We start from the raw sequence: 56,029 nt of genomic DNA, 5'->3' as shown, positions 1-56,029 counted from the left end.
ACACTTCACTGGCGCCGAACGCGGCAGCCTGCACACCCCAACCGCCGATGTAGCTGTAGAGGTCGAGTACGCGTTTGCCCTTGGCATACGGAGCCAGACGCGCGCGGTTCATGCGGTGGTCGTAGAACCAGCCGGTTTTCTGGCCCTGGATGACCGGCGCTTCGAACTTCACGCCGTTCTCTTCCAGCGCGACCCACTCCGGCACCAGGCCGAACACGGTTTCGACGTAGCGCTCGAGGCCTTCGGCGTCGCGGGCGGCGGAGTCGTTCTTGAACAGAATGCCGCTTGGCTTGAGCACTTGGGTCAGGGCCGCGATCACGTCTTCTTTATGGGCTTCCATGGTCGCCGAAGCGATCTGCACCACCAGGATGTCACCAAAACGGTCGACCACCAGGCCCGGCAGCAGGTCGGAATCACCGTAGACCAGGCGGTAGAACGGCTTGTCGAACAGGCGATCGCGCAGGGACAGGGCCACGTTGATGCGGTGCACCAGCAGCGACTTGTCCAGCGCCAGCTTGATGTCACGCGACAGCAGGCGCGCGCAGATCAGGTTGTTCGGGCTCATGGCAACGATGCCCAGCGCCTTGCCACCGGCGGCTTCGAGGATTGCCTGATCGCCGGCCTTGAAGCCGTGCAGCGGGGTGGCGGCTACGTCGATTTCGTTGCTGTAGACCCACAGGTGACCGTTTCGCAGGCGACGGTCGGCGTTGGCTTTGAGGCGCAGGCTAGGCAGGGACATGACGTCGCTCCGGAAAAAAGAGCGGGAGTATAGCGTGTTGCGCAAGGCCCAGGTTTGCGGATAGACCTGTGGCGATGGAGCTTGCTCCCGCTGGATGGCGAAGCCGTCCCCAAGTGGCAATTGCGGTGAATCGGGAGAACCGCGTTTGCTGTATTGGCGACTGCTGCGCAGCCGAGCGGGAGCACGCTCCCTCGCCACAAGGGTGTGTCAGCCACAGTTACGCCGACAACAGGTCAATCAACGCCCGATTGAACGCCGGAATGTCATCGGGCTGGCGGCTGCTGATCAGTTTGCCGTCCTTGACCACTTCCTTGTCCACCCAGTTGGCGCCGGCGTTCACCAGATCATCCTTGAGGGTTTTGTAGCTGGTCATGGTCTTGCCTTTGACCAACCCGGCCGACACCAGCAGCCAGCCGCCATGGCAAATCACCGCAATCGGCTTGCCGGCCGAGGTGCCGGTCTTGACCAGATGCTGGGCATCCTGATCGATACGAATGGTGTCGGAGTTCTGCACGCCACCAGGCAGCACGACGGCGTCGTATTGCTCGATGTTGGCGGCCTTGAAGGTCAGGTCGACCTTGAAATCGTCCGCCGGCTGGTCGTGGTTCCAGCCTTTGACCTGGCCTTCCCTGGCCGACAGGATGTCGACTTTGGCGCCTGCCTGCTCCAGTGCGTGTTTGGGCCCGGTCAGTTCCACCTGCTCGAAACCGTCGGTGACCAGCATCGCGACGCGCTTGCCATTGAGTGAATTGGACATGAATAACGCTCCTGACATGAAGGAAAGTTTTGCCCGTGGGCATTACAAACTCCGAAGCCTTCGCGTGAATGAAAGTTCCGATGATATGCCGGTCGGTGTGTCGATCCTGCTTCTTAAAGGTTAGAATCGCGACCTGTCCCAGAGTGTGTACTTATGTCCCAAGAGCTGACTTCCGAACAGATTCAACAGTCCCTGCAAGGCATCAGCGTGCCGGCCCAGCCGCAGATCATGGTGGATTTGCAGATGGAGCAGTACATGCCTGACCCGGACCTGGAGGTGATCGCCAAGCTGATCTCCCAGGACCCTGGCCTGTCGGGTTCGTTGCTGAAAATCGTCAACTCGCCGTATTACGGCTTGAGTAACAAGATCGCCTCGATCCAGCGCGCAGTGAACCTGTTAGGCAGCCGTTCGATCATCAACCTGATCAACGCGCAGTCGATCAAGGGCGAGATGAATGACGACACCATCGTCACCCTCAATCGTTTCTGGGACACGGCTCAGGACGTGGCGATGACCTGCCTGACCCTGGCCAAGCGCATTGGCGCCCAGGCGGGTGATGAGGCCTATGCCCTGGGGTTGTTCCATGATTGCGGCGTGCCGCTGATGCTCCAGCGTTTCCCCAATTACATGACGATCCTGGAAGAGGCATACGCCAGCGCCGGCCCTGACTGCCGCGTGGTGGACACCGAAAACCGCGTGTTCAACACCAACCATGCCGTGGTCGGTTATTACACAGCCAAGTCCTGGCGCCTGCCGGAGCACGTGAGCACGGCGATCGCCAATCACCACAATGCCCTGGCGATTTTCAGCGATGAGTCGTCGCGCAACAGCCAGCTGAAAAACCTGTTGGCGATCCTGAAGATGGCCGAGCACATCTGTGCGTCTTACCGGGTGCTGGGCAACCAGACCGAAGACCATGAGTGGAACAGCATCGGGCACCTGGTGCTCGACTATCTCGGTTTGTCGGACTACGACTTCGAAACCCTCAAACAAACGATTCGCGACCTCGGTGCCCAGCACTGAGGTGTTCCCTTGCCGCGCGCCTGATTCGAGAGCCCCATGCCTGAACTGCCAGAAGTCGAAACCACCCGTCGCGGCATCGCCCCGCATCTGGAAGGGCAGCGCGTCAGCCGGGTGATTGTGCGGGAGCGCCGGCTGCGCTGGCCGATTCCCGAAGACCTGGATGTGCGGCTGTCCGGCCAGCGCATCGTGCTGGTGGAGCGCCGGGCCAAGTACCTGCTGATCAATGCCGAAGTCGGTACGTTGATCAGTCATCTGGGGATGTCGGGCAATTTGCGACTGGTGGAAGCCGGCTTGCCGGCGGCCAAGCATGAACATGTGGATATCGAACTGGAATCCGGCCTGGCCCTGCGTTACACCGACCCGCGTCGGTTCGGCGCGATGCTCTGGAGTCTTGATCCGCTCAACCACGAACTGCTGATTCGCCTGGGGCCGGAGCCGTTGACCGACCTGTTCGACGGCGAGCGGCTGTTTCAGCTGTCACGCGCACGCTCGATGGCGGTCAAGCCGTTCATCATGGATAACGCGGTGGTGGTGGGCGTCGGCAATATTTATGCGACCGAAGCGCTGTTTGCCGCCGGCATCGACCCGCGTCGCGAAGCCAAGAGCATTTCCCGGGCCCGTTATCTGAAACTGGCGATCGAGATCAAACGTATCCTCGCCCACGCCATCGAGCGCGGCGGCACCACGCTGCGCGATTTCATCGGTGGTGACGGTCAGCCCGGCTATTTCCAGCAGGAACTGTTTGCCTACGGACGCGGTAGCGAGCCGTGCAAGGTGTGTGGCACGTTGCTGCGGGAAGTGAAGCTGGGTCAGCGCGCGAGCGTCTTTTGCCCACGCTGCCAGAGCTGACAAATCCTACGGTCTATAGTCAGTGTTCCCACTGCCTAGCCGAAGGACCGTGCCATGAACTTGTTTCGAACCTTTGCCGTCGCTGTGCTGTTGTGTGTCGCGCTGCCGACGCTGGCGGCTGATAACAACGGCAGCGGCGATCCCCGTTACGCCATCCAGAACCCACCGGCTTACGCCATGATCGGCGACTTGCTGATCGCCCGACCGTTGCTGGTGGTGGCGACGGTGATCGGTGCCGGGGTGTTTGTGGTGTCGTTGCCGTTTACCGCGCTGGGTGGCGGTGTTGGCGACGCGGGGCAGGCGCTGGTGGTGGCCCCGGCGAAAGCGGCGTTTGTGCGGTGCCTGGGGTGTACGGGGGAGGGGTTTGAGGATCGGGAGTGAAATCAGTTGGATTTTTGGTGTGGCTGATGGCCCCATCGCGAGCAGGCTCGCTCCCACATTGGTTTTGTGAACGACACACATCCACTGTGGGAGCGAGCCTGCTCGCGATGGGGCCCGAATAAACGCTACAAAAACACCTGGCTCAAACCTTGCCGGTTATCACCCGATACTTCGCCATCAACTGTTCTTCAGTCTCCGGATGCGCTTCGTCCAGCGGAATGCAATCCACCGGGCAGACCTGCTGGCACTGCGGTTCGTCGTAGTGGCCGACACATTGCGTGCACAGGTTCGGGTCGATCACGTAGATCTCTTCGCCCTGGGAAATGGCGGCGTTCGGGCACTCGGGTTCGCAGACGTCGCAGTTGATGCAATCGTCGGTGATGATCAGGGACATGCTAACTCCAGCCGGGGCGGCAGGCCCGGGCGCTATAAACCAATGCGCGCAATTGTGCCGCATTGGCGCCCGCAGTGCACGCGGGCGCCGCTTGAGCGGTCGTTACTTCTTGAAGCGCAGGGTCAGCGCGTCGGCTACCGCCGGGTGAACGAACTTGGTGATATCGCCGCCCAGCGCCGCGATTTCACGGACCAGCGTCGAGGAAATGAACGAATATCGCTCCGAGGGCGTGAGAAACAGGCTTTCCACGTCCGGCGCCAGTTGGCGGTTCATGTTGGCCAGCTGAAATTCGTACTCGAAATCCGATACCGCGCGCAAACCACGCAGGAACACGTTGGCGTTCTGCTCTTTGGCAAAGTGCGCCAGCAGCGTCGAGAAGCCGACCACTTCCACGTTCGGCAGATGTTTGGTGACCTCGCGAGCCAGCTCCACACGTTGTTCCAGGGGAAACAGCGGGTTTTTCTTCGGGCTGGCGGCGACGGCGATGATCACATGATCGAACAGGCGCGAGGCGCGTTCGACCAGATCGCCATGGCCCTTGGTAATAGGGTCGAAGGTACCTGGGTACAACACTCGGTTCATCGCGTCGTCCTGGCGGGAGTCCGTTGGGGAGTCGGATGGTATCGCAGCCTTCCCGGTCGGCCAAGTCGACTTTTGAAGGCTGTTCATAAAAGTATGGCTCGTTTAACCCACAGTGATGTGGGTCAAACGAGGAAACTGACGAAAAGCGGGGTTTTTCCCTTGTCCCGGAAAGAGTGGATTAAAGTGGTGGTTTAATCCTGGGCGTATTACTGATGTCATCAGTGACGGCCCGACAGTAAAGTTGTGACGGGAGGCGTGTTCAAGTCATGTTGTTCGATGCGGATATCCGCCAACTAGCTGAGAAAACTTTTAAATGAAGCCAGCGCCTCATTCGCGCACTCCTCATCAAATTTCCCGTCTGGAGCGCCGCCTACACCAATAGCCCCGACTACGTCTGCGTTGAATTTTATCGGAACACCGCCGATTAAAAGTAGCGCCTTGGGCATATGGACCAGGTTGGCGGCATTGGGAAACTTTTGAGCGCTTTCCATCAACGCTCGGGTTGTCCTTTTCATCGACACCGCGGTCACGGCTTTTCGCTCGCTGGAGGCAAGCGTCAACGGCCCGGCCTTATCGGCGCGGCTGACGGCCAGTACGATGCCAGAGCGGTCGACGACGGTGGCGGCGACCGCGTAGCCCTTGCGATGGCACATGTCGACCGTCGATTCGACCAGCATGGCCGAGACTTTTCGCGAAATATTGTCCTGATTTACCATGGAGAGCTTGTAGCGTTGCAGGTTATCCAGCGTTTGCGTGTTGGCTGTTTGTTCATGGGCTTGCAAGTTCAGGGTGAAGATGAGTGATGCCAGTGCAGTAATCAGCGTTGAAGTTTTCATGTGGGTTCTCTTCTTTTATCGATTAAATATTGAATTGTTCACCTCGTCATTTTTCAAGAAATTGATTTGATGAGTGAGTGGCTTGCAATAAGGATAATAGGCGAGGACTTTGCTGTTGTGGAGCTGTGTGATTGATAAGTTTTTTGCAGTAAGTAACTGTTTTGCGATAAATAAAGTGCCCCCTATAAATAGGTACCGCTCCTTTATTGCCACGTGTGCTTTGTCACTGTGAACACAGGAGCAATACTGAATTTAAACCTTCAGGCGATCACTCAGTGCCGTCGCCAGTTGCGCCGTCAACCCATAGACCGATAGTTGTGGGTTGGCGCCAATGCTGGTGGGGAACAGCGAGCCATCGTGGATCGACAGATTGGTGATTTGATGATGGCGGCCAAGGCTGTCGGCTACTGCATTTTTTGGATCTTCGCCCATCGCGCAACCGCCCATCACATGGGCGCTGCCCAGGCGTGTGCGGTACAGCTCAAGGCGCAAACCATCGATCAGGGTGCGGGCTTCGGCGAGGGTTTTCACATAACGGGCATCGGCATGCATCGGCATCACCGCGTTGGCGCCACCGGCGAACTGGATTTCGGCCATGCTGTGAAACGCCCGGCGCAAACCGTCCCAGGCATAGGGTGAAACCTGATAATCAAGCACCGGAGTGCCATCGCCGCGTAACTCGACGCTACCGCCAGGGCTGTCCGGATGGAAGCCGTCGCGCAGCAACGCCAGCATGGCGTGGGTATGGGGCAGGTTTTCCATGTGCCGGGAGTTTTCCTTGCCGAAGCCGCCGAGCAGGGTTGCGGCCAGCGCCGGTTGCAGGGGCGGGACTTCGAGCTTGTAGGACATTTTGCCGGTGGTGCCGTCCAGCCATTGGAAATGGTCGGAATAGATCGACTGCGGAGCGCCGTAGAACGGGTTGATCACCTCGTCGAACAGCCCGGCAGACATGTTCACCAGATGCAGGAACGTGCGTTGGCCCAGGCGTTTATGCGGGTCGGGCGCACCGGAGCGCAACAGCAGGGCGGGGCTGTTGATGCCGCCCCCCGCCAACACATAATGCCGCGCCTTGACCGTGATGGTCTTGCCTGTGGGCGCGACACAGCGTTCATCCATCGCTACGCATTGCAGGCTCGTGACGTTGTCGTCCTTGATGATCAGTTTTTCGGCGCGAGCGAGGTAGAGCAGTTCGCCGCCCTTTTCCAGCGTCGCCGGAATGGTGGTCACCATCATTGATTGCTTGGCGTTGGTCGGGCAGCCCATACCGCAGTAACCGAGGTTCCAGCAGCCACGCACATTGCGCGGGATCACATGCCAGGCGTAGCCCAGTTGCTCGCAGCCTTTGCGGATCACATCGTTGTTGGCATTGGGCGGGATCAGCCACGGCGCGACACCCAGGCGTTGTTCCATTTTCTCGAACCACGGCGCCATCTCTGCCGGGCTGTGGCCCTTGACGTCGTGCTCTTTGGCCCAGTGCTCCAGCGTCGGTTGCGGGGTACGGAAACTCGACGTCCAGTTGATCAACGTGGTGCCGCCCACCGCGCGGCCCTGCAGGATGGTGATCGCGCCGTCCTTGCTCATGCGGCCGATGCCTTCCTGATACAGGCTGCTGTAGGCCTGGTCTTCAAGCATCTTGAAGTCGCTGCTGGTCTTGAGCGGACCTTCTTCTATGAGCAGCACCTTGTAGCCGGCTGCGCTGAGAATCTCGGCGGTGGTCCCGCCACCGGCGCCGCTGCCGATGATTGCCACGTCCGCTTCCAGCGTCAGGTCCTGGGTCAGTTGCGCGCCGTTATAGGTTTTCCAGCCACGGGCGAGGCCTTCGCGGAACGGATCGGGTACGGGCATGTTCGGGTTCTCTTTTTATTTTGAATTCAGTGTTGAGGCGGCTGACGCCTTCGCGGGCAAGCCACGCTCCCACAGGGGTTGTGGCCGACTTTCCTTTTGTGAACGACTCAACCTTGTGGGAGCCGGGCTTGCCCGCGATAGGGTCGACTCGTTCTTTAAACAGTGGGCGGCCCGGGATACCCACAATGCCCCCATGACTCAGCCCGGCTGTACCACGCCATCATCACCAGTTGCAGCAGCGAGCTATGGCCCATTTTCAACAGGCTCAACGAACTGTTTTCCCAACGCTGCAGAAAGTGCCGGATTTCGTCGCCGCTGGCGTTCTCCCAGCTGCCCCAGATGCCGGTCAGTGGTCCGCGCGTCACGGCCATGCCCAGCACATCGAATAACTGCTGAGTCAGCTTGAGCATCTCGGGAGACAGGTGATTGAGGCCGTTATCCAGGGTTTTCAGAGTGCCCTCGACGGCGGCCTGCAGCTTCTCGACAGCCACGGCAGTGTCCAGCATCACCGGGATCAGTGCCCTCAGGAACGGCAAGTCACTGCTGCGCAGAATCGCGAAGCCACTGGCCGGTGTACTCGATGAACAACCGCTGAGGCTCGCACCCAGCCCGGCGGTGGCCAGAAAGGCGCTGGCGCCCAGGCTGAACTTGAGTAGGCCGCGCCGCGACAGCGCGGGTGAATCGGTCAGGCTTGGGTTCATTATTGTTGTTACCCGGGGGTGATGATCGTTAACGGATAAACAGTTTCTGAATCAGTTTCTGGACGGCTTTTCCGTACGGCGGGTAAATCAGTTTCGCCGCGTTGAAGCGCTGTTTGATCAGCACACCCTTGGCCTTGCTGAAGGTCAAGAATCCTTCGTGGCCGTGGTAATGACCCATGCCGGAAGCGCCGATGCCGCCGAAGGGCATGTCGTCCTGCGCCACATGCAGCAGCGTGTCGTTCAGGCACACGCCACCGGAATGGGTTTGATCCAGTACACGCTGTTGTTCGCGCTTGTCGTAGCCGAAGTAGTACAGCGCCAGCGGACGCGGCCGCTGATTGATGTAGGCGAAAGCCTGGTCCAGGTCGGTGTAAGGCACGATCGGCAGCAGCGGGCCGAAGATTTCGTCCTGCATCACGGTCATGTCGTCGCTGACATTGAGCAGCAGGCTGTGCGCCATGCGTCGGCCCTGGCCTTGCTCGAACAGCGGAATCAGCAACGCGCCCTTGCTGGTGGCGTCGCTGATGTAGCCATTGAGCCGCGTCAGTTGTCGGTCGTTGATGATTGCGGTGTAGTCCGGGTTATCAGCCAGTGTCGGATAAAACCCGCGAACTGCCTGGCAATAGGCTTCGACGAAACCGCCAATGCGCTCCTCCGGCACCAGGACGTAGTCCGGGGCGACGCAGGTTTGCCCGGCATTCAGCGTCTTGCCGAAGGCGATGCGTTCGGCGGCGTCCTTGAGCGGCACATCGCGAGACACGATGGCCGGGGATTTGCCGCCCAGTTCGAGGGTGACCGGCGTCAGGTTCTCGGCGGCCGCCCGCATCACGTGTTTGCCGATGCTGGTGGCGCCAGTGAACAGCAGGTGATCAAAGCGCAGTCGGGAAAACGCCACGCCGATGTCGGCTTCACCCAACACTACGCAGACCAGGTCCTGAGGGAAAATCCGCGCCAACAACTCCTTGAGCAGCAAGCCCGTGGCGGGTGTGGATTCGCTGAGTTTGAGCATCACCCGGTTGCCCGCCGCCAACGCACCCACCAATGGCCCGATGGCCAGGTACAACGGGTAGTTCCACGGCACGATCACTCCGACTACGCCCAGCGGTTGATAAACCACCTTGGCCGAGGCCGGTTGAAAGGCCATGCCGACCTTGCGCCGCGACGCTCTCATCCAGCCTTTGAGGTGCCGGCTGGCATAGTGAATGCCGTGCAGGCTGGGCATCAGTTCGGCGAGCAGGGTTTCATCGGCGCTGCGATGACTGAAATCCTGGCTGATGGCCTCGATCAGCGCCTGGCGTTCATTGCTGAGCAAGTCGCGCAGGACTTTGAGCCACTGCTGGCGCTGGGCCGGCGGCGGCATCGGATTCGCTGCATACGCCGCCCGTTGCGCTTCAAACAGCGCCTTGAGTTCATCAAGAGGCTGTTGAAGACTCTGCAGGTAGGCAATATCAGCGGTCATGGTAGGCTCCGGATTTATTGTAATGAGGAACTTTTTAGAGTCTATGCTCTAGAAAGTCAAATGACATCCTGAGACAGCTTTGTTTTATCCGCTCGCCGTTAGGTCGTAAGATGCCGTTCACCGCACTCTGAATTAAAGCTCAAGCCATGGCCCCCAGGATAAAAACCAGCGAGCGCATCGTGCAGAACAGCCTTGAGCTGTTCAATCAGCAGGGCGAGCGCAGCATCAGCACCAACCACATTGCTGCCCACATGGAAATTTCCCCGGGCAACCTGTACTACCACTTCCCCAACAAGCAGGCGATTATCGCCGTGCTGTTCAGCGAGTATGAAAACCTGGTGGACAGCTTCCTGCGTCCGCCCCAAGGCCGCGCCGCGACGGTGGAGGACAAGCGCTTCTACTTGAAGGAGTTGCTGTCAGCCATGTGGCGCTACCGTTTTTTGCACCGCGATCTCGAACACTTGCTTGAGAGCGACCCGGATCTGGCCGCCCGTTATCGACGTTTTTCCCAGCGCTGCCTGATTCAGGGCACCGCCATTTACGAAGGCTTCGTTGACGCCGGCATCCTCAAGATGGACCGGGTGGATATCGAATCCCTGACCCTCAATGCCTGGATCATCCTCACCTCGTGGGTACGTTTTCTGTGCACCACGCGGGAGAATTCCAATCACTTGAGTGAACAAGCCATCAAGCGCGGCGTATATCAGGTGCTGGTACTGGAATCCGGGTTCGTTACCGAACAGTCCCGGACGGCGGTCAACGCACTGTTCGAAGAGTTCTACGTGCCGCTCGCCCAGGCGCTGGAAGAAGTGAACTAGCCCTCAATCGACACGCTCACAGGAGCCCGTCATGCCCATTGCGCAACTGATCAGCCCGCAAGCCCTGGATCTGAAAAAGGATCAACCGGGGCTGGTGATTCTGGATTGTCGTTTTGCTCTTGAAGACCCCGACTATGGGCAGCGCAGCTATGCCGACGGGCACATTGCCGGGGCCAGCTTCGCCGACCTGGAGCATGACTTGAGCGGCGCAGTGGTCAAGGGTGTGACCGGGCGTCATCCGTTGCCGGCGCCTGAGGCGCTGGTCGAGCGTCTGCAAGCCTTTGGCATCAACGCCGATAGCGAGGTGGTGCTTTATGACGATGGCCCCGGTGCGTACGCGGCGCGGGCCTGGTGGTTGCTGGCGTGGCTGGGCAAGCGTGACGGCGTGTTCATCCTTGATGGCGGGCTCAAGGCCTGGCACGCAGCCGGTCTGCCGTTGAGCCTGGATGCGCCGTCGATGAGTCGCGGCACCTTCAGTGGTAAGCCGGATCAATCGCTGTTGCTCAGCGCCGAACAACTGCAGCAGCGTCTTGGCCAGCCTGCGCTGACCTTGCTCGATGCCCGTGCGTTGCCGCGTTTCAAGGGCGAAGTCGAGCCGATCGATCCGATTGCCGGGCACATCCCGGGTGCGCAGTGCGCGGCGTTTACTGAAAACCTGGGCAGTGACGGACGTTTTCTGCCGGCGGATCAGCTCAAGCAACGTTTTGCCGCGAAACTCGGTGAACGTTCGCCAACGGAGCTGGTGGCGTACTGCGGTTCGGGTGTGACGGCATGCCATAACCTGTTCGCGTTGTGCCTGGCGGGTTATCCGTTGGCGTCGCTGTATGCGGGGTCGTGGAGCGAGTGGATCAACGAGCCGGCGCGGGGCATTGCGACGGGCGAATAACCCCAATCCAATGTGGGATTTAATGTGGGAGCGAGCTTGCTCGCGATGGCGGCATGACAGGCAACAGAAATGTTGAATGTTATGGCCTCATCGCGAGCAAGCTCGCTCCCACAGGGTTTTGGGGTGTCAGAATAACCGGGCACTGCGATACGCCGCAGGCCCCACGCCATAAACCTGCTTGAACTGCCGGCTCAGGTGGCTCTGATCGGCAAACCCCAATTGCATGGCCACTTCCAGTGGCAGGCAGCCGCCCTGTAGCAATGCGCGGGCTCGGGCGATGCGCTGTTGCATCAACCAGGCGTGGGGCGGTATTCCGGTTGCTCGGCGGAACACCCGGGCGAAGTGGAACGGTGACAGGTTCACCGCGCCGGCCAACTCTTCCAGCGAGGGCGGCGCCGCCAATTGCGCGTGCAGCAGCTCCTTGGCCTGCACCACGGCCCGATGTTCCTTGCCGGGTTTAGCCGCCATCGGCACGGCGGCGTGGCGTTGCAACAGCGACAGCATCATTTCCCGCCAGACTGTCTGCTGTTGCAGCGCCGTGGCGGGGCTTTCCAGCAGGCGATGCAATTGGCAGAAACCCTTCACCAGATCCGGATCGCGATACAGCGTGGCGCCGAACGCCGGTAAGTCGTGGCCTGGCAGTTCCAACTCGGACAGCAGCGCGAGAATCTGCCCGCTGTCAGGGTAGAACGCTCGATACAGCCAGCCGTCTTCGGTGCCCTTGTGCCCAGTGTGCAGTTCGTCCGGGTTGATCAGCACCAGCGTGCCGCTCCCCGCCAGATGCTCGGCCCCGCGATAGCGATACCGTTGGGCGCCAGCCATGATCATGCCGATCACATAGCCGTCGTGCACATGCGGTGCGAAGCGATGCTCGATGTAACGCGCAGACAGCAGCTCGACTCCGGCCAGCGGCGCGGTTTGCCAGAAACGAATCGACTCGCCCTGATCGGCAGCCATGCCTTTACGTCCGGCTCGCAGCAGTCAGCCATTGCGGAATGCGTCGCTCCAGGTAGTAACCCGGTTGTCTGAGCGAGCCATCGACGAAGCCCACATGTCCGCCCCTGGCCTGCAATTCGAACTCGGTGCAGGCGGATAATTCGTCGGTCGACGGCAAGCTGTGCGGGAACACGAACGGATCATCGGCGGCCTGGATAATCAGGGTGGGCGTGCGGATTTCGCCCAGAAAATAGCGACTCGATGCGCGACGATAATAATCATGGGCGTCCGCGAAACCGTTCAGTGGCGCCGTCACCCGGCCATCGAAATCCCAGAACGTGCGCATGTTTTCCAGTGAGCCCAACGCCGCCAGTTCAGCCAGGCCGTCTTTACGCCCGTCATGCAGGAACTGCCGTTGCTTGTTCTTGATGTAGGCCACCATCTCGCGCATGAAATGCGCCTGATAGACCTTCGAAAAACCCTGGCCGATGCGGTCTGCACACTGATCGAGCCGAAACGGCACCGACACGGCGACAGCGCCAAGCACGCCGCTGTCGTGGCCGCTTTCACCCAGATGCTTGAGCAGTACATTGCCACCCAGCGAATAGCCCACCGCATACAGCGGCGCCAATGGCCGTTTGGCCCGCAGGTGTCTGATGGTTTCGGCCAGATCTTCGCTGGCGCCCGAATGGTAGCTGCGAGGCAGCAGATTCGGTTCTCCCGAGCAGCCGCGCCAGTTCAACGCGACACTGGCCCAGCCCTGGACCCCGAGCACCTTTTGCAAACCGGCCACATAGGGCGAGTTCGAAGAGCCGGTCAGCCCGTGCAGCACCAGCACCAGGGGGGCATCGGCGGTGTGGGGGCCGTGCCAATCGAGGTCGAGAAAGTCGCCGTCATCGAGCCACAGCCGTTCCCGTTCACGCTCGATATGCGTGGTTTTGCGCCAAAGTGGGCCCCACAAGGTCTGCAAGTGCGGGTTGCCGAGGCCGATGGCCGGGGTGAAGCGTTCGCTGGGCTGGAGCACGATGTTTCTCTGCAAGGTCAAACAGACGGCGGCAGGGTGGAAAGACCTGGCCCTGCAGCCGTATTCAGGAAAATCTAACTTGCCACAAACCCGGTCTCGGCGCGACACATGCCCTTGCTCGTTTCCGGGGCAGGAAGCGGTAGGGGCTGTTGTGCGACGGACGGGCCTTCGGTCACAACGGTCCACTGGACTGCACTCAAGTGCCTGTTCAAGGCGGCCTTGACCTGTTCAACGGTCAACTTTTGAGCCTGCTCGATGGAAAAGTCCAGGTCCAGCGGCAAGTCGTACTGATTGATGTCGACGAGGCGGGCCAGGATCTGAGCATTGCTGGCGCTGTTCAGCGCGGCGCTGCTGCGCAACTGACGCAGGGTATTGTCGAGTTCCTGCTGTGTCGGGCCCGTTTGCGCGTAGTCGCGGTACATCGATTTCACCCGCGTGACCACGCCCTCGCTGAACTGTGGGCTGGTCTTGAGGTTGATAACGGTGTTGCTTGCTGCTTGCCAGAGCGTCGTATTGAGCTGCGCGGTGTAGGTCAGCCCGCGTTGTTCTCTGAGTTCCGTCATTAGCCGGGAAGATGAATTTTCCCCACCGAAAATCATATGGCCCACTCTCAGCGCAATGTAGTCGGGATGCGCACGTATCAATCCTGGCTGGCCCAGCAGGATCTGCATCTGGCTGCCGGCGCCTTCGATATGCTGCGAGGTGCCGTTGCCCTGACGGCGCGCAACAGGTGCCACGGGTGGCATTCTGGAACCGGGTGGCAACGCGTCGAGAACCTGCAGGCTTATCGCCTGTGCTTGCTCCAGTGTCAGGTCACCCACCAGCGTGATCTGCGCATTCGCCGCGCTGTAGGCTTGTCGATGGAACGTCTGGACCCGCTCCCGAGAGAGCGCGGCCACGCCTTTTTCCGTGCCGTACACGAATTGTGCATACGGGTGCACGCCCAGCAGGTGTGTATTCAGGGCTTGCAAAGCGGCGTTCTGCTGCCGGGACTTGAGGAGGTCAGTCAATTCGTTTTTGACATGGACCAGCGCTTGCTCGGTCAGCAGGGGCTTGCCAAGTATCTGGCCGAACAGATACAGGGCCGGATCGCGTTTTTCGATGGCCGTCAGGCTGCGCAGGGACATGGCTGCCCGGTCGTGCCTGATACTCATGCCGAGCCTTGCGCCAACATCATCAAAGGTTTCGAGGATCGCGGTCAGATCCTTGCCCGGTACGCCCTCGTTGAGCAGGCTCAAGGTCGCCGCCGCGAGCCCTGGGTAAGCACCATCCTGAGTGCTGCCAGCGGCAAAGCTGACATGCAGATCGAACATCGGCAGTTGCGTCGTACGAATAAACAGCACCTTGCCGCCAGACGGGGATTTCCAGCCATGGATCTTCAAGTCGCGTGAAGCGGCTGGCTGCTCGTCCAGCTCTGCCAGGGATTGCAGGCGAGTGTGCGGGGCGAGCCCGGATTGACGGGGTTCGATATCGGCGATAGCCGGGGCGCCTTGAAGTGCACCGAGCCATAGCCACAGGGTCATGACGGTCGGCCTACGCATCGGTATTCTCCACCCGTATATGGACGGTACTCAGTCGCTGGCGGGTCAGGTATTTGGCAGCGGCTTGCTGAATGTCTGCGGGTGTCACCTGTTTCAGCTCATCGACGTCCTCGTCCATCAGCCGCCACGACAGGCCGATGCTTTCCAGCAGGCCGAGGCGGTCTGCCTGGTGTCCGATGGAGTCCTGATCGTAGATTTGCCGGGCTATCAGCAGAGTACGAGCGCGCTCCAGTTCGGCAATATCGGGGGGCGTAGTCCTGAACTCGTCGAGCACTTCCCAGATACGTGCTTGCGCCTGATCAAGATGGATTGTGCGTTGGCTGTGGAGTTGCGCGCTGAGGGTAAAAAGACTGTCGCCGCGATACAGGGGGCTGTAGTCGGACGAGATGCCGGAAAACAGCCTGTCGTTGAATTGCAGGCGCTTAAGCAGGCGTGCGCTGTTGGAGCCGGCCAGCAGGGTGTCGAGCAGCCTTAACGCATGCACCGACCGGCGGTTTTCGGCGGTCACCAGGCTTGGGACGTTGAACGACATGATCAGGCGCGGGGTGGGGATCGCCTGATGCAGAACCATTTTGCGCTCGCCGGGCTCAGCCAGCTCCAGTGACGGCCTCGGTGTAATGAACGGCTTGGCGGGCAGTGGGCCGAAATAGCGCTCGGCCAGGGTCTGCACCTTGTCCAGTGTGACGTCGCCGACCACCACGAGCGTGGCGTTGCCGGGTGCGTAGCGGGTCTGAAACCAACGGCGCAGGTCCTCGGCGGTCAGGCGTTGCAGATCGTGCATCCAGCCAATGATGGGGGTGCGGTAGCTGCTGGCGGAAAAGGCCAGGCTGGCGAGGTGTTCCTGAGCCATTTCCTCTGGGTTATCGTCGACCTGTTGCCGGCGTTCCTCCTGAATGACGGACAGTTCCGGAATGAAATCCTCGGTTCGAAGTCGAGCCGTCGCGAACAGGTCGGCCATCAGCTCGAAAGCGACACCCAATTGGTGAGGTTGCAGCGTCTGGTAGTGGGCGGTGGCGTCCTTGTCGGTAAAGGCGTTATGCGATGCGCCAAGGTTGTCCAGAATGGCTGCCGCTTCACCCTGGCAGGTCTTGCTGCTGCCTTTGTAAAGCATGTGCTCCAGCGCGTGAGACAGGCCGGATTGCCCGGGGAGTTCATGGCTGGAACCGACTTTTAGCCACAGGCGTGAGGTCACCACAGGGGCGCGATGATCCTCGCGTACAAGCACCTTGAGGCCGTTGCCCAAAGTGAATTGATGGGTGGGTTGTGCCGGGTCGGCGAGCGCCAGGAACGGCAGCAGCCAGGTGAAAAGCAGCAGTGTGCTGCGGGGAATGTCCATCCTTGTTCATCCTTGGTGGTTTAGCGGAAATCGCTGGACCACTGTGAATGCTCGGATGCCCAGAGGTGCGGTAACTATTTACCGCACCTCATCGGGTGTTGCGCGCGAAACTGTTGTGACGCGATCGCTACTCAGGCAGCGACGCTGCGCTGCCACAGCGCGTAATACACCCGCCCGGATTTCTGTTCCCGGTGCAGACGCCAGTTGCCCGGCAGGCCCAGGGATGACGGCGCGTTTTCGCTTTCGGTGTAGACCCATGCCTCGTCGGCCAGCCACTGACGCTCTTCGAGCAGCGCACAAACGCCTGGCAACAGGTCCTGGTTGAACGGCGGGTCGAGGAACACCAGGTCGTATGCCGTTGCGGGCTGGGTTTCCAGATAACGCAAGGCATCAGCCGTTTGTACCTGGCCGGTGGTGCAGCGCAGGGTGCCCAGGTGTTCCTTGATGCTGGACACCGCGATGTTGCTGGCGTCCAGCGCCTGGCCCATGGCTGCGCCACGAGACAACGCTTCCAGGAACAGCGCGCCGCTGCCGGCGAACGGGTCGAGCACCTTGGCACCAGCCACGTACGGTGCGAGCCAGTTGAACAGCGTTTCACGCACCCGGTCCGGGGTCGGGCGCAGGCCCGGTGCGTCGGGGAAGCTCAGCTTCCGGCTGCCCCATTCGCCGCCGATGATGCGCAGTTGGTTCACGCCGTTATGCACGTTGTGAACGGGTTTTTTAGGACGAGTGGCCATTAATGCTCCGGAACCCCGAGCGGCTGCTCGGAAGGTTTATCAGTTGGGGCCGGTAACGGCTTTTGCGGCACGGTCGGGCCAGCGGTGACGATGACCATCTTGTCCGTGCTCAGGTGCTTGTTCAGTGCGGTTTTGACTTGCTCGACCGTCAGGCTCTGGGATTGATTCATGAAATCATCCAGGTAGCTCAAAGGCAGATTATAGAAGCCCATGGCGCCGAGTTGGCCGACGATATCGGCGTTGCTGGCGGTGGACAGCGGGAAGCTGCCGGCGAGTTCACGCTTGGCGTCATCGAGTTCTTTCTGGGTCGGGCCGTTCTTGAGGTAGTCGGCAACCACGTCCTGCACCAGCTTGAGCGTGCCTTCGCTCATCTCGGCGCGTGTTTGCAGGTTGATCATGAACGGACCGCGGGCCTGCATCGGGGTGAAGCCCGAGTAGACGCCGTAGGTCAGGCCGCGTTTCTCGCGCACTTCGCTCATCAAGCGGGTGCCGAAGCCGCCGCCACCGAGAATCTGGTTGCCCAAGGACAGGGCAGCGTAGTCCGGGTCATCACGGTCGATGCCCAGTTGCGCGATCATCAGGTTGGTCTGCTTCGATGGAAACTCGATGTGGCCGATGCTTGCCTTGGGTTCGGTCGGCTGCGGGATTTTCGCCAGGGCCGGGCCTTTCGGCAGGGCAGCGGACACCTGATTGGCAATCGCCTCGGCCTCGCTACGGGACAAGTCGCCCACCAGCGCAATCACCACGTTGCCAGCGGCATAGGCTTTCTCATGGAATGCCCGTAGCTGCGCCACGGTAATCGCCGGAACGGATTTCGCCGTGCCGTCGCTGGAGTGCGCATAGGGGTGATCGCCGTACAAACGGTTCATCAGCTCCAGGCCCGCCAGTTTGCCGGGGTTCTGTTTCTGATATTCAAAACCGGCGAGCATCTGGTTCTTGATGCGGGCGAACGAGTCGGCCGGGAAGGTCGGTTTGCCGATGACTTCGCAGAACAGCTTCAAGGCCGGCTCGCGCTTGTCGGCGGCACTGAGGCTGCGCAGCGAAGCGATCGCCATGTCCTTGTAGGCGCCGTTGCCGAAGTCCGCGCCCAGGCCTTCAAAACCTTGAGCGATAGCGCCTACGTCTTTGCCGGCAACGCCTTCGTTGAGCATGGCGTTGGTCAGCAGGGCGAGGCCCGGTGCATTGCCGTCCTGACTGCTGCCGGCGGCGAAGATCAGGCGCATGTCGAACATTGGCAGCTCTGGGGCTGCAACAAACATGACCTTGGCGCCTTCGGCGGTGTTCCAGGTCTGCACATTCATGCTGCGATGGCCCGGGGCCTTGCCGTCCAGTTCGGCCAGCGATTGCAGCTTCTGGCCGGACTTGGCCTTGTCCAGCGCTTCGCTGGCCTTGGAGTCAGCGCTTGGCGACAGGTAAAACGCGGTCGCGCCGATCAGGGCCACAGCGATCAGGCCGATCAGGGCCAGACGGGATTTTTTTGGCTCACTCATGAGTCGTCTCCAGTGGCAGTACATGGGCGACGCTCATACGCTCGCGGGTGAAATACAGCTTGGCGGCCTTCTGGATATCTTCCGGGGTCACGCTTTCGAGGTCGGCGAGTTCGCTGTCCATCAGTTTCCAGGACAGACCGACGGTTTCCAGTTGGCCGATGGAGGTGGCCTGGCTGGTGATCGAATCACGCTCGTAGACCAGACCGGCAATCACCTGTGCCCGCACACGCTCCAGTTCGGCGGTGGACGGCGCAGTGGTTTTCAACTGGTCGAGCAGCTTCCACAGGCCCGCTTCGACCTGGGCGATGGTTTTGTGTTTCTGAGTATTGGGCGTTGCCGACAAGGTGAACAGGCTGTCGCCACGGGTGTAGGCGTCGTAACTCGACGAACCACCGGAAACCAGCTCTTCGCCACGCTCCAGTTGTGTCGGGATGCGTCCGCTATAACCGCCATCGAGCAGGGCCGAAATCAGTCGCAGGGCATTCACCGAGCGCTTGTCTTCGGCGGTGGCGATGCTCGGCACGTTGAAGGCCAGCATCAAACTCGGCAGTTGGGTCTGTACGTGCAAGGTGATTTGCCGTTCGCCAGGCTCGGCCAGCTCCAGCGGGGTTTTCGCCGGTGGCACGTCGCGTTTGGCAATCGGGCCGAAATAGCGCTGGGCCAGGGCTTTGACTTCGTCCGGGGTGACGTCGCCGACTACCACCAGCGTGGCGTTGTTCGGCACGTACCAGGATTTGTACCAGTGACGCAGCTCCTCGACCTTCATGCGATCCAGGTCAGCCATCCAGCCGATGGTCGGCGTGTGATAGCCGCTGGCCGGGTAAGCCATGGCCTTGAAGCGCTCAAAGGCCTTGGACATTGGCTTGTCGTCGGTGCGCATGCGGCGTTCTTCTTTGATCACCTCGATTTCGCGGGTGAACTCGTCAGCCGGCAGGCGCAGATTGGCCATGCGGTCGGCTTCCAGCTCGAAGGCCACGCCCAGGCGGTCGCGGGCCAGCACCTGGTAGTAGGCGGTGAAGTCGTCGCTGGTGAAGGCGTTTTCTTCGGCGCCCAGGTCACGCAGGATCAGCGAGGCTTCGCCGGGGCCGACTTTCTCGGTGCCCTTGAACATCATGTGTTCCAGAGCGTGGGACAGACCGGTCTGCCCCGGCGTCTCGTAGCTGGAACCGACTTTGTACCAGATCTGGGAAACCACCACCGGCGCCCGATGGTCTTCACGCACGACGACCTTCAGACCGTTGTCGAGGGTGAATTCGTGGGTCGGTTGTGGGTCGGCAGCCAAAGCTGAAAGGGGCAGACAAACTGTGCTGAACAGCAGGCCTGCGGCGCGGCGGGCTAGAGCATTCATTCGTTTTTTAAACCTGTTGAGCTGCCCGCTTGTTCTTAGCGTCAGCGGGCGAGAGGGTGCTAGGATACTGATCCGTTTTACTGGCGGCCACGCCTGTGAGGCCTTTTATCGGCCGGCAGGTTGTTTGGGTTCTCGGCAGAAGCTTTGAGTTTGTCAGCTAAACTCTGCGTTTTCGCCGACGATGCCGTTCCAGTCCTTCGTATTAGTCGACCTTTGAGGTGCCGTTGGCGCCTCGACAAAATGTTGCGCGTGAACAAGCTGGGTCAATCGCAGTCTGTTCTGCATCGAATATTTATTTGCCGGGGCGCCCGTTGGCGCGTCGCTACCGTGAGATAGCCGTCCTCCATGTTTGGTTCCAACGACGACAAGAAGACCCCAGCTGCGGCTGGCGAGAAGAAAAGCCTGTTCGGATGGCTGCGCAAAAAGCCGCAGGAACCCGTTGTCGAACAGCCACAGCCAATTCCTGAGCCGGCGCCTGCTATAGAAGAAGAGCCGGCACCGATTGTCCTGCCGATGGCCGAGCCGGTGTTGCAACCGGTGGTTGAGCCCGCAGCCGAAGTCGTGGTCGCGCCTGTTGCGCAGCCGTGGCTGACGCTGCCTGTGGCGGAAGAGCCCGTGGCACTGGTCGAGGATGAGCAGGCGCCGCATGTGACACCGCCGATTCCGGCGCCGGTTGCGTTCGTGCCTGAGCCAGTTTCCGCTCCGACTCCCGCTCCAGTCGCGTTCACGCCTGAGCCGATTCCGGCGCCAGTGGTCGAGCCGGTTGTTATCCCTGCTGTCGTGACCGAGCCGGAACCGGTTATTCCTGAGCCCGTGTTCGTGGTCCCGGTTGCGCCAGTGGTGCAGGCACCACAACCTGCTCCGGCACCGGTCATCGCACCTGTGGTTGCCGAGCCCGTCGCGATTGTCGAGACCCCGGTCGAGCCGCCGCGTACCGAAGAAACCAAAGCCGGCTTCTTCGCCCGCCTCAAGCAGGGCCTGTCCAAGACCAGCGCCAGCATTGGCGAAGGCATGGCCAGCCTGTTCCTGGGCAAGAAGATCATCGATGACGAGCTGCTCGAAGACATCGAAACCCGTCTGCTGACCGCCGACGTGGGCGTCGAGGCAACCTCGGTGATCATTCAGCGCCTGACGCAGAAGGTCGCCCGTAAAGAATTGGCCGACGCCGATGCGCTGTACAAATCCCTGCAAGCGGAGCTGGCGGCGATGCTCAAGCCCGTCGAGCAACCGCTGAAAATCGTCTCGCAGAACAAGCCGTTCGTGATTTTGGTGGTGGGCGTCAATGGCGCCGGCAAGACCACCACCATCGGCAAGCTCGCAAAGAAGCTGCAGCTGGAAGGCAAGAAAGTCATGCTTGCTGCCGGTGACACGTTCCGCGCCGCTGCCGTGGAGCAGTTGCAGGTCTGGGGTGAGCGCAACAAGATCCCGGTCATCGCCCAGCACACCGGCGCCGACTCGGCATCGGTTATCTTCGACGCCGTGCAGGCCGCCAAAGCCCGTGGCATCGACGTGCTGATCGCGGACACCGCCGGTCGCCTGCACACCAAAGACAACCTGATGGAAGAGTTGAAGAAAGTGCGCCGGGTGATCGGCAAGCTCGACGCCGATGCGCCGCACGAAGTGCTGCTGGTGCTCGATGCGGGCACCGGCCAGAACGCCATCAACCAGGCCAAGCAATTCAACCAGACGGTGCAGTTGACCGGTCTGGCGCTGACCAAACTCGACGGCACCGCCAAGGGCGGGGTGATCTTCGCCCTGGCCAAGCAGTTCGGTCTGCCAATTCGCTACATCGGCGTCGGTGAAGGCATCGATGATTTGCGTACTTTTGAAGCAGAACCCTTTGTCCAGGCATTGTTTGCCGAGCGGGAGCGTTCATGATTCGTTTCGAACAGGTCGGTAAACGCTACCCGAACGGACACGTCGGCTTGCATGAGCTGAGCTTTCGAGTCCGCCGGGGCGAATTCTTGTTTGTTACCGGCCATTCCGGCGCCGGTAAAAGTACGTTGCTGCGGCTGCTGCTGGCCATGGAACGCCCCACCACCGGCAAACTGCTGCTGGCCGGCCAGGACCTTGGCACCATCAGCAACGCGCAGATTCCTTATCTGCGCCGGCAGATCGGCGTGGTGTTCCAGAATCACCAGTTGCTGTTCGATCGCACCGTGTTCAATAACGTTGCGCTGCCGTTGCAGATCCTCGGGCTGTCCAAGGCCGAGATCGCCAAGCGTGTGGATTCGGCGCTGGAGCGCGTGGCACTGTCGGACAAGACCGATCTGTACCCCGGCGACCTGTCCACCGGTCAGCAGCAGCGCGTCGGCATCGCCCGAGCCATCGTTCACCGCCCGGCCTTGCTGCTGGCGGACGAACCGACCGGTAACCTCGACCCGCGTCTGGCGGCCGAGATCATGGGTGTGTTCGAAGACATCAATCGTCTGGGCACCAGCGTGCTGATTGCCAGTCACGACCTGGCACTGATCGCCCGCATGCGCCACCGCATGCTGACCCTGCAACGTGGCCGACTGATCGGTGACGGGGAGGCCGGCGTATGAGTGCCACGCGCAGCCCCAAGGTGTCCGAGCGCGTAGCGCCAAAGGCCGCCGACCCACAGCCGCAGAAGAAAAAGAAGCGCGACGATGACGACGGCCCGGATTTCGCCACGTTGTTTCGCGCCTGGATCGAAAGCCACCGCGCCAGTCTGCTCGACAGCCTGCGCCGCCTGGGCAAACAGCCCATCGGCAGCTTTTTCACCTGCATGGTGATGGCGGTGGCCCTGAGCTTGCCCATGGGCCTGTCACTTTTGCTGAATAACGTCGAGCGACTGGGCGGTTCCTGGCAGCGTGCGGCGCAGATTTCCCTGTATCTGGAGCTCAATGCCAGCCCCGACGAGGGCGAGTCGTTGCGCGAGCAGATCAAGAAAATGCCCGGCGTGGCGGATGCAGAATATGTCGGTCGCGATCAGGCGCTGGAAGAGTTCCAGCAGCAGTCCGGTCTGGGCGAGGCCCTCAAGGAGCTGCCGGAAAACCCGCTACCGGGCGTGGTGCTGGTGACGCCGAACGAAGTCGACAAGCCGACGCTTGAAGCATTAAGACAAAAACTTTCGGAGCTGCCGAAGGTACAACAGGCGCAACTTGATCTAGTCTGGGTCGAGCGTCTGGCAGCCATCCTCAAGCTGGGTGACCGTTTTGTCTTCGGTCTGACCGTGCTTCTGGTTTCTGCATTACTTTTGGTGATAGGCAATACCATTCGTCTTCATATTGAAAACCGCCGCACAGAGATAGAAGTGATTAAACTCGTCGGCGGCACGGACAGTTATGTGCGCAGGCCCTTTCTGTACATGGGCGCGTTGTATGGCTTTGGTGCGGGGCTGTTGTCCTGGGGCGTATTGGCGTTCGGCCTGAACTGGCTGAACGATGCGGTAGTAGGGCTGGCCGGCTTGTACGGCAGTGATTTTGCGCTGGCCGGGGTGCCAGTTGCCGACGGTCTGTCGCTCTTGCTTGGCGCGGTGCTGTTGGGGTATATCGGTGCATGGATTGCAGTCGCACGCCACCTGAGGGAGCTTGCGCCAAAGTAATATCATTTTGCTCGTATTGACCTTTCAGCGTTTATGGGAACTTGTTCAACGGTTTCCGGTCAATTTTCGCAGTGCTGAACTGCACGAGTTATGTAAGTCGGAGGTTTTTTCGTATGACCACTTCTTTGCAACCTGCTTATGCTCTGGTCCCGGGCGCGAACCTGGAAGCCTATGTGCACACGGTGAACAGCATTCCATTGCTGACTCCCGAGCAGGAGCGTGAACTGGCCGAGAGTCTCTATTATGAGCAGGATTTGGGGGCGGCTCGGCAGATGGTGCTCGCCCACCTGCGTTTTGTCGTACACATTGCCCGTAGCTATTCCGGCTACGGTCTGGCCCAGGCTGACCTGATCCAGGAAGGCAACGTCGGTCTGATGAAAGCCGTGAAGCGCTTCAACCCGGAAATGGGCGTGCGCCTGGTGTCTTTTGCGGTGCACTGGATCAAGGCGGAAATTCACGAGTTCATCCTGCGCAACTGGCGCATCGTGAAAGTCGCGACCACCAAGGCCCAGCGCAAGCTGTTCTTCAACCTGCGCAGCCAGAAGAAGCGTCTGGCCTGGCTGAACAACGAGGAAGTCCACCGTGTGGCGGAAAGCCTCGGCGTAGAGCCGCGTGAAGTACGCGAGATGGAAAGTCGCCTGACCGGCCATGACATGGCCTTCGACCCGGCTGCCGAAGCAGACGACGACAGTGCCTTCCAGTCGCCGGCCAACTACCTGGAAGACCACCGGTACGACCCGGCGCGTCAACTGGAAGATGCCGACTGGAGCGACAACTCCAATCACAACCTGCACGAAGCGCTGGAAGTGCTGGACGACCGCAGCCGTGACATCCTCTACCAGCGCTGGCTGGCAGAAGAAAAGGCCACGCTGCATGACCTGGCGCAGAAGTACAACGTGTCGGCCGAGCGTATTCGTCAGCTTGAGAAGAGCGCGATGAACAAGCTCAAGTTGTCGATTGCCGCTTAACCCGCGCAACCGGCAATAAAAAACGCCCCGATCATTGATCGGGGCGTTTTTGTTTATAAGCTCAACACCAAACCCTTGTGGGAGCGAGCCTGCTCGCGAATGCGGAAGATCAGTCAACATCAATGTTGAATGGGGCACCGTATTCGCGAGCAGGGGATTTTTGGTGTTTGGGAGATAGTGAGCAGTTATTGAGCCCAAGGCGCCCGACGCGAATCATTGAGCCCCAACAGATAGCTATCCCCACCCAACTGACTCATCTGCTGCCGAATCCACCCGGCCCGACGCGACACGTAGCTGGTCGGATGACTGGCGCTCCACACCCGTGGATTTGGCAGCACCGCCGCCAGATAACTGGCCTGCTGCCGAGACAGCGACCTGGCACTCACACCAAAGTGATGCCGGGCCGCCGCTTCGGCGCCAAAGACCCCGTCATCCCACTCGACGCTGTTCAAATACACCTCAAGAATCCGCTGCTTGGGCCAGAACACTTCGATCAATCCGGTAAACCAGGCTTCCAGCCCTTTGCGCAGCCAGCTGCGGCCGGACCACAAAAACAGGTTTTTCGAGACCTGCTGACTCAGGGTGCTCGCCCCACGAATCGACCCGCCAAGCTCGTTGTGGGTCAGCGCGGCCTGGATTGCACCGAAGTCAAAACCCCAATGCTCCGGGAATTTCTGATCTTCCCCGGCCATCACCGCGACTTTCAGGTCGTCGGAAATCTCATCCCATGGTTTCCAGGTCCGTTGCAGATCGATGGGTTCGCCGTCGACCCACGATTCAATCTTGCGCTCGACCATCAACGCCGTGCCCGGTGGCGGCACCACGCGAAAGATCAACACCAGCAATACACTGCCAGCCACAAACCAGAGCAGGGCTTTTGTGAAACGACGAAAAATTAAACGCAGCATAGAGATGGCTTGGCCGAACCCGTTGAGCGGGCCATTATACAGACCCTGTTGATCGAGTCTGACTGGAGTTTTTCATGCTGCGTGGCTTCCTGATGCTGGCTGCCTTTTTCGGCTTCACCGGTGTTGCCCTGGGTGCATTTGCCGCCCACGGCCTGAAAAACCGCCTGACGCCCGAGTACCTGGCGATATTCCACACCGGCGTCACCTACCAGTTGGTGCACACCCTGGCGCTGCTGGGTGTGGCGCTACTGGCCACGCAGATTCCCGGCAAGTTGATCACTTGGGCAGGCGCCTCGTTTGCGATCGGCATCGTGCTGTTCTCCGGCAGTCTTTACCTGCTGACAGCCACGGGCATCAGCAAGCTCGGCATCATCACGCCATTCGGCGGGCTGGCGTTTCTGGTGGGCTGGTTCTGCCTGGGACTCGCCGCCTGGCGGTTGAGCTGACCGCATGGTCCATTTCATGACGAATGGCTTGGGTCGCCAAGACTGATCGGGCTAGAATGCCTGCCCCTAAAAATGATGGCGGCATCCGGCATGCGCATTCAGTTGAACGGCGAATCCCTTGAACTGCCCGACGGTGAAACCGTTGCGGCCCTGCTGACCCGTCTGGAACTGACCGGACGCCGGGTGGCGGTCGAGCTCAATCTGGATATCGTCCCGCGCAGCCAACATGCCGACACCACGCTGAACGACGGTGACAGCGTCGAAGTCGTGCACGCCATCGGCGGCGGCTAGTCGCCCGGCCCGCAAGGGCACAGAATTCTGCAAGAACCTCACCCCAACAGAGGATTTCCCATGAGCATCGTTCGTAGCGACAAGCCCTTCGTTCTGGCCGGTCGTACTTACCAGTCGCGTCTGCTGGTAGGCACCGGCAAGTACCGTGACATGGAAGAAACCCGCCTGGCCATCGAAGCCTCGGGTGCCGAGATTGTCACCTTCGCCGTACGCCGCACCAACCTCGGCCAGAATCCGGGCGAGCCGAACCTGCTGGATGTCCTGTCGCCGGATCGCTACACCTTCCTGCCTAATACCGCGGGTTGCTTCGATGCCATCGAGGCCGTGCGCACCTGCCGCCTGGCCCGTGAGCTGCTCGGCGGCCATAACCTGGTGAAGCTGGAAGTGCTGGCGGACCAGAAAACCCTGTTTCCCAACGTGATCGAAACCCTCAAGGCCGCCGAAGTGCTGGTCAAGGAAGGCTTCGACGTGATGGTGTACACCAGCGACGACCCGATCATCGCCCGTCAACTGGCGGAAATCGGCTGCATCGCGGTGATGCCGCTCGCCGGTCTGATCGGCACGGGCCTGGGGATCTGCAATCCGTACAACCTGCGGATCATCCTCGAAGAAGCGAAAATTCCGGTGCTGGTGGATGCCGGTGTTGGTACTGCCTCCGACGCCACCATCGCCATGGAACTGGGCTGCGAAGCGGTGCTGATGAACTCGGCCATCGCTCACGCCCAGCAGCCGGTCATGATGGCTGAAGCCATGAAACACGCCATCGTCGCAGGTCGCCTGGCCTACCTCGCCGGTCGCATGCCGAAAAAACTCTATGCCAGCGCCTCCTCGCCGCTGGATGGTCTGATCAAGTAAGAGCCATTGATGACTGAATCAAACGACACGCCAATCCAGACGGAAGAAGGCGACGAGCGCCAACACCGCCGCATCAAGAGTTTTGTGATGCGCGCCGGTCGCATGACCGAAGGCCAGCAAAAAGGCCTGGAGCAAGGCACGCCACTGTTCGTGCTGCCATTGGCGGATGCACCGGTGGATTTCGACCAGGTGTTCGGCCGTTCGGCGCCGCGCTCCCTGGAAATCGGCTTTGGCATGGGCCATTCGCTGCTGGAAATGGCTGCGGCTTCGCCTGAGCAGGATTTCATTGGCGTCGAGGTTCACCGTCCGGGTGTCGGCGCGCTGCTCAATGGCGTGCTGACTCAGGGCCTGACCAACCTGCGGGTCTACGATTGCGACGCGATCGAAGTGCTCAATCGCTGCGTGGCCGACAACAGCCTTGATCGCCTGATGCTGTTTTTCCCGGATCCATGGCACAAGAGTCGCCACCACAAGCGCCGCATTGTTCAGGCGTCGTTTGCTGAGCTGGTGCGCAGCAAGTTGAAGGTCGGCGGTGTGCTGCACATGGCCACCGACTGGGAACCGTATGCCGAGTACATGTTGGAAGTGATGAACGTCGCACCGGGTTACCGCAACCTGGCCGAAGACGGCAAATGCGTCCCGCGCCCGACCGAACGCCCGATCACCAAGTTCGAACGCCGCGGCGAACGGCTTGGGCATGGCGTGTGGGATCTGAAGTTCGAAAAACAGTCCTAAGCCATAACGCATAACAATGTGGGAGCGAGCTTGCTCGCGATAGCGGTATAACAGTCAACACAGATGTTGAATGTTATGGCCTCATCGCGAGCAAGCCCGCTCCCACATTTGCTTTGTGTACTGTTTCGAATCAGCGGCGATCTGCCACGACGCCAATGAGCACCAGCACCACCAACAACACTGGCGCCAGGCTGTAGTTGTTGAACTGGCTCAAGCCGCGAATGATCCACGGCGTGGCATAGATCAGCGCCGCGCCGCTGCCGATCACGCACAGCAGGGCCATCAGCGGGACGCGCAAGGCGCCGGCGATGCTGCCCAGGCGTTGCTCGACCCAGCCTTTGAAGTCCGCACCGAACAGCACCAGCAGGCAACCGACCAGCGCCAGGGAGATTTCCGACAGGTTGCTGCGGCTCCAACGGGACACGGTGGCGAGCAGGTCGAGTATCAAATCCATTGGTTTTCCCTTAAGGCTGAAATCAGCTCAGAAATTTTTGCAGCAAGTCGTTGAGAAACAGTTGTCCGCGGTCCGTGGCCGCCAGACGTGACGGTTCGACCTGCAACAGGCCACTTTGTTCTGCATCGAGACGGCCTTCTGCGAGGCTTTCCAGGCTCAGCCCGGTTCGTTCCGGGTACAGCCGCGATTCCACACCGTCTGTCAGGCGCAGAGCGTTCATCAGGAACTCGAACGGCAGTTCGTCATTGGTCAGGGCTTTCTCACCGGCCTGGAAATTCTTCGCCGGGTTGAGATAGTCCTTGGGCAGGCGGGTCTTCCAGGTGCGCACGATGCGCCCGTCCGGATGACTGAGCTTGCCGTGGGCGCCAGCACCGATGCCAATGAAGTCGCCGAAGCTCCAGTAATTGAGGTTATGCCGCGCCGGACGACCGGGCTGGGCATAGGCCGACACTTCGTATTGCGCGTAACCGTGTTCGGCGAGCAGTGCCTGACCGGCTTCCTGAATGTCCCACAGCGTGTCGTCTTCCGGCAGTGTCGGTGGCTGGTTCCAGAACACGGTGTTCGGCTCCAGCGTCAGCTGATACCAGGACAAGTGGGTCGGCTTCAGTGCGATGGCCTGGCGCAGGTCGCTCAGGGCATCGTCCAGGGACTGATCGGGCAAGCCGTGCATCAGGTCCAGGTTGAAGTTGTCGAACCCGGCCTGACGGGCCATGCCGGCGGCACGCACCGCTTCGTCACCGTTGTGAATCCGCCCCAGTGCCTTGAGTTTCGCCTCCTGAAAGCTCTGGATACCAATCGACAGGCGATTGATGCCCAGCGCCCGGTAGGCGACGAACTTCTCCTGCTCGAAGGTGCCGGGGTTGGCTTCCAGAGTGATTTCGATGTCGTTGGCAAACGCAATGCGTTGCTCGACGCCTTTGAGCAGCCGGCCCAGTGCTGGCGCGCTGAACAGGCTCGGCGTGCCGCCGCCGAAGAAGATCGAACTCAGCTCGCGGCCGTAAACCGCGTGCAGGTCCTGATCAAGGTCGGCCAGCAATGCATCGACATACTCTTCTTCCGGCAGCACGGGGCTGGCGGTGTGGGAGTTGAAGTCGCAATAAGGGCATTTACGCACGCACCACGGGATATGGATGTACAGCGCCAAGGGCGGCAGCACTGGGAGCGCGCCCCGTGGCGATTGTGCGCCGCCGCCGAAGATCAGCGGCGACGCGGACGAGTCATGGGTCATTTCAGTCCCAGACGCTGGCGCAGCAGATCCATTGCACGGGCGCGGTGGCTGATCTGGTTCTTGTCGCCTGGGCTCAGCTCGGCGCTGGAGCAATCACGCTCCGGCACCCAGAACAGCGGATCGTAACCAAAACCGTGTTCGCCGCTGGCCTGTGTCAGGATGCGCCCGTGCCACAGGCCTTCGCAGAGGATCGGCAACGGATCGTCGGCGTGACGCACCAGCGCCAGGACGCAGACGAACTGCGCGCCGCGCTCGGCTTCAGGCACGTCTTTCAACGCATCGAGCAATTTGGCGTTGTTCGCCGCATCGCCCTTGCCGTCGGCATAACGGGCCGAATAGATGCCAGGCGCGCCGCCCAGGAAATCCACCGCCAGCCCCGAATCATCGGCCAGCGCTGGCAAGCCGGAGATGCGCGCGGCATTACGCGCCTTGAGAATGGCGTTCTCGACGAACGACAGGCCGGTTTCTTCGGGCTCGACACTGCTGAACTCGCCGATCGAGCGCAGTTGCACCGATTCGCCGAGCATGGCCTGGAGTTCCTTGAGTTTGCCGGCGTTATGGCTGGCCAGTACGAGTTGCGTGAAGTTCATCATTCGCCGGGGAAAAGCTCTTGGTTGAAATTGATGGTGTTGATTTTGTCACCGGTCTGCACCTTGATCTCGAAAGTACGGACTTCCTGCTGATCGACCGGGTATTGCGCGATGTAGTAGACCGCGCCTTGTTCAGTGACCTGTTTGAACTTCAGCGTCACGCTTTGGCTGGTCAGGTCTTTGACTTCGCCTGTGACATTGGCGACCAGCGGCTTGCCGTCCTTGATCACCGAGACGTTGATCACGCCCTGGTTCTTGCTGCGGATCAGTTCGGCGGCCTTGGCAATATCCGGCTGCAAATAGGTGGAGTTGAAAGTGTTGTAATGCACCGTCACATCACCAAAGGTTTCCTGACGTTCGCCCTTGATCACATCAGCGGCCATGGCGGTGACGCTCAGGCAGGCAGTAAGTACAAATAGCGCTAGACGACCCATGATCGTTCTCCTTGAAATATCGTGGTTCAGACCGCGATCTTGTGGTCCGCAAGCCCGGGGCTGCTGACGCGGTAGATACCAATCTCACCTAATAGATTAGGCCATAGCTTACTGGCCCACCCGTGTCGGTGCTGTTGATCCACGGCAAGCCGATCAATGACCTTGGCTTCACGTTCACGGCACAGTTCTTCAAAGTCGCCGAAAGTACAGAAGTGGATGTTCGGTGTGTTGTACCAGGTGTACGGCAGAAACTCGGAAACCGGCATCCGCCCCTTGCTCGCCAGGTACCAGCGGCAGCGCCAGTGACCGAAGTTGGGGAAGGTGATGATGCACTGGCGGCCGACCCGCAGCATTTCGTCGAGAATCTTGTCCGGGTAATGCACCGCTTGCAGTGCCTGGGTCATGACCACGATGTCGAAGCTGTTGCTGGCAAAGTTGCCCAGGCCTTTGTCCAGGTCCTGTTCGATGACGTTGATGCCCTTGGCCACGCACTCGGCGATGTTGTCCGGGTCGTTTTCCAGGCCATAGCCGGTGACTTGCTTGTTATCGCGCAGCCAGGTCAGCAACTCGCCATCACCGCACCCGAGGTCGAGCACGCGGCTGCCGGCGGGGATCCATTCCTGGATGATTTCCAGATCAGCTCTCATGGCTTGTTCACACCGTAATTCGGTTCATGTAATTGCCGAACGCCTGCAAATAGCGCGGGATCGGAATCAGAAAGGCGTCGTGGCCTTGCGGTGCGTCGATTTCCAGGTAGCAGACGTCTTTGCGCGCCGCCATCAGGGCATCCACCAGTTCCCGCGAGCGGGCAGGGGAGAAGCGCCAGTCGGTGGTGAAGGACATCACGCAGAACTTGGCGGTGGCACCGGCGAAGGTCTTCGCCAGGTCATCGTTGAAGTTCGCCGCCGGGTCGAAGTAGTCCAAGGCCTTGGTCATCAGCAGGTAAGTGTTGGCGTCAAAACGCCCGGAGAACTCTTCACCTTGATAACGCAGGTAGCTTTCGACCTGGAACTCGACGCTGTGGAAGTCGTAGTTGAGCTTCTCGCTCTTGAGGCCCCGGCCGAATTTCTCGCCCATCGAGTCGTCGGACAGATAAGTGATATGCCCGACCATCCGCGCCAGCATCAAGCCGCGCTTGGGAATCACGCCCGCTTCCTGGAACGAACCGCCGTGGAATTCGGGGTCGGTGAGGATCGCCTGGCGTGCCACTTCGTTGAAAGCGATGTTCTGCGCCGACAGCTTCGGTGCCGAGGCGATGGCCAGGCAGTGCCGGATGCGATCCGGGTAGCTGATGCTCCATTGCATGGCTTGCATGCCGCCGAGGCTGCCGCCGATCACGGCTGCCCACTGGCGAATGCCGATCAAGTCGGCCAGACGGGCCTGACTGTGCACCCAGTCTTCCACGGTCAGCACCGGGAAATCGGCGCCGAATGGCTTGCCGGTCTCGGGGTTGATGCTGCTCGGGCCGGTGGAGCCATTGCAGCCGCCGAGGTTGTTCAGGCTGACCACGAAGAACCGCGAGGTGTCGATGGGCTTGCCGGGGCCGATGCAACTGTCCCACCAACCGGGTTTTCGGTCGTCGGGGCTGTGGAAACCAGCTGCGTGGTGATGGCCGGACAGGGCGTGGCAGATCAGCACGGCGTTGCTCGCCGTGGCGTTCAGCGTGCCATAGGTTTCGTAGATCAGGTCATAGGCCGGGAGCGAGCGACCGCAGGCCAGGGCCAGGGGTTCGCTGAAGTGCGCCACTTGCGGCGTCACCAGACCAACAGAATCGGGGGGGAAGGCAGTTGGCATCGACCCTGCTCTCGTTGAAATGAGGCGTAAGTCTAAAGACCGCTGTGGCTAGCGGCAAGCAAAGGCCTGAGCCGATTTTTCTCAATCGGACCGAGGCGATGCCATCGCGGGCAAGCCACGCTCCCACACAGAACTCATTCCAATGTGGGAGCGTGGCTTGCCCGCGAATGAACGATGACGCGGTCAGCCTGCCGGGCGCATTAAATCAGGCAATTCCGGCAACTGTTTCGGCGAACGGATCCGCACGCGCTTTTGCCGGTTCAACTCGCCGCTGATCAGGTTCACCTGGCTTTTGGAAACCCCAAATGCCTTGGCCAGAAACGCCATCAGATACGCATTGGCCTTGCCTTCAACAGGCGGCGCGGTCAGGCGGATTTTCAGTCGATCGCCGTGCAGCCCGCAGAAATCATCGCTGCGGGCTGCCGGTTGCAGGTGACATTCCAGAATCAGATCGTCACCGTCCCAGCGGAAGTAGCTCATCAGATCAGGCCGAGCAACCCGTTTGGCATCATTGCGTAGTACGCAAGGCGCGGGATCAGCCAGCTTTGCAGCAACTGGATCACGATAAACGCGAAGATCGGCGAGATGTCGAGGCCGCCCAGGTTCGGGATGATCCGGCGGAACGGCGCGAGTACCGGTTCAGTAATCTGGGCAACCAGCTCTGCGCCCGGATTGTGGCTCCCCGGGGCGACCCAGGACAGAATCACACTGATGATCATCGCGTAGAACAGAATGTTCAAAAACAGCGAGAAAATGGCGATCAGCGACCAAGGCACCAGGAACAGCCAGTCGACCATGAAGCCTTTGAGAAACAGGATCACCGCTATCAGCAGCATCTGCACGATCAGCGCCAATACCAATGACGACATATCCAGCCCGAACATGCTCGGGATGATGCGGCGCAGTGGCTTGAGCAGCGGTTGAGTGGCTTTCACGACGAACTGGCACAGCGGGTTGTAAAAGTTCGCCCGAACCAATTGCAGGATGAAGCGCATCAGTACGATCAGCAGGTACAGGCTACCCAGGGTTTTAATTACGAAAACGGCAGCGTCATTGAGTCCAAGCATCATTGATTCCTTTGTAAGAACTGATTAGCGGCCAAGTTGTTCGGCCATTTCGGCCGAGCGATGTGCGGCGGCACCGAGTGCTTTTTCGACCAGCGCTTCGAAGCCGCCAGCCTGGAACGATTTGATCGCTGCTTCCGTGGTGCCTGCAGGCGAGGTGACGCGGCGACGCAGTTCGGCGGCATCGACGTCACTGGCGACCGCCATATGCGCGGCGCCCAGTGCGGTTTGCACGGTCAGCTGGGCGGCGATGTCGGCTGGCAGGCCCAGTTTGACGCCAGCGGCAGTCATGGCTTCGATCAGCAGGAAGAAGTACGCCGGGCCGCTGCCGGACACGGCGGTGACCGCGTCCAGTTGCTGCTCTTCGTTCAGCCACAAGGCGATGCCGACGGCGGACAGCAGCTCTTCGGCCTGCTGGCGTTGCTCGGCGGTCACGTCGGCGGTGGCATACAGACCGCTTACGCCCTGACGCAGCAGCGCCGGGGTGTTGGGCATGCAGCGCACAATCGGTTGCTCGCCCAGCCAGTTGTTCATGCTGGCGCAGGTGATGCCTGCCGCAATCGAAACCACCAACTGATGAGGCTTGAGGCTTGGACGAATGGTTTCGCACACGGCTTTCATCATCTGGGGTTTGACCGCCAGTACGACGACGTCCGCGCCTTCAATGGCTTGGGCGTTGTCGGCGAACACTTCGATGCCGTGCTCAGCGCTTACGCGAGCGCGGGTCTCTGCGCCTGGGGCGCTGGCGCGGATGTGGGCCGCGTCCAGGCCTTTGGCGCGCAGGCCGCCGATCAGGCTCGCGGCCATGTTGCCGGCACCGATAAAGGCGATACGAGTCTTGCTCATGTCAGGTCCTTGTTCAGAAGTGTGTCAGTCATGGCTGGCTATGCATTTAATGAGAGCCGCGAGTGCCAAACAGGGCCGTACCGATACGGACCCAGGTGGCGCCTTGAGCGATGGCCGACTCAAGGTCGTGGCTCATGCCCATGGACAGTGTGTCGAGCGGCAGATTGAGACTGGCTTGCAGGCTTTGAACGGCAGCGAAAGCGGCATCCTGGGCAGCGCGATCTTCAGTCGGCTCAGGGATCGCCATCAGGCCTCGCAATTTAATGTGCGGCAAAGCACTGATGGCACTGGCCAGGGCCGGCAGATCGGCCGCAGTGCAGCCGGATTTGCTGGCCTCACCGCTGACGTTGACCTGAATGCAGATGTTCAGCGGGGGCAAATCGGCGGGACGTTGTTCGGACAGACGTTGTGCGATTTTCAAACGGTCCACGGAGTGCACCCAGTCGAAGTGCTCGGCGATAGCGCGAGTCTTGTTCGATTGAATGGGGCCGATGAAGTGCCAGATCAAGGGCAGGTCGGTCAATTCGAGTTGTTTGCCCAGTGCTTCCTGCAGGTAGTTCTCGCCGAAATCGCGCAGCCCGGCGGCATACGCTTCGCGCACAGCCTCGGCGGGCTTGGTCTTGCTCACGGCCAGCAATTGAACGCTGTGCTCGTCACGTTGGGCGGCGAGTGTTGCGCTGTGTATGCGCGAACTAACCCGTGCGATGTTGTCTGCTATCGTGGACATCAAGAGGCGCCAGCGGTCTGAAGGTTCGCGGCATTCTACTGGAATTGAGGAGCGCTATGGATATCACTGAACTGTTGGCATTCAGCGCCAAACAGGGGGCGTCCGACCTGCACCTGTCTGCCGGCCTGCCACCGATGATCCGCGTCGATGGCGATGTGCGACGCATCAACCTGCCGGCCCTGGATCACAAACAGGTGCACGAGCTGATCTACGACATCATGAACGACACCCAGCGGGTGGATTTCGAGAAGCATCTGGAAACCGACTTTTCCTTTGAAGTGCCTGGCGTGGCGCGCTTTCGGGTTAACGCCTTCAACCAGAATCGCGGTGCTGGCGCGGTGTTCCGCACCATTCCCTCGAAAGTCCTGAGCATGGACGACTTGGGCATGGGCGATGTGTTTCGCAAGATAACCGAGGCGCCACGCGGCCTGGTACTGGTGACGGGGCCGACCGGGTCCGGCAAGTCCACGACCCTGGCGGCGATGATCGATTATCTGAACAACAACCGCCATCACCATATTCTCACCATCGAAGACCCAATCGAATTCGTTCACGAATCGCGCAAATGCCTGATCAACCAGCGCGAAGTCCATCGCGATACCCGCAGCTTCGCCACCGCTCTGCGTTCGGCGTTGCGCGAGGACCCGGACGTGATTCTGGTGGGGGAGATGCGTGACCTGGAAACCATTCGCCTGGCCCTGACTGCCGCCGAAACCGGACACCTGGTGTTTGGCACGCTGCACACTACCTCGGCGGCGAAAACCATCGACCGGGTGGTGGACGTGTTTCCGGGGGATGAGAAGTCGATGGTGCGTTCGATGCTTTCAGAGTCGCTGCTGGCGGTGGTGTCCCAGACCCTGGTCAAGAAGATCGGCGGCGGCCGCATCGCGGCGCACGAGATCATGCTCGGCACCTCGGCGATCCGTAACCTGATCCGTGAAGACAAGGTGGCGCAGATGTACTCGTCGATTCAGACCGGCGGGAATCTGGGGATGCAGACGCTGGATATGTGTTTGAAGGAGTTGGTGGCCAAGGGCTTGATCAGCCGCGAGCATGCGCGGGAGAAGGCGCGAACGCCGGATAACTTCTGAGGCGTGGAATGCTGACGCGGGGAGGATTGCCTTTGTGGCGAGGGGCCTTGTCGGAACGCTGCACCGCCCCGTCAGGCTGCAAAACAGTCGCAAAATCTGCTGGTGCGATGTATCTGAGGCGCCAGGGTGTCAGGGGTTAGGGCCGCTGCGCAGCCCAACGGGGCGGTGCGGCGATCCGACAAGCCCCTTGCCACAAGTGCGCGTCTCTCAGCGCTGTACGACGCGCATCTGATGCGGTTCTTTCGGCAGAACCCGCTTGGCCACCACATAGTGGCTTTCCCAGTACGGCTTCTTCAGCGTGTCAATGGTCACCGACTTGCCACGACGCGGTGCGTGGATAAAGCGGTCGTTGCCCAGGTAGATGGCAACGTGATTGACCCGACGGCTCTTGATGTTGAAGAAAATCAGGTCGCCAGGTTTCAGATCCGCGCGTTCGACTTTCTGCCCGTGACCGCTGGCCATGGCGTTCGAGGTGCGCGGCAGGTCGAACGTGGCGTCGTTAAACGCGTATTTCACCAGGCCGCTGCAATCGAACCCTTTACTTGGGCTGCTGCCGCCCCAACGATAAGGCGTACCAAGAACGTTTACGGCGCGGCTCAACACGTTGCTGCTCTGCTTGTTCGCCATGGGCGGAACCAGCTTGCTGTGGGTGTTGGCCTTGGCCAGGGTGGTGCTGTGTTTCGGGGTGTGCTTGTTTTTGCTGGTAGGAGCAGAAACATGAGATTTAGGGGTGAAACCGTTAACGTTGGGAAGACGTTGCTCACGATTGGTGGCGTGGGCAGCCAGTGGCATCAATAGGCAAATGGTTAGCCATGTCTTGAAAAATGGACGCATTAGGCAAGGCTCATATAGGTTAGCGCGCAACTTTATAACAGCTTTTTTGTCTCTTCCGAGGCCGTTGGTCGATTCAACCTGGCGGTCAACTGCGCCAAAGAAGCGGCAGTTTGAAGCAATTGTCGGACAGACGTCAGGTGTTACAAGGCTTTGACAGGTGCGAAGGTAGCATTTGCCATACGTCGGACGCCCGTAAAAAAGTCACAAAGAATTCAAGAATATTTATCTATCGTGTGAATCGAGGTCCTCAATGAACACCTATCAACCCACCGCTGGACAGCAAGACACCCACAGCAAGGTGATCGGTTACCTGCTCTGGATTTTCGGTTTTACCGGTGCTCATCGGTTCTATTACGGCAAGCCGGTGACCGGGACGATCTGGTTTTTCACGTTCGGATTGCTGGGGATTGGCTGGCTGATCGACCTGTTCCTGATCCCGGCCATGGACCGTGAGGCTGACCTGCGTTTTACCGCCGGACCGATCGAATACAGCGTGGCGTGGATCCTGCTGACGTTTCTGGGGGTATTCGGCGTGCACCGGATGTACCAGGGGAAGTGGATCAGCGGCTTGCTGTACCTGGTGACGGGCGGGTTGTTCTTTGTGGGAGTGCTGTATGACTTCTGGACGCTGAATGATCAGGTGTCGGTGCGTAACGCGCAGAATCGCGGCGCTTTCCAGTAATTCATCGCGAGCAAGCTCGCTTCCACAGGGGAACGCATTCCCATGTGGGAGCGAGCCTGCTCGCGAATGCAGGCGACGCGGTCTTAAACCTGGTGGCTAATCCGCCCATCCACCAACGTATACCGCACCACCCCCGGCAAGCTGTGGCCAATAAACGGGCAGTTCTCACCCTTCGACAACCAGGTTTCCCCGGCTACGGTCGAGGCCGTCGGGTCGAACAGCACGATATCCGCCGCCCCCCCCACCGCCAGTTTGCCCGCCGGCAGGCGCAATGCCTCGGCAGGTCCAGCGCTCAAGCGCGCCAGAAGAGTCGGCAAGTCCAGCAAACCGTCTTCCACCAACGTCATCGCCAGCGGCAGCAACAGCTCGACACTGCTGATGCCGGGCTCGGTCGCGCCGAACGGCGCCAACTTGGCGTCCCGTTCGTGTGGCTGGTGATGGCTGGAAATGGCCGAAACCACGCCGGATTTCACCGCAGCACGCAGGCCGTCGCGGTCGGCGCGAGTGCGCAGCGGCGGCTGGACATGGTACAGGCTGCTGAAATCGATCAGCGCTTCGTCAGTCAGGATCAGCTGATACAGCGCCACATCGGCGGTCACCGGCAGCCCGCGTGCCTGGGCCTGAGCGATCAGGGCCACGCCGCGAGCGCTGGTCAACTGGCTGAAGTGCGCGCGCACGCCGCTTTGCTCGACCAGCAGCAGGTCCCGGGCCAGGGCCACGGTTTCGGCGGTTTCCGGAATGCCCGGCAAGCCGAGGAAGCTGGCAGTCGGGCCTTCGTGGGCCAGGCCACCTTCGGCCAGATCATGGTCTTGCGAGTTGAAAATCACCGTCAGGTCGAACGTCGCCGCGTATTCCAGCGCCCGGCATAGCGTGCGGGTATTGCGGAAGCTCTCCAGGCCGTTGCCGAAGGCGACGCAGCCAGCATCGTGCAGCGCGACCAGCTCGGCCAGCTGTTCGCCGTCCAGGCCTTTGCTCAGGGCGCCAATCGGGAACACTTTGGTGTTGCCGGCCTCACGGGCGCGGTCGAGAATCAGTTCGGCCACGGCCGAGGTGTCCAGTACCGGTTTGGTCTTGGGCGGGCAGCACAGGCTGGTCACGCCGCCGGCGGCGGCGGCGCGGGTTTCGCTGGCAATCGAGCCTTTGCGGCTGTAACCCGGTTCGCGCAGGGCGACGTTCAGGTCGACCAGGCCGGGAGCGGCCACCAGGCCGTTGGCCTCGATGGTTTGGACGGCCGTGAAGCCGCCGGGTGCTGCGCCAATCGCGACGATCTTGCAGGCTTCAATATGAATGTCGGTAACTTGATCCAGCCCCGTGGCTGGGTCGATGACGCGTGCGCCGAGAATGCTGAGCTTCACTGGGCGTTCTCCTGCTCGAATTGGCGCTGGGCAGTCTGCCCGCTCATGGCCATGGACAGCACGGCCATACGAATCGCAATACCGTAGGTGACCTGGTTGAGGATCACCGAATGCGGACCGTCGGCCACCGCCGACTCAATCTCCACCCCACGGTTGATCGGCCCCGGGTGCATGACGATGCAGTCCGGTTTGGCCCCGGCCAGGCGCGCAGTGGTCAGGCCGAACAGGCGGTAGAACTCGCCTTCGCTCGGCAGCAGGCCGCCGGTCATGCGCTCGCGTTGCAGACGCAGCATGATCACCACGTCGACATCTTTCAGGCCTTCGGTCATGTCGGTGTAGACCTTCACGCCATATTGCTCGATGCCGATCGGCAGCAGGGTTTTCGGCGCGATCACGCGGATGTCCGGGCAACCGAGGGTCTTCAGGGCCAGCATGTTCGAACGCGCAACCCGCGAGTGCAGGATGTCGCCGACGATGGCCACCGAGAGGTTTTCGAAACCGCCCTTGTGCCGCCGAATGGTGAGCATGTCGAGCATGCCCTGGGTCGGGTGCGCGTGACGGCCATCGCCACCGTTGATGATCGCCACTTGCGGGCAGACATGCTCGGCGATGAAGTGCGCGGCACCGGAGTCGCCGTGACGCACGACAAACATGTCGGCGGCCATGGCTTCCAGGTTGCGCAGGGTGTCGAGCAGCGTTTCACCCTTGCTCGCCGACGATGTCGACACGTTCAGGGTAATCACGTCCGCCGACAACCGCTGGGCTGCCAGTTCGAAAGTGGTGCGGGTGCGGGTGGAGTTCTCGAAGAACACGTTGCACACAGTCTTGCCGCGCAGCAACGGGACTTTCTTCACCGCCCGGGCACCGACTTCGAGGAACGAGTCGGCGGTGTCGAGGATTTCCGTCAGCAGCTCGCGGCGCAGGCCGTCGAGTGAGAGGAAGTGGCGCAGCTGGCCCTGATCATTGAGCTGCAGCGGGCGCTTGGTATCTAGAGGCGTCATCGCGAAGGGGACTCTCAATAGGGCGGATTAAAGGGCAAGGTCTTGCAGTCCAAGCGTGAGCGGCGAGGGGCCGGACAGTTTGACCCGTTCGTGGGCCGCCAGTGTCAGGGTGGCGCCGACCACGTTCGGGCGGATCGGCAGCTCGCCGGCGTCCAGGTCCAGCAGGCAGACCAGCGTCACGCTGGCCGGGCGGCCGTAGTCGAACAGTTCGTTCATCGCGGCGCGAATCGTGCGGCCGCTCATCAGTACGTCGTCGATCAGCACCAGGTGTTGGCCTTCGATCTCGAACGGCAGTGCCGAAGGGCGCACTTGCGGGTGCAGGCCGTTCTGGCTGAAGTCGTCGCGGTAGAAGGACACATCGAGGGTGCCGAGCGGCGAATCGCTGCCCAGTTCATCGAGCAAGGCCTGAGCGACCCAGATGCCACCGGTACGAATGCCGATGTAACGCGGTTCGCTGATGCCACGGTGTTCCAGGTGTGCCTTGAGACGGATCGCCATCTGGCTGATCAGGTCGGCGGGATTGGGCAGGCTCATGGTTGCTCCTTCTTGGGCCCGAGCCCGGCCTTTGAGTCAGGCGTGGGGTTTGGCTCGGGTTGTAGCTAAGAGAGACGCCTTGGCGGCTCTTCAGGATTCGAACAGTGCGGTGTTTTCGTCGAGCCAGCCTTGCAGCAGCAGAGCGGCGGCGATGGCGTCCACCGGGTTGTCGCGGTAACTGCCTTTTTGTCCGCCCCGATCACGCCGCTCGCCCTTGGCTTCAAAGGTGGTCAGGCGCTCGTCGTGGGTATAGAAGGGCAGGTTGTAACGGCCATTGAGGCGGCGGCCGAATTTCTCGGCGCGCAGGCACATGTCACTCGGCGTGCCATCCATGTTCAGCGGCAGACCGACCACCACGGCGTCGGGTTTCCACTCCTTGATCAGAGCTTCGACCTGATTCCAGTCGGGAATGCCGTTTTGCGCCTTCAAGGTGCACAGCTCGCGGGCCTGGCCGGTAATCACCTGGCCGACCGCGACGCCGATCTGTTTGGTGCCGTAATCAAAGCCCAGAATCAAACGCAAGGCCATCAGGCGTGTCCTGCCTGGCTGGTGAGCAGGCTGAGGTTGACGCCCAGGTGCCGGGCTGCCGCTTCCAGGCGCAACTCGCTGCTGGTGTTGAACAGGATGTCGGCGTTGAACGGGCAGGTCAGCCAGGCGTTGTCGGCCAGTTCGGCCTCCAGTTGCCCGGCTTCCCAGCCGGCGTAGCCGAGGGTGATCAGACTTTTCGCCGGGCCGACGCCATCAGCGATGGCAAACAGCACGTCCTGGGACGTCGACAGGGACAACTCGCCTTCCAGATCAACGGTCGCCTGAAAGTGCTTGCCGGACGGGTGCAGGACGAAGCCGCGATCAGTCTGTACCGGGCCGCCAGTGAAGATCGGTACGTGCTGGCAGAGTACTGGCGGTTCGATATCGGGGCGCAGTTGCTCAAGGATGTCGGCCAGATTCAGCTCTTGCGGGCGGTTGACCACCAGCCCCATGGCACCATTGGCCGTGTGCTCGACGATGTAGGTCAAGGTGTGCGCAAAGTTCGGGTCGGCCATGTGAGGCATGGCGATCAGGAAGTGATGCTTGAGGTAACTGGGGCTGACGTTTTTCATGAGCGCTAGTGTGGCGTTGGAGGGGCGAACTGACAAGCTGGGGATACCGCAATTTGCCAGCCAGCATTGATCAAATTTGGCCGCGGGCCCCTGTGGCGAGGGGGCTTGCCCCCGTTCGGCTGCGAAGCAGTCGCCAATCCTTTGATTACGGGTTAGTCAGGCACACCGCGATTGTAGGTTTTGGGGCCGCTTCGCGACCCAACGGGGGCAAGCCCCCTCGCCACAAAAGCTTCCTCGCCACAAAAGTTCGCTCCCGCGAGGGATGGAATGGCGCAATTTGCCAGCCAGCATTGATCAAATTTGGCCGCGGGCCCCTGTGCGAGGGGGCTTGCCCCCGTTCGGCCGCGAAGCAGTCGCCAATCCTTTGATTACGGGTTAGTCAGGCACACCGCGATTGTAGGTTTTGGGGCCGCTTCGCGACCCAACGGGGGCAAGCCCCCTCGCCACAAAAGCTTCCTCGCCACAAAAGTTCGCTCCCGCGAGGGATGGAATGGCGAAATTTGCCAGCCAGCATTGATCAAATTTGGCCGCGGGCCCCTGTGGCGGGGGGGCTTGCCCCCGTTCGGCTGCGAAGCAGTCGTCAATCCTTTGATTACGGGTTAGTCAGGCACACCGCGATTGTAGGTTTTGGGGCCGCTTCGCGACCCAACGGGGGCAAGCCCCCTCGCCACAAAAGCTTCCTCGCCAAGAAAGTTCGCTCCCGCGAGGGATGGAATGGCGCAATTTGCCAGCCAGCATTGATCAAATTTGGCCGCGGGCCCCTGTGGCGAGGGGGCTTGCCCCCGTTCGGCTGCGAAGCAGTCGCCAATCCTTTGATTACGGGTTAGTCAGGCACACCGCGATTGTAGGTTTTGGGGCCGCTTCGCGACCCAACGGGGGCAAGCCCCCTCGCCACAAAAGCCCCCCCGCCAAGAAAGTTCGCTCCCGCGAGGGATGGAATGGCGCAATTTGCCAGCCAGCATTGATCAAATTTGGCCGCGGGCCCCTGTGGCGAGGGGGCTTGCCCCCGTTCGGCTGCGAAGCAGTCGCCAATCCTTTGATTCGGGGTTAGTCAGGCACACCGCGATTGTAGGTTTTGGGGCCGCTTCGCGACCCAACGGGGGCAAGCCCCCTCGCCACAAAAGCCTCCTCGCCAAAAAAGTTCGCTCCCGCGAGGGATGGGTGTCAGTTACTGGAGAGTTTATCCCCGCGCGCAAACTTCCAGGTGCGAATGATTTCCAGCCGGTCAATGTCCGACAAATCCCCGGTAAACGGCGCAAACGGCGCCGCCAGCCTGACGATACGCTGGGCCGCCTGATCCAGCAGCGGTTGCCCGGATGACTCCAGCACCAGCACTTCATACAGCGAACCATCGCGATTGATCGAGACCATCAGCCGCAAGTTGCCGTAGATCTGCTTGCGTCGGGCTTCTTCGGGGTAGTTCAGGTTGCCGATGCGCTCGACTTTCTTGCGCCAGTCGTCTTTGTACCAGGCGCCCTTGTCGCGCATGGTCGAGGCGGCGCTCAAACGGTGGATGCGCGGGCGCTTGGCGTACAGCTGTTGTTCGTTGGCGAGTTCGGCTTCAAGGCTGGCGATGTCGCTGGACAGCTGTGAGCTGTCGAAGGTGGGCGCGGCGACCTGTGGCTTGGTTTCGGCCTTCGGCGATTCGGGCTTGGCGGCGGCTTTTTTCGGCTTGGGCGCGATCGTCGTCACCGCTGCCTTGGGCGCGGCTTCCTGCACTTCAGGCTTGGCAGCGGGTGGCGGGGTGACTTTCTGCACCTTGTTGTCCTGGAACGGCGCGACCTCGGTGGTCTTGGGGATCGCCTTTTTGTCCAGGGTGCCGCTGCCTTGCTGGTTTTCCTGAGCGAGGAAGTCAGCCTTCTTGGGCTTGGTGTCGCTTTTGAACGTGGCGAGGGTGATTTCCAGGGTTTTGCTGATTTGCTTGGGTTCGACCATGGTGAAGCCGACGCCCAGCAGCAAGGCCAGGTGAATCAACGCCGCGAGAAACAGGGTAAATCCGAGGCGATCGGCCGGGCGCACGCCACGATGGGCGAGTTCTGCGGGCAGATCGGACGGAAGTGTCATGACAAGAAAACCAACATCGCGTTTTTCACAGGCCGCGCATGATAACGCAATGTCGGTTTCAACTTGGCTCTTCTATATCAACGCGCTTTGAGCTTCTGATCGATGGCGTCCATCAACAGGCCGCCGATGTCGGTGCCAAACGCATTATCGATCTCGCGAATGCAGGTCGGGCTGGTGACGTTGATTTCGGTCAGGTGCTCGCCAATCACGTCCAGGCCAACGAACAGCAGGCCCTTTTCACGCAGGGTCGGGCCGACTTGCGCGGCAATCCAGCGGTCTTTGTCGGTCAGCGGACGCGCTTCGCCACGGCCACCGGCGGCCAGGTTGCCACGGGTTTCACCGGCAGCGGGGATGCGTGCCAGGCAGTAATCCACCGGCTCGCCGTCGATCATCAGGATGCGCTTGTCGCCATCGATGATGGCCGGCAGGTAGCCCTGGATCATGATCTGCTGCTTGCCGTGCAGGGTCAGGGTTTCGAGGATCACTGACAGGTTGGGGTGACCAGCGGTGTGACGGAAGATCGAAGAGCCGCCCATGCCATCCAGCGGCTTGAGGATCACATCGCCATGGTGGTCGGCGAATTCACGCAGGACGTCCGGGCGACGGCTGACGATGGTCGGCGGCGTGCACTGCGGGAACAGCGTGGCAAACAGCTTCTCGTTGCAGTCGCGCAGGCTCTGGGGTTTGTTGACCACCAGCACACCAGCGTTCTCGGCCTGCTCCAGCAGGTAGGTGGAGTAGACGAACTCCATGTCGAACGGCGGATCCTTGCGCATCAGGATCACGTCCAGGTCGCTCAGCAGCGCGTCGCTCTCGGCGCCCAGTTCGAACCATTTCTGCGGGTTGGCGAACACTTGCAGCGGTCGCATGCGCGCCCGTGCCTGACCTTCGGCCTGGTACAAATCGCGCTGTTCCATATAGAACAGTTCCCAGCCGCGCTTCTGCGCAGCCAGCAGCATGGCCAGCGAGCTATCCTTTTTATAGGAAATGCCGGCGATGGGGTCCATGACAATCCCGACACGAACGCTCATGGGTTTTTCCTCGAAATTGGGTTGGAATGTGATGTGAAAAAGTGGCGTCAGAGTGGCGCCGAGTGTGTTCCCGGTCAAGGAAAAACCACCGCGCGGGCCGGCCGATAGATTGCATTTGGAGACTGTGCTAAAAAGGCGCTGGCCCTTGAGCATAAAGGGTTTCCAGCCGCCGATAACCGGCAAATGGACAAATGGATTCGCAAAGGCGACGGTAGAGCCCCTTATGGAACAGCAGTCCAGCGCCTTGAAGGTCATGGTGATCGATGATTCGAAGACGATTCGCCGTACCGCCGAAACGCTATTGAAGAACGTGGGCTGTGAGGTGATCACGGCCATCGACGGTTTCGACGCGCTGGCCAAGATTGCCGACAATCATCCCGGCATCATCTTCGTCGATATCATGATGCCGCGCCTGGATGGTTATCAGACCTGCGCTTTAATCAAGAACAACAGTGCGTTCAAGGCGACGCCAGTGATCATGCTGTCGTCCAAGGACGGGCTGTTCGACAAGGCCAAGGGACGGATCGTCGGTTCTGATCAGTTTCTGACCAAACCGTTCAGCAAGGAAGAACTGCTGAACGCGATCCAGGCCCATGTTCCGGGCTTCGCCGCCGTTTTGCCGCAGTAGGACACGCACAGTGACGCTCGGCCAAGTGGCCGGCGTCGACAAGAATGGGGAAGACCATGGCACGTATTCTGATCGTCGATGATTCGCCGACTGAAATGTACAAACTGACCGGCATGCTGGAAAAGCACGGTCACGAAGTGTTGAAAGCCGAAAACGGCGCCGACGGCGTGGCCCTGGCCCGTCAGGAAAAACCCGATGCGGTGCTGATGGACATCGTCATGCCCGGCCTCAATGGTTTCCAGGCGACCCGTCAGCTGACCAAAGACCCGGACACCGGGCACATCCCGGTGATCATCATCACCACCAAGGATCAGGAAACCGACAAGGTCTGGGGTACACGCCAGGGCGCCAAGGACTACCTGACCAAACCGGTCGACGAAGAAACACTGATCAAGACGCTGAACAACGTGCTGGCGAGCTTGACCACCAAGCCATGACCGAGTCGCTGACGGCTTTCGAACTGCTGTTGCAGATCGACCAGCGTTGTCGCCTGCTGGCGGCGGACCTGCCGTCCCAGCCAACCCGCCAGGACAGTTGGAGCGGCATCGGTTTTCGCCTGGGCGCGCATTGGTATGTGGCGCCCATGGGTGAAGTGGGTGAAGTGTTGCACGAGCCGCGCTATACCCAGCTGCCGGGGGTAAAACCGTGGGTCAAGGGCGTGGCCAACTTGCGCGGCCGCCTGTTGCCGATCATGGATGTGGGCGACTTCCTTTCAGGTGACGAGCCTGGTCATGAGCCGTCGGCGCTGCGCAGGCAGCGGCGGGTGCTGGTGGTGGAATACAAAGACGTATTTGCCGGATTGATGGTCGATGAAGTCTTCGGCTTGCAGCACTTCGCCCAGGACAGCCTGGAGCCAGTGCCGCCAAACGAACTGAGCGGGCCGATTGCCGCCTTCGTCAAAGGCCGCTTCCGGCGGGATCAGGATTGGCAGGTGTTCAGCCCGTTTGCGCTGGCGCAGTCGCAGGGCTTCATGAATGTTGCCCTGTAAACGCAGAATCCTGTGGGAGCCGGGCTTGCCCGCGATGCAGGCGACTCGGTCCAGCTTCTAACCGAGTTGATGTCATCGCAGGCAAGCCAGTTCCCACAGGGAATCTCGGCAAGATTCAAAGGTGTTGGTTAACAGGCGAGGACCGATGACAAAAGCAAAAACAGGCAAGCCAGTGGAAGGATCGCGCAGCCGTTCGCAGATCATCGTGCTGTTCATCGCGCTGATCGTCTTCATCATGCTGCTGTTCGCCAACTTCGCTTACCTCAACACCCAGGCCACCTACGATAAACAGTACATCGGTCACGCAGGTGAACTGCGCGTCCTGTCCCAGCGCATCGCCAAGAACGCCACGGAGGCTGCTGCCGGCAAAGCCGCCGCGTTCAAGCTGCTGAGCGATGCGCGCAACGATTTTGCCCTGCGCTGGGGTTACCTGAAAAAGGGCGACCCGGCCACCGGCCTGCCACCCGCGCCGTCCGTCGTCCGCCCGGAAATGCGTGCGGTGCAACTGGACTGGGAGCGCCTGCTTAAAAACACCGACGCGATCCTCTCCAGCGAACAGACCGTGCTGTCCTTGCATCAGGTCGCCGCGACCCTGGCCGAAACCGTGCCGCAGTTGCAGGTCGAGTACGAGAAAGTCGTCGAAATCCTGCTGCAGCGCGGTGCACCGGCGGCGCAGATCGTCATGGCCCAGCGTCAATCGTTGCTGGCTGAACGCATCCTCGGCGCGGTGAACACCGTGCTCGCAGGCGATGAAAATTCACAGACGGCCGCCGATGCGTTCGGTCGGGACGCGGCCAGTTTCGGCCTGGTGCTCAACGGCATGCTGCAAGGCAATCCGGCGCTGAAGATCAGCCAGGTCGAAGACCACGACGCCCGTGCCCGCTTGACCGAAATTGCCGAACTGTTCGAATTCGTTTCCGGCTCCGTGGACGAAATCCTCGAAACGTCCCCCGAACTGTTCAAGGTCCGCGAATCGGCGACCAATATTTTCACCCTGTCGCAAACCTTGCTCGACGAAGCTTCGCACCTGGCCAGCGGTTTTGAAAACCTCGCTGGCGGGCGTACCACCGACACCATCGGCGGCTACGTGCTGGGTCTGCTGGCGTTGGCCTCGATCATCCTCATCGGCCTGGTGATGGTGCGTGAAACCAACCGGCAGTTGCAGGAAACCGCCGAGAAAAACGAGCGCAACCAGAATGCGATCATGCGCTTGCTGGATGAAATCGAAGACCTGGCCGACGGCGACCTCACCGTAACCGCCTCGGTGACCGAGGACTTCACCGGCACCATCGCCGATTCGATCAACTATTCTGTGGACCAACTGCGCGACCTGGTGGCGACCATCAACCTCACCGCCGGCCAGGTGGCCGCCGCGGTGCAGGAAACCCAGGCCACGGCCATGCACCTGGCCCAGGCCTCGGAGCATCAGGCGCAGCAGATTTCCGAAGCGTCCACGGCGATCAATGACATGGCCCAGTCCATCGATCAAGTGTCCGCCAACGCCGCCGAGTCCTCGGCGGTGGCCGAGCGTTCGGTGGAAATCGCCAACAAGGGCAACGAGGTGGTGCACAACACCATCCACGGCATGGACAACATCCGCGAGCAGATCCAGGACACGGCCAAGCGCATCAAGCGCCTGGGCGAGTCGTCTCAGGAAATCGGCGACATTGTCAGCCTGATCGACGACATCGCCGACCAGACCAACATCCTCGCCCTCAATGCGGCGATCCAGGCGTCCATGGCCGGTGATGCCGGACGCGGGTTTGCCGTGGTGGCCGACGAAGTGCAGCGTCTGGCCGAACGCTCGTCCGCCGCGACCCGGCAAATCGAAACGCTGGTACGGGCGATCCAGACCGACACCAACGAAGCGGTGATTTCCATGGAGCAGACCACCACCGAAGTGGTGCGGGGTGCGCGACTGGCGCAGGATGCAGGCGTGGCCCTGGAAGAAATCGAAGGGGTTTCGAAGACGCTCGCAGCGCTGATCCAGAGCATTTCCAACGCTGCGCAGCAACAGACGTCGTCCGCCGGACAGATTTCCCTGACCATGAACGTGATCCAGCAGATCACCACGCAGACCTCGTCGGGTTCCACCGCCACCGCCGAAAGCATCGGCAATCTGGCGAAGATGGCCAGCCAGCTGCGGCGTTCGGTGTCCGGTTTCACCTTGCCGGCCGCTGCGGCGACGGACAACGCTTGAAAGTATTTTGATCGGAGTGGTTATGGGTGATCGGCACGACTATGTGGCCCTCGAATGGGTCAAGGGCGAGATTGCCGAAACGCTGAAGCAGGCGGCCCTGCACCTGGAAAACATGGCCCTCGACGAAGAGCCGGCCACGCATGCCCTGGGTGAATGCCTGGCCTGTATCCATCAGGTTCACGGCAGCTTGCAGATGGTCGAGTTCTACGGTGCGGCGCTGCTGGCCGAAGAAATGGAACAACTGACCAGCGCCTTGCAGCACAACCGCGTCAGCCATCGTGAGGAAGCGCTGCACCTGTTATCCCAGGCCTTGGGGCAGTTGCCGATCTACCTCGACCGGATTCAGGGCGCTCGCCGCGATTTGCCGCTGGTGGTCTTGCCGCTGATCAACGACCTGCGCAGCGCCCGCGGTGACAGCCTGCTCTCGGAAACCAGCCTGTTCAGCCCGCAATTGCCGCAGTTGGTGCCGTTGAACGAAGAGGAACTGGCGCTTCTGGAGCCAGCGGATTTGCCCAATGTGCTGCGCAAGTTGCGCCAGATGCTGCAAATGGCGTTGGTCGGTTTGCTACGTGAGCAAGATGGCGAAACGAATCTGGATTACCTGACTAAAGTATTCGCACGGCTCGAATTGCTGTGCGGCGACGCCCCGTTGAGCCCGTTGTGGCACGTCGCCTCGGCGCTGGTCGAAGGCATGCGTGGCGGCTCGATTGCCAACAGCCCGGCACTGCGCAGCCTGTTCAAGGAAGCCGACAAAGAGCTCAAGCGCATGCTGGAGCAGGGCATGCACGGGATCAATCAAGCGCCTCCACCTGACTTGCTCAAGAGTTTGCTGTTCTACATTGCCAAGGCCGAACACCCCACCGGGCAGATGCTGACCATGAAAGACCGCTACGGACTGGACGATGCATTGCCTGACAGCGCAATGGTCGATGAAGAGCGCGCACGGCTGGCCGGTCCCGACCGCGACGCCATGCGCTCGGTGCTGGCCGCGTTGTGCGAAGAGCTGGTGCGGGTCAAGGAACGCCTGGACCTGTTCGTGCGCAGCGACCGCCAGCACACCTCCGACCTCGACAGCTTGCTGGCGCCACTGCGGCAAATCGCCGACACCCTGGCGGTGCTGGGCTTCGGCCAGCCGCGAAAAGTCATCATCGATCAACTGGCGGTGGTGCTGAGCCTCGTTCAAGGCCAGCGCGAGCCCAACGACGCAATCCTGATGGACGTCGCCGGTGCCTTGCTCTACGTCGAAGCGACCCTGGCCGGCATGGTCGGCACTGTCGAGCCGGAAAGCCGGGAAGAAAGCCGCCTGCCCACCACCGACCTGACGCAGATTCACCAGATTGTCATCCGCGAAGCGCGGATCTGCCTGCAACAGGCCAAGGACATGATCATCGACTACATCGATGCCGACTGGGACCGTCAGCAGTTGCAACCCTTGCCGGCGTTGCTGACCCAGGTACGCGGCGCGCTGTCGATGATCCCGCTGGCCCGGGCGGCGAGTCTGGTCGAGGCCTGCAACGGCTTTATCCGTGAACACCTGTTGCTGGACACCGATCACCCCGGCTGGCAGCAACTCGACAGCCTCGCCGACGTCATCACCAGCATCGAGTACTACCTGGAACGGCTCAGCGACGATCCGCAAGCAGCCGGTGAACATCTGCTCGACGTGGCGCAAGACAGCCTGGCGTCGCTTGGCTTCTTCCCCGGTGAAAACACTCCCGGCGAAAAGCAGGCGCCTTTGCTCGACGATGTCCTCAGCCCCGGCGAAGCCTTGATCATGCAGGACTTGCAGGCGCTGGACGACCCGCAGACTGTGCAGTCGCTGGCGCAGGTGCTGGCCAACCCGGTGTCGGCCGTCAATCCGCCCGCGCTGATCACCCCCGGCAGCCTGATGCCGCCCCCGCCCGGCGAAGCGCCGGTGGACGATGAACTGCGTGAAGTCTTTCTGGAAGAAACCGATGAGGTGCTGGAGGTTCTTCGCGAGTACCTGCCGCGCTGGATCGCCGACCCGGCCGATACTGCTGCCCTGAGCGAACTGCGCCGGGCGTTCCACACGCTCAAGGGCAGTGGCCGGATGGTCCGTGCGCTGGTGCTGGGCGAATTGGCCTGGGCGGTGGAAAACCTGCTTAACCGTGTATTGGAACACAGCGTCGATCCCGGTCCTGCAGTGCAACAGTTGCTGGGCGATGTGCTCAACCTGCTGCCGCAACTGGTGGCGGAATTTGCTGCCAGCGCCCAGCGCCAGCGCAACGATGTCGACCAATTGGCCGCTCGCGCCCATGGCCTGGCCAAAGGCGATGTGCCACTGGAGGATGAAGACAGCCAGGACGTGATGGCCCTCGATCCGTTGCTGCTGGACATCTTCCGCAACGAGGCCGAAACCCACCTCGCCAGCCTCAACCGCTTCCTTGATCAGGCCGCCGAGCATGTGCCGCTGCAAGCCAGTGACGAGTTGCAGCGCGCATTGCACACCCTCAAGGGCAGTGCGTCGATGGCCGGGCTGATACCGATTGCTGCGTTGGCCGCGCCGCTGGATCAACTGACCCGGGAGTACAAGGCGCACCTGATCGCGCTGGACCTGGACGAAGTCGAGCTGCTACTCGAAGCCGAGGGTCTGTTCCGTGTCGGCTTGCGTCAACTCAAGGGTGATCCGCTGGCCGCCATCCCCGGTGCCCGGTCGCTGATCGACCGCACACAGATATTGCTCGGCGAACGCCTTGCCGCCATCTTGAGCGCGCCGAATACCGGACTGCGGATCAAACGCAATCCACAGTTGATCAACAACTTTCTGGCGCAAGGCATGGACATCCTGCTGGACGCCGAAAGCCTGTTGCGCCGCTGGCAGCAGCACCCTGGCGAGCGCCAGGAACTCAGCGCGCTGCTGGATGAGCTGACCACCCTCGGCGAAGGCGCGCACCTGGCCGATTTGCACCCGGTGGACGAACTTTGCGAAGCACTGCTGGATTTGTATGGCGCCGTGGAAGAAAGCAGCCTGGCGGTCAGCGACGGGTTTTTCCATGAGGCGCAAAGTGCCCACGAAGCACTGATCAACATGCTCGACGAACTGGCGGCGGGTCAGGAAGTCAGCCCGCAACCGGTGCGGGTCCGGGCGCTGCGCGGTCTGCTGGATACCAGCCTCGACCCCTCGGCCGTGGGCCTGATCCGCAGCGACGGCAGCCGCACCCTGAGCATCAGCGAACTGGGCAGCGCCACCGCCGAGTTGCAGCAGACTGCGACGCGAATCGAACTGGACGACGAAATCGTGTCGATCTTCCTCGAAGAAGCCGTGGATCTGCTCGAAAGCGCCAATCAGGCATTGCAACGCTGGTTGCACGAGCCGGACAACGCCGCGCCGCTGCCATCGTTGCAGCGCGACCTGCACACGCTCAAGGGCGGTGCACGGATGGCTGAAGTCGGAGCGGTCGGCGACCTCGCCCATGAGCTGGAAAGCCTTTACGACGGTCTGGTGAATCGCCGCTACAAATACAGCGACGCCTTGGCGCAACTGTTGTTGCAGAGCCATGGCCGCCTGGCGCAGTTCCTTGAGCGACTGCAAAACAACCAGCCGTTGGCAGGCGCCAGCGAGCTGATTGAAGCCATTCGACAATTGCGTCAGAGCAGTGCCGGCAGCAGCGAGGCCATCGAGCCAAGCGCCAGCCACGATTCAGCCGCTCACGATCCGGAGCTGTTGGAGATCTTTCTCGAAGAAGGCTTCGACATCATCGAAAACTCCGGCGCGGCACTGGTGCGTTGGCAGGCCGAACCGTCCAGCCGCCAGGAAGTGGAAACCCTGCTGCGCGATCTGCACACGCTCAAGGGCGGGGCGCGGATGGTGGAAATCGTGCCCATCGGCGACCTGGTCCACGAGCTGGAGTTTCTCTACGAAGGCTTGTCCGCCGGCGTGCTGCAACCGACGGCGGCGCTGTTCACATTGCTGCAAAGCAGCCATGACCGACTGGCGCAGATGCTCGACGCCACCCGCGCCGGGCAGCCGTTGCCGCCCGCGGATCGGTTGATCGATGCGATCAGGAACTTCAGTCACCCGGCCATCACCGAAGCGTCGGCGGTGACGCCCATAACGGCCAAGGTCGAGGCCCCGCTGGCACCCGCCGAGCCCGGCGGCGACATGGTCAAGGTGTCCGCCGAACTGCTGGACGATCTGGTCAACCTCGCCGGCGAAACCTCGATCTTCCGGGGCCGTATCGAACAGCAGGTCAACGATGCCCGAATTGCCCTGAGCGAAATGGAAACCACCATCGAGCGCATGCGCGACCAGTTGCGTCGCCTCGATACGGAAACCCAGGGGCGGATTCTCAGTCGTCAGCAAGTCGATGCGGAACGGCTGGGCTATGAAGAATTCGATCCGCTGGAAATGGACCGCCATTCGCAATTGCAGCAGTTGTCGCGTGCATTGTTCGAGTCCGCTTCCGACCTGATGGACCTCAAGGAAACGCTGGACCGGCGCAATCAGGACGCGGAGAACCTGCTGCAACAACAGGGCCGCATCAACACCGAATTGCAGGAAGGCCTGATGCGCACGCGCATGGTGCCGTTCGAGCGGATGCTGCCGCGCTTGAAGCGCATCGTGCGGCAGGTGTCCGGCGAACTGGACAAGGACGTGGATTTTGTCATCGGCAATGCCGAGGGCGAGATGGACCGCAACGTCCTCGAACGCATGGCTGCCCCGCTGGAGCATATGCTGCGCAACGCCGTCGACCATGGCCTTGAGTCCGCTGAAGCGCGGGTGGCGGCGGGCAAGCCGGCCCAGGGCAAGATCACGCTGGATCTGTCCCGAGAAGGCGGCGACATCATTTTCGATATTCGCGACGACGGTGCCGGCATACCGCTGGAGGCCGTGCGACGCAAGGCGATCAAGCGCGGCCTGCTCGACCCGGACAGCGTCATCAGCGACCACGAAGTGCTGCAATTCATCCTGCAACCGGGTTTTTCCACTGCCGAGAAAATCACTCAGATTTCCGGGCGGGGCGTGGGCATGGACGTGGTGCATGAAGAGGTGCGGCAACTGGGCGGCACCATGAGCATCGATTCCGTGCCGGGGCAGGGCGTGCATTTTCGCATTCGCCTGCCGTTTACCGTGTCGGTCAACCGGGCACTGATGGTGCAGTGCGCGGAGGACCAGTATGCGATTCCGCTGAACACCATCGACGGCATCGTGCGGGTGCTGCCGAACGAGCTGGAAGGGCATTACCGTCTCGATCCGCCGACCTACAAATACGCCGGACAACACTACGAACTGTGCTACCTGGGCGAACTGCTGAAAACCAGCAGCCGCCCGAAACTGCTGGGCCAGAGCCTGTCGTTGCCGGTGTTGCTGGTGCAGTGCAACGAGCGTCGAATTGCGGTGCAGGTCGATGCCATGGCCGGCACGCGAGAGATCGTGGTCAAGAGCCTCGGCCCGCAGTTCGCGGCGGTGCAGGGGTTGTCCGGGGCGACGATTCTGGGCGACGGACGTGTGGTGCTGATTCTCGATTTGCTGGCGCCGATCCGTGCCATGCAAACCCGAGTGCCACGCCGGCCTTTGGCGCCTGAATCGGACGTCGAACCGCAACGGCCCTTGCTGGTGCTGGTGGTTGATGACTCGGTCACCGTGCGCAAAGTCACCAGCCGTCTTCTGGAGCGCCACGGCATGAACGTGCTGACCGCCAAGGACGGGGTCGATGCCATGCTGTTGCTCGAAGATCACCTGCCTGACCTGATGCTGCTGGACATTGAAATGCCGCGCATGGACGGCTTCGAGGTCGCCACGCAGGTGCGCGCCAACGAGCGTCTGAAGCACTTGCCGATCATCATGATCACCTCCCGTACCGGGCAGAAACACCGCGACCGCGCCATGGCCATCGGCGTCAACGACTACCTCGGCAAGCCGTATCAGGAATCGGTGTTGCTCGAAAGCATCGCGTTGTGGAGCAAAACCCATGCTTGATGACCATTTTTACCAGCGCACCAGCAACCTTACCGGCCTGCTGCTGCCCTTGGCCGATCGCAATCTGATTGTGCCCAACGTTGCCGTGGCCGAGCTGATCGACTACCAGCCCGGCGCGTTCGACCTGGACACGCCGCCCTGGTATCTGGGGCGGGTGAGCTGGCGGCAGCGGCAGATTCCATTGCTGAGTTTCGAGTCGGCGTGCGGCAACAAGATCGTCATTGGTGAGCGGGCGCGGATCGTCATCCTCAACGCCCTGGGCGGTCGCCCGGACCTGAAGTTCATTGCGCTGCTGGTGCAGGGCATTCCTCGTTCGTACAAGCTCGACAGCCAGTTGAGCTATGTCGATGTGCCGTTGTGTGCGCTGGAACAGGCGGCGGTGCAGGTCGGAGAGCAAGTGGCGAAGGTGCCGGATTTGTTGGGGTTGGAGGAATTGTTGGTCAGTGCTGGCTTGGCCTGACGAGTCCTGTGGCAGGTGAAGATTTCCAAAAAGGGGCCGATGAGTCTTTTTTGGGGACTTATCGATTATTGCTCTCAGGCATTGAATCTTGCGGCGACAGTTCTGGCCTCTTCGCGAGCAGGCTCGCTCACACAGTGGAGGTGTGGCGTGCACAAAATCCTGTGGGAGCGGGCTTGCCCGCGAAGGCGTCAGTCCAGTCAACAGACCTCTCCAGCGAATCATTACTCCAACCGTAACGATCCACCACGCTGCTTGATTGATGCCCCGCCCTCAACCCCCCTAAGGTGACTCCACGACAGCGAAACCCGTGGAGTGGTCATGACAACAACAATTTCCCCCGACTCGCGATGGACGCGGCGGCGCAGCGAGAAGCAGCGGCGTCTGGGGTTGGTCAAGCATCTTGCCGACGGTGTGGTGCTGCCCACCGACAAGATCGTCGCCGCGCTGGAGGCACTGATCCTGCCGGGCGATCGGGTGGTGCTGGAGGGCAATAACCAGAAGCAGGCGGACTTCCTCTCTCGCTCCCTGGTCAAGGCCGATCCCGGCAAGCTGCACGACCTGCACATGATCATGCCCAGCGTCGGCCGCTCCGAGCACCTGGACCTGTTCGAACGCGGCATTGCCCGCAAGCTCGATTTTTCCTTCGCCGGCACCCAGAGCCTGCGCATCAGCCAGTTGCTGGAAGATGGCCTGCTGGAAATCGGCGCGATCCACACCTACATCGAACTCTACGCACGACTGGTGGTGGACCTGATCCCCAACGTCGTGCTCTCGGCCGGTTTCATGGCCGACCGCGCCGGCAATATCTACACCGGCCCGAGCACCGAAGACACGCCGGCATTGATCGAACCGGCGGCGTTCAGCGACGGCATTGTCATCGTCCAGGTCAACCAGTTGGTCGACGACGTCACCGACCTGCCGCGGGTGGATATCCCGGCCTCCTGGGTCGATTTCGTGGTGGTGGCCGACAAGCCGTTCTATATCGAGCCGCTGTTCACCCGCGACCCACGGCACATCAAGCCTGTGCACGTATTGATGGCGATGATGGCGATCCGCGGGATCTACGAGAAACACAACGTCCAGTCCCTGAACCACGGCATCGGTTTCAACACCGCCGCCATCGAGCTGATCCTGCCAACCTACGGCGAATCCCTGGGCCTCAAAGGCAAAATCTGCCGCAACTGGACGCTTAATCCCCACCCGACCTTGATCCCGGCCATTGAAAGCGGCTGGGTCGAAAGCGTGCACTGCTTCGGCACCGAACTGGGGATGGAAAACTACATCGCCGCCCGGCCCGATGTGTTCTTCACCGGCCGCGATGGCTCGCTGCGATCCAACCGGATGTTCTGCCAACTGGCCGGGCAATATGCGGTGGACCTGTTCATCGGCGCGACCCTGCAAGTCGATGGCGACGGCCATTCTTCCACCGTGACGCGTGGCCGTCTGGCCGGTTTCGGCGGGGCACCGAACATGGGCCACGACCCGCGTGGTCGCCGTCACGGCACCCCGGCCTGGCTCGACATGCGCCAC

Annotated in this window: 56 protein-coding genes (2 of these 56 running past the window's edge); 22 read left to right on the top strand and 34 right to left on the bottom strand. The window is 61.0% G+C overall.

Annotated features, from left to right (window positions below; genetic code table 11):
• Together POF45_RS14150 and POF45_RS14145 are read right to left on the bottom strand one after the other, a co-directional pair.
• Window positions 1-739, bottom strand: partial view of a class I SAM-dependent rRNA methyltransferase gene (locus POF45_RS14150; RefSeq protein WP_259497306.1) — the 5' portion only. It extends 458 nt beyond the left edge of the window; 739 of the gene's 1,197 nt are visible here — the first part of the coding sequence; the start codon lies at window positions 737-739; its stop codon lies off the left edge, out of view.
• Between the two features lie 217 nt (window positions 740-956).
• Window positions 957-1,496, bottom strand: coding sequence for a type 1 glutamine amidotransferase domain-containing protein (locus tag POF45_RS14145; protein WP_259497305.1), 540 nt, complete (start codon window positions 1,494-1,496; stop codon window positions 957-959).
• A gap of 207 nt (window positions 1,497-1,703) precedes the next feature.
• Here POF45_RS14145 and POF45_RS14140 point away from each other — a divergent pair, with 207 nt between their 5' ends.
• The 3 genes from POF45_RS14140 to POF45_RS14130 are packed head-to-tail and all read left to right on the top strand — an operon-like array spanning window position 1,704 to window position 3,749.
• Complete coding sequence (locus POF45_RS14140) at window positions 1,704-2,519, top strand: HDOD domain-containing protein (RefSeq protein WP_259503286.1); 816 nt, start codon at window positions 1,704-1,706, stop codon at window positions 2,517-2,519.
• Window positions 2,520-2,555: 36 nt separating this feature from the next.
• Window positions 2,556-3,368: a bifunctional DNA-formamidopyrimidine glycosylase/DNA-(apurinic or apyrimidinic site) lyase gene (gene mutM / locus POF45_RS14135; protein WP_259497304.1), complete on the top strand. Its 813-nt coding sequence runs from the start codon at window positions 2,556-2,558 to the stop codon at window positions 3,366-3,368.
• A 54-nt stretch (window positions 3,369-3,422) separates the two neighbouring features.
• Window positions 3,423-3,749 (top strand): multidrug transporter, encoded by a 327-nt coding sequence (locus POF45_RS14130; RefSeq protein ID WP_282315903.1) that lies wholly within the window; start codon window positions 3,423-3,425, stop codon window positions 3,747-3,749.
• Window positions 3,750-3,891: 142 nt separating this feature from the next.
• On the opposite strand, the gene POF45_RS14125 is transcribed toward POF45_RS14130, so the two are convergent.
• From POF45_RS14125 to POF45_RS14100, 6 genes are all read right to left on the bottom strand, one after another.
• Window positions 3,892-4,143, bottom strand: coding sequence for a YfhL family 4Fe-4S dicluster ferredoxin (locus POF45_RS14125; protein ID WP_028621174.1), 252 nt, complete (start codon window positions 4,141-4,143; stop codon window positions 3,892-3,894).
• 102 nt (window positions 4,144-4,245) lie between these two features.
• Window positions 4,246-4,725, bottom strand: coding sequence for a pantetheine-phosphate adenylyltransferase (coaD, locus tag POF45_RS14120; protein ID WP_003176711.1), 480 nt, complete (start codon window positions 4,723-4,725; stop codon window positions 4,246-4,248).
• Between the two features lie 293 nt (window positions 4,726-5,018).
• Window positions 5,019-5,561 (bottom strand): GlcG/HbpS family heme-binding protein, encoded by a 543-nt coding sequence (locus POF45_RS14115; protein WP_259497302.1) that lies wholly within the window; start codon window positions 5,559-5,561, stop codon window positions 5,019-5,021.
• 252 nt (window positions 5,562-5,813) lie between these two features.
• Entirely contained in the window at window positions 5,814-7,406 is a 1,593-nt protein-coding gene (locus POF45_RS14110; RefSeq protein WP_259497301.1) for a GMC family oxidoreductase, read from the bottom strand.
• A 155-nt stretch (window positions 7,407-7,561) separates the two neighbouring features.
• Window positions 7,562-8,107, bottom strand: coding sequence for a twin-arginine translocation pathway signal protein (locus POF45_RS14105; protein ID WP_282315902.1), 546 nt, complete (start codon window positions 8,105-8,107; stop codon window positions 7,562-7,564).
• Between the two features lie 28 nt (window positions 8,108-8,135).
• Window positions 8,136-9,566, bottom strand: a complete 1,431-nt coding sequence (locus POF45_RS14100) for a coniferyl aldehyde dehydrogenase (RefSeq protein ID WP_259497299.1) — start codon at window positions 9,564-9,566, stop codon at window positions 8,136-8,138.
• Between the two features lie 146 nt (window positions 9,567-9,712).
• On the opposite strand from POF45_RS14100, the gene POF45_RS14095 reads away from it, so the two are divergent.
• The gene (locus POF45_RS14095) at window positions 9,713-10,384 is read left to right on the top strand and encodes a TetR/AcrR family transcriptional regulator (protein ID WP_259497298.1); all 672 of its coding nucleotides are present in this window, start codon (window positions 9,713-9,715) and stop codon (window positions 10,382-10,384) included.
• A gap of 31 nt (window positions 10,385-10,415) precedes the next feature.
• On the top strand, window positions 10,416-11,270 hold the full coding sequence (locus tag POF45_RS14090; RefSeq protein ID WP_259497297.1) for a sulfurtransferase: 855 nt from the start codon (window positions 10,416-10,418) through the stop codon (window positions 11,268-11,270).
• 126 nt (window positions 11,271-11,396) lie between these two features.
• Here the strand turns inward: POF45_RS14090 and POF45_RS14085 are convergent, their stop codons facing one another.
• From POF45_RS14085 to POF45_RS14055, 7 genes are all read right to left on the bottom strand, one after another.
• A complete protein-coding gene (locus POF45_RS14085) occupies window positions 11,397-12,227 on the bottom strand; it encodes an AraC family transcriptional regulator (protein ID WP_282315900.1) in 831 nt (276 codons plus the stop codon).
• 4 nt (window positions 12,228-12,231) lie between these two features.
• A complete protein-coding gene (locus POF45_RS14080) occupies window positions 12,232-13,230 on the bottom strand; it encodes a hydrolase (protein WP_282315899.1) in 999 nt (332 codons plus the stop codon).
• A gap of 74 nt (window positions 13,231-13,304) precedes the next feature.
• The gene (locus POF45_RS14075) at window positions 13,305-14,771 is read right to left on the bottom strand and encodes a M16 family metallopeptidase (protein ID WP_282315898.1); all 1,467 of its coding nucleotides are present in this window, start codon (window positions 14,769-14,771) and stop codon (window positions 13,305-13,307) included.
• A complete protein-coding gene (locus POF45_RS14070) occupies window positions 14,764-16,107 on the bottom strand; it encodes a M16 family metallopeptidase (protein ID WP_282315897.1) in 1,344 nt (447 codons plus the stop codon). The genes POF45_RS14075 and POF45_RS14070 overlap by 8 nt, the downstream gene beginning before the upstream one ends.
• Window positions 16,108-16,238: 131 nt before the next feature.
• A complete protein-coding gene (gene rsmD, locus POF45_RS14065; protein ID WP_259497292.1) occupies window positions 16,239-16,844 on the bottom strand; it encodes a 16S rRNA (guanine(966)-N(2))-methyltransferase RsmD in 606 nt (201 codons plus the stop codon).
• A complete protein-coding gene (locus POF45_RS14060) occupies window positions 16,844-18,334 on the bottom strand; it encodes a M16 family metallopeptidase (RefSeq protein ID WP_259497291.1) in 1,491 nt (496 codons plus the stop codon). The genes rsmD and POF45_RS14060 overlap by 1 nt, the downstream gene beginning before the upstream one ends.
• Window positions 18,327-19,682 (bottom strand): M16 family metallopeptidase, encoded by a 1,356-nt coding sequence (locus tag POF45_RS14055; RefSeq protein WP_282315896.1) that lies wholly within the window; start codon window positions 19,680-19,682, stop codon window positions 18,327-18,329. The genes POF45_RS14060 and POF45_RS14055 overlap by 8 nt, the downstream gene beginning before the upstream one ends.
• Window positions 19,683-20,027: 345 nt before the next feature.
• On the opposite strand from POF45_RS14055, the gene ftsY reads away from it, so the two are divergent.
• The 4 genes from ftsY to rpoH all read left to right on the top strand — a co-directional run bounded on the left by ftsY (window position 20,028) and on the right by rpoH (window position 24,218).
• Entirely contained in the window at window positions 20,028-21,560 is a 1,533-nt protein-coding gene (ftsY, locus tag POF45_RS14050) for a signal recognition particle-docking protein FtsY (protein WP_282315895.1), read from the top strand.
• A complete protein-coding gene (gene ftsE, locus POF45_RS14045; protein WP_020295825.1) occupies window positions 21,557-22,228 on the top strand; it encodes a cell division ATP-binding protein FtsE in 672 nt (223 codons plus the stop codon). Before ftsY ends, ftsE begins: the two co-directional genes overlap by 4 nt.
• A complete protein-coding gene (ftsX, locus tag POF45_RS14040) occupies window positions 22,225-23,250 on the top strand; it encodes a permease-like cell division protein FtsX (protein ID WP_259497288.1) in 1,026 nt (341 codons plus the stop codon). The genes ftsE and ftsX overlap by 4 nt, the downstream gene beginning before the upstream one ends.
• A 113-nt stretch (window positions 23,251-23,363) precedes the next feature.
• Complete coding sequence (gene rpoH / locus POF45_RS14035) at window positions 23,364-24,218, top strand: RNA polymerase sigma factor RpoH (protein ID WP_003176698.1); 855 nt, start codon at window positions 23,364-23,366, stop codon at window positions 24,216-24,218.
• Window positions 24,219-24,403: 185 nt separating this feature from the next.
• Here rpoH and mtgA read toward each other — a convergent pair whose 3' ends face one another.
• On the bottom strand, window positions 24,404-25,126 hold the full coding sequence (gene mtgA, locus POF45_RS14030) for a monofunctional biosynthetic peptidoglycan transglycosylase (protein WP_259497287.1): 723 nt from the start codon (window positions 25,124-25,126) through the stop codon (window positions 24,404-24,406).
• 74 nt (window positions 25,127-25,200) lie between these two features.
• Here mtgA and POF45_RS14025 point away from each other — a divergent pair, with 74 nt between their 5' ends.
• From POF45_RS14025 to trmB, 4 genes are all read left to right on the top strand, one after another.
• Entirely contained in the window at window positions 25,201-25,572 is a 372-nt protein-coding gene (locus POF45_RS14025; protein WP_282315891.1) for a DUF423 domain-containing protein, read from the top strand.
• A 90-nt stretch (window positions 25,573-25,662) separates the two neighbouring features.
• Window positions 25,663-25,863 (top strand): sulfur carrier protein ThiS, encoded by a 201-nt coding sequence (gene thiS / locus POF45_RS14020; protein ID WP_008026157.1) that lies wholly within the window; start codon window positions 25,663-25,665, stop codon window positions 25,861-25,863.
• Between the two features lie 60 nt (window positions 25,864-25,923).
• Window positions 25,924-26,718 (top strand): thiazole synthase, encoded by a 795-nt coding sequence (locus tag POF45_RS14015; protein ID WP_282315890.1) that lies wholly within the window; start codon window positions 25,924-25,926, stop codon window positions 26,716-26,718.
• Window positions 26,719-26,727: 9 nt separating this feature from the next.
• A complete protein-coding gene (gene trmB / locus POF45_RS14010) occupies window positions 26,728-27,453 on the top strand; it encodes a tRNA (guanosine(46)-N7)-methyltransferase TrmB (protein ID WP_259497284.1) in 726 nt (241 codons plus the stop codon).
• Between the two features lie 130 nt (window positions 27,454-27,583).
• Here the strand turns inward: trmB and POF45_RS14005 are convergent, their stop codons facing one another.
• From POF45_RS14005 to POF45_RS13960, 10 genes are all read right to left on the bottom strand, one after another.
• A complete protein-coding gene (locus tag POF45_RS14005; RefSeq protein ID WP_259497282.1) occupies window positions 27,584-27,907 on the bottom strand; it encodes a DUF3392 domain-containing protein in 324 nt (107 codons plus the stop codon).
• Between the two features lie 22 nt (window positions 27,908-27,929).
• Window positions 27,930-29,135 (bottom strand): radical SAM family heme chaperone HemW, encoded by a 1,206-nt coding sequence (hemW, locus tag POF45_RS14000; RefSeq protein ID WP_282315889.1) that lies wholly within the window; start codon window positions 29,133-29,135, stop codon window positions 27,930-27,932.
• The gene (gene rdgB / locus POF45_RS13995; protein ID WP_282315888.1) at window positions 29,132-29,728 is read right to left on the bottom strand and encodes an RdgB/HAM1 family non-canonical purine NTP pyrophosphatase; all 597 of its coding nucleotides are present in this window, start codon (window positions 29,726-29,728) and stop codon (window positions 29,132-29,134) included. Before rdgB ends, hemW begins: the two co-directional genes overlap by 4 nt.
• Window positions 29,725-30,159 carry a DUF4426 domain-containing protein gene (locus tag POF45_RS13990; protein WP_259497279.1) on the bottom strand — a complete coding sequence of 145 codons (435 nt, stop codon included), beginning with the start codon at window positions 30,157-30,159 and terminating at the stop codon, window positions 29,725-29,727. The genes rdgB and POF45_RS13990 overlap by 4 nt, the downstream gene beginning before the upstream one ends.
• A gap of 26 nt (window positions 30,160-30,185) precedes the next feature.
• Window positions 30,186-30,806 carry a methionine biosynthesis protein MetW gene (gene metW / locus POF45_RS13985; protein ID WP_259497278.1) on the bottom strand — a complete coding sequence of 207 codons (621 nt, stop codon included), beginning with the start codon at window positions 30,804-30,806 and terminating at the stop codon, window positions 30,186-30,188.
• Between the two features lie 7 nt (window positions 30,807-30,813).
• Window positions 30,814-31,953: a homoserine O-succinyltransferase MetX gene (gene metX, locus POF45_RS13980; protein WP_259497277.1), complete on the bottom strand. Its 1,140-nt coding sequence runs from the start codon at window positions 31,951-31,953 to the stop codon at window positions 30,814-30,816.
• Between the two features lie 183 nt (window positions 31,954-32,136).
• Window positions 32,137-32,433, bottom strand: coding sequence for a DUF167 domain-containing protein (locus POF45_RS13975; RefSeq protein ID WP_282315887.1), 297 nt, complete (start codon window positions 32,431-32,433; stop codon window positions 32,137-32,139).
• Window positions 32,433-33,020, bottom strand: coding sequence for a YggT family protein (locus POF45_RS13970; RefSeq protein WP_259497275.1), 588 nt, complete (start codon window positions 33,018-33,020; stop codon window positions 32,433-32,435). Before POF45_RS13970 ends, POF45_RS13975 begins: the two co-directional genes overlap by 1 nt.
• Before the next feature lie 24 nt (window positions 33,021-33,044).
• Entirely contained in the window at window positions 33,045-33,863 is an 819-nt protein-coding gene (gene proC / locus POF45_RS13965; RefSeq protein ID WP_259497274.1) for a pyrroline-5-carboxylate reductase, read from the bottom strand.
• Window positions 33,864-33,909: 46 nt separating this feature from the next.
• The gene (locus tag POF45_RS13960; RefSeq protein ID WP_259497273.1) at window positions 33,910-34,590 is read right to left on the bottom strand and encodes a YggS family pyridoxal phosphate-dependent enzyme; all 681 of its coding nucleotides are present in this window, start codon (window positions 34,588-34,590) and stop codon (window positions 33,910-33,912) included.
• Window positions 34,591-34,646: 56 nt separating this feature from the next.
• On the opposite strand from POF45_RS13960, the gene POF45_RS13955 reads away from it, so the two are divergent.
• Complete coding sequence (locus POF45_RS13955; protein WP_259497272.1) at window positions 34,647-35,681, top strand: type IV pilus twitching motility protein PilT; 1,035 nt, start codon at window positions 34,647-34,649, stop codon at window positions 35,679-35,681.
• A gap of 207 nt (window positions 35,682-35,888) precedes the next feature.
• On the opposite strand, the gene POF45_RS13950 is transcribed toward POF45_RS13955, so the two are convergent.
• Window positions 35,889-36,515, bottom strand: coding sequence for a C40 family peptidase (locus tag POF45_RS13950; protein ID WP_259497271.1), 627 nt, complete (start codon window positions 36,513-36,515; stop codon window positions 35,889-35,891).
• A 250-nt stretch (window positions 36,516-36,765) separates the two neighbouring features.
• Here POF45_RS13950 and POF45_RS13945 point away from each other — a divergent pair, with 250 nt between their 5' ends.
• A complete protein-coding gene (locus POF45_RS13945) occupies window positions 36,766-37,197 on the top strand; it encodes a TM2 domain-containing protein (protein ID WP_259497270.1) in 432 nt (143 codons plus the stop codon).
• An 83-nt stretch (window positions 37,198-37,280) separates the two neighbouring features.
• Here the strand turns inward: POF45_RS13945 and POF45_RS13940 are convergent, their stop codons facing one another.
• The 7 genes from POF45_RS13940 to gshB form a co-directional block, all read right to left on the bottom strand.
• A complete protein-coding gene (locus POF45_RS13940) occupies window positions 37,281-38,552 on the bottom strand; it encodes a dihydroorotase (protein WP_282315885.1) in 1,272 nt (423 codons plus the stop codon).
• Window positions 38,549-39,553: an aspartate carbamoyltransferase catalytic subunit gene (locus tag POF45_RS13935; RefSeq protein WP_007913665.1), complete on the bottom strand. Its 1,005-nt coding sequence runs from the start codon at window positions 39,551-39,553 to the stop codon at window positions 38,549-38,551. Before POF45_RS13935 ends, POF45_RS13940 begins: the two co-directional genes overlap by 4 nt.
• Window positions 39,554-39,580: 27 nt before the next feature.
• Complete coding sequence (gene pyrR, locus POF45_RS13930; RefSeq protein WP_282315884.1) at window positions 39,581-40,087, bottom strand: bifunctional pyr operon transcriptional regulator/uracil phosphoribosyltransferase PyrR; 507 nt, start codon at window positions 40,085-40,087, stop codon at window positions 39,581-39,583.
• A 90-nt stretch (window positions 40,088-40,177) separates the two neighbouring features.
• Window positions 40,178-40,615, bottom strand: coding sequence for a Holliday junction resolvase RuvX (gene ruvX / locus POF45_RS13925; protein ID WP_282315883.1), 438 nt, complete (start codon window positions 40,613-40,615; stop codon window positions 40,178-40,180).
• A complete protein-coding gene (locus POF45_RS13920) occupies window positions 40,615-41,187 on the bottom strand; it encodes a YqgE/AlgH family protein (RefSeq protein WP_259497267.1) in 573 nt (190 codons plus the stop codon). Before POF45_RS13920 ends, ruvX begins: the two co-directional genes overlap by 1 nt.
• Window positions 41,188-42,351: 1,164 nt before the next feature.
• Complete coding sequence (locus tag POF45_RS13915; protein ID WP_259497266.1) at window positions 42,352-43,251, bottom strand: energy transducer TonB; 900 nt, start codon at window positions 43,249-43,251, stop codon at window positions 42,352-42,354.
• Window positions 43,252-43,328: 77 nt separating this feature from the next.
• Window positions 43,329-44,282, bottom strand: coding sequence for a glutathione synthase (gene gshB / locus POF45_RS13910; RefSeq protein ID WP_259497265.1), 954 nt, complete (start codon window positions 44,280-44,282; stop codon window positions 43,329-43,331).
• A gap of 223 nt (window positions 44,283-44,505) precedes the next feature.
• Here gshB and pilG point away from each other — a divergent pair, with 223 nt between their 5' ends.
• The 7 genes from pilG to mdcA form a co-directional block, all read left to right on the top strand.
• On the top strand, window positions 44,506-44,910 hold the full coding sequence (gene pilG / locus POF45_RS13905; RefSeq protein ID WP_259497264.1) for a twitching motility response regulator PilG: 405 nt from the start codon (window positions 44,506-44,508) through the stop codon (window positions 44,908-44,910).
• 56 nt (window positions 44,911-44,966) lie between these two features.
• Window positions 44,967-45,347, top strand: a complete 381-nt coding sequence (pilH, locus tag POF45_RS13900; RefSeq protein WP_259497263.1) for a twitching motility response regulator PilH — start codon at window positions 44,967-44,969, stop codon at window positions 45,345-45,347.
• Window positions 45,344-45,898, top strand: coding sequence for a chemotaxis protein CheW (locus POF45_RS13895; RefSeq protein WP_259497262.1), 555 nt, complete (start codon window positions 45,344-45,346; stop codon window positions 45,896-45,898). The genes pilH and POF45_RS13895 overlap by 4 nt, the downstream gene beginning before the upstream one ends.
• Window positions 45,899-46,043: 145 nt before the next feature.
• Window positions 46,044-48,098 carry a methyl-accepting chemotaxis protein gene (locus tag POF45_RS13890; RefSeq protein WP_259497261.1) on the top strand — a complete coding sequence of 685 codons (2,055 nt, stop codon included), beginning with the start codon at window positions 46,044-46,046 and terminating at the stop codon, window positions 48,096-48,098.
• A gap of 22 nt (window positions 48,099-48,120) precedes the next feature.
• Window positions 48,121-54,039, top strand: a complete 5,919-nt coding sequence (locus POF45_RS13885) for an Hpt domain-containing protein (RefSeq protein WP_282315882.1) — start codon at window positions 48,121-48,123, stop codon at window positions 54,037-54,039.
• Entirely contained in the window at window positions 54,032-54,499 is a 468-nt protein-coding gene (locus POF45_RS13880) for a chemotaxis protein CheW (RefSeq protein ID WP_259497259.1), read from the top strand. Before POF45_RS13885 ends, POF45_RS13880 begins: the two co-directional genes overlap by 8 nt.
• A gap of 318 nt (window positions 54,500-54,817) precedes the next feature.
• A protein-coding gene (mdcA, locus tag POF45_RS13875) for a malonate decarboxylase subunit alpha (RefSeq protein WP_282315881.1) crosses the window boundary here: on the top strand, window positions 54,818-56,029 show its 5' portion. 459 nt of this gene lie beyond the right edge of the window; only the first 1,212 of its 1,671 coding nucleotides appear in the window; it begins with the start codon at window positions 54,818-54,820; the stop codon falls past the right edge of the window.

Source organism: Pseudomonas fungipugnans (assembly GCF_029955235.1).
GTDB classification, from domain to species: Bacteria; Pseudomonadota; Gammaproteobacteria; order Pseudomonadales; family Pseudomonadaceae; genus Aquipseudomonas; species Aquipseudomonas fungipugnans.
Note: the sequence above shows the minus strand (reverse complement) of the source record. Positions and strands in the feature narration are given on the sequence as shown.

Coding starts and splice junctions, on each gene's coding strand:
- POF45_RS14145 (WP_259497305.1), bottom strand. CDS start 1,496: ATGTCCAATTCACTCAATGGCAAGCGCGTCGCGATGCTGGTCACCGAC.
- mutM (WP_259497304.1), top strand. CDS start 2,556: ATGCCTGAACTGCCAGAAGTCGAAACCACCCGTCGCGGCATCGCCCCG.
- POF45_RS14130 (WP_282315903.1), top strand. CDS start 3,423: ATGAACTTGTTTCGAACCTTTGCCGTCGCTGTGCTGTTGTGTGTCGCG.
- POF45_RS14125 (WP_028621174.1), bottom strand. CDS start 4,143: ATGTCCCTGATCATCACCGACGATTGCATCAACTGCGACGTCTGCGAA.
- coaD (WP_003176711.1), bottom strand. CDS start 4,725: ATGAACCGAGTGTTGTACCCAGGTACCTTCGACCCTATTACCAAGGGC.
- POF45_RS14115 (WP_259497302.1), bottom strand. CDS start 5,561: ATGAAAACTTCAACGCTGATTACTGCACTGGCATCACTCATCTTCACC.
- POF45_RS14110 (WP_259497301.1), bottom strand. CDS start 7,406: ATGCCCGTACCCGATCCGTTCCGCGAAGGCCTCGCCCGTGGCTGGAAA.
- POF45_RS14105 (WP_282315902.1), bottom strand. CDS start 8,107: ATGAACCCAAGCCTGACCGATTCACCCGCGCTGTCGCGGCGCGGCCTA.
- POF45_RS14100 (WP_259497299.1), bottom strand. CDS start 9,566: ATGACCGCTGATATTGCCTACCTGCAGAGTCTTCAACAGCCTCTTGAT.
- POF45_RS14095 (WP_259497298.1), top strand. CDS start 9,713: ATGGCCCCCAGGATAAAAACCAGCGAGCGCATCGTGCAGAACAGCCTT.
- POF45_RS14090 (WP_259497297.1), top strand. CDS start 10,416: ATGCCCATTGCGCAACTGATCAGCCCGCAAGCCCTGGATCTGAAAAAG.
- POF45_RS14085 (WP_282315900.1), bottom strand. CDS start 12,227: ATGGCTGCCGATCAGGGCGAGTCGATTCGTTTCTGGCAAACCGCGCCG.
- POF45_RS14075 (WP_282315898.1), bottom strand. CDS start 14,771: ATGCGTAGGCCGACCGTCATGACCCTGTGGCTATGGCTCGGTGCACTT.
- POF45_RS14070 (WP_282315897.1), bottom strand. CDS start 16,107: ATGGACATTCCCCGCAGCACACTGCTGCTTTTCACCTGGCTGCTGCCG.
- rsmD (WP_259497292.1), bottom strand. CDS start 16,844: ATGGCCACTCGTCCTAAAAAACCCGTTCACAACGTGCATAACGGCGTG.
- POF45_RS14060 (WP_259497291.1), bottom strand. CDS start 18,334: ATGAGTGAGCCAAAAAAATCCCGTCTGGCCCTGATCGGCCTGATCGCT.
- POF45_RS14055 (WP_282315896.1), bottom strand. CDS start 19,682: ATGAATGCTCTAGCCCGCCGCGCCGCAGGCCTGCTGTTCAGCACAGTT.
- ftsY (WP_282315895.1), top strand. CDS start 20,028: ATGTTTGGTTCCAACGACGACAAGAAGACCCCAGCTGCGGCTGGCGAG.
- ftsE (WP_020295825.1), top strand. CDS start 21,557: ATGATTCGTTTCGAACAGGTCGGTAAACGCTACCCGAACGGACACGTC.
- ftsX (WP_259497288.1), top strand. CDS start 22,225: ATGAGTGCCACGCGCAGCCCCAAGGTGTCCGAGCGCGTAGCGCCAAAG.
- rpoH (WP_003176698.1), top strand. CDS start 23,364: ATGACCACTTCTTTGCAACCTGCTTATGCTCTGGTCCCGGGCGCGAAC.
- mtgA (WP_259497287.1), bottom strand. CDS start 25,126: ATGCTGCGTTTAATTTTTCGTCGTTTCACAAAAGCCCTGCTCTGGTTT.
- POF45_RS14025 (WP_282315891.1), top strand. CDS start 25,201: ATGCTGCGTGGCTTCCTGATGCTGGCTGCCTTTTTCGGCTTCACCGGT.
- thiS (WP_008026157.1), top strand. CDS start 25,663: ATGCGCATTCAGTTGAACGGCGAATCCCTTGAACTGCCCGACGGTGAA.
- POF45_RS14015 (WP_282315890.1), top strand. CDS start 25,924: ATGAGCATCGTTCGTAGCGACAAGCCCTTCGTTCTGGCCGGTCGTACT.
- trmB (WP_259497284.1), top strand. CDS start 26,728: ATGACTGAATCAAACGACACGCCAATCCAGACGGAAGAAGGCGACGAG.
- POF45_RS14005 (WP_259497282.1), bottom strand. CDS start 27,907: ATGGATTTGATACTCGACCTGCTCGCCACCGTGTCCCGTTGGAGCCGC.
- hemW (WP_282315889.1), bottom strand. CDS start 29,135: ATGACCCATGACTCGTCCGCGTCGCCGCTGATCTTCGGCGGCGGCGCA.
- rdgB (WP_282315888.1), bottom strand. CDS start 29,728: ATGATGAACTTCACGCAACTCGTACTGGCCAGCCATAACGCCGGCAAA.
- POF45_RS13990 (WP_259497279.1), bottom strand. CDS start 30,159: ATGGGTCGTCTAGCGCTATTTGTACTTACTGCCTGCCTGAGCGTCACC.
- metW (WP_259497278.1), bottom strand. CDS start 30,806: ATGAGAGCTGATCTGGAAATCATCCAGGAATGGATCCCCGCCGGCAGC.
- metX (WP_259497277.1), bottom strand. CDS start 31,953: ATGCCAACTGCCTTCCCCCCCGATTCTGTTGGTCTGGTGACGCCGCAA.
- POF45_RS13975 (WP_282315887.1), bottom strand. CDS start 32,433: ATGAGCTACTTCCGCTGGGACGGTGACGATCTGATTCTGGAATGTCAC.
- POF45_RS13970 (WP_259497275.1), bottom strand. CDS start 33,020: ATGCTTGGACTCAATGACGCTGCCGTTTTCGTAATTAAAACCCTGGGT.
- proC (WP_259497274.1), bottom strand. CDS start 33,863: ATGAGCAAGACTCGTATCGCCTTTATCGGTGCCGGCAACATGGCCGCG.
- POF45_RS13960 (WP_259497273.1), bottom strand. CDS start 34,590: ATGTCCACGATAGCAGACAACATCGCACGGGTTAGTTCGCGCATACAC.
- POF45_RS13955 (WP_259497272.1), top strand. CDS start 34,647: ATGGATATCACTGAACTGTTGGCATTCAGCGCCAAACAGGGGGCGTCC.
- POF45_RS13950 (WP_259497271.1), bottom strand. CDS start 36,515: ATGCGTCCATTTTTCAAGACATGGCTAACCATTTGCCTATTGATGCCA.
- POF45_RS13945 (WP_259497270.1), top strand. CDS start 36,766: ATGAACACCTATCAACCCACCGCTGGACAGCAAGACACCCACAGCAAG.
- POF45_RS13935 (WP_007913665.1), bottom strand. CDS start 39,553: ATGACGCCTCTAGATACCAAGCGCCCGCTGCAGCTCAATGATCAGGGC.
- pyrR (WP_282315884.1), bottom strand. CDS start 40,087: ATGAGCCTGCCCAATCCCGCCGACCTGATCAGCCAGATGGCGATCCGT.
- ruvX (WP_282315883.1), bottom strand. CDS start 40,615: ATGGCCTTGCGTTTGATTCTGGGCTTTGATTACGGCACCAAACAGATC.
- POF45_RS13920 (WP_259497267.1), bottom strand. CDS start 41,187: ATGAAAAACGTCAGCCCCAGTTACCTCAAGCATCACTTCCTGATCGCC.
- POF45_RS13915 (WP_259497266.1), bottom strand. CDS start 43,251: ATGACACTTCCGTCCGATCTGCCCGCAGAACTCGCCCATCGTGGCGTG.
- gshB (WP_259497265.1), bottom strand. CDS start 44,282: ATGAGCGTTCGTGTCGGGATTGTCATGGACCCCATCGCCGGCATTTCC.
- pilG (WP_259497264.1), top strand. CDS start 44,506: ATGGAACAGCAGTCCAGCGCCTTGAAGGTCATGGTGATCGATGATTCG.
- pilH (WP_259497263.1), top strand. CDS start 44,967: ATGGCACGTATTCTGATCGTCGATGATTCGCCGACTGAAATGTACAAA.
- POF45_RS13895 (WP_259497262.1), top strand. CDS start 45,344: ATGACCGAGTCGCTGACGGCTTTCGAACTGCTGTTGCAGATCGACCAG.
- POF45_RS13890 (WP_259497261.1), top strand. CDS start 46,044: ATGACAAAAGCAAAAACAGGCAAGCCAGTGGAAGGATCGCGCAGCCGT.
- POF45_RS13885 (WP_282315882.1), top strand. CDS start 48,121: ATGGGTGATCGGCACGACTATGTGGCCCTCGAATGGGTCAAGGGCGAG.
- POF45_RS13880 (WP_259497259.1), top strand. CDS start 54,032: ATGCTTGATGACCATTTTTACCAGCGCACCAGCAACCTTACCGGCCTG.